The sequence below is a fragment of the Kaistia defluvii genome, from assembly GCF_040548815.1.
GTDB classification, from domain to species: Bacteria; Pseudomonadota; Alphaproteobacteria; order Rhizobiales; family Kaistiaceae; genus Kaistia; species Kaistia defluvii_A.
The window spans coordinates 1-55,871 of sequence record NZ_JBEPSM010000006.1 but is presented as its reverse complement, the minus strand read 5'-3'; the positions used below and the strand labels follow the sequence as shown (position 1 = coordinate 55,871).

At 66.3% G+C, this 55,871-nt stretch carries 54 protein-coding genes (1 of these 54 running past the window's edge); 20 read left to right on the top strand and 34 right to left on the bottom strand.

Annotated elements, in window-relative coordinates; translation table 11 throughout:
• Positions 1-1,863: the 3' portion of a preprotein translocase subunit SecA gene (gene secA, locus ABIE08_RS23260; protein WP_354554484.1), read on the top strand. The gene continues 864 nt to the left of window position 1, outside the view; the window shows 1,863 of its 2,727 coding nt (coding positions 865-2,727); the start codon falls outside the window, past its left edge; it ends in the stop codon at positions 1,861-1,863.
• A gap of 600 nt (positions 1,864-2,463) precedes the next feature.
• Here secA and ABIE08_RS23255 read toward each other — a convergent pair.
• The 3 genes from ABIE08_RS23255 to ABIE08_RS23245 all read right to left on the bottom strand — a co-directional run bounded on the left by ABIE08_RS23255 (position 2,464) and on the right by ABIE08_RS23245 (position 5,053).
• Positions 2,464-3,186: a Crp/Fnr family transcriptional regulator gene (locus ABIE08_RS23255; protein WP_354554483.1), complete on the bottom strand. Its 723-nt coding sequence runs from the start codon at positions 3,184-3,186 to the stop codon at positions 2,464-2,466.
• A 126-nt stretch (positions 3,187-3,312) separates the two neighbouring features.
• On the bottom strand, positions 3,313-4,440 hold the full coding sequence (gene aroB, locus ABIE08_RS23250; RefSeq protein WP_354554481.1) for a 3-dehydroquinate synthase: 1,128 nt from the start codon (positions 4,438-4,440) through the stop codon (positions 3,313-3,315).
• The gene (locus ABIE08_RS23245; protein WP_354554479.1) at positions 4,427-5,053 is read right to left on the bottom strand and encodes a shikimate kinase; all 627 of its coding nucleotides are present in this window, start codon (positions 5,051-5,053) and stop codon (positions 4,427-4,429) included. The genes aroB and ABIE08_RS23245 overlap by 14 nt, the downstream gene beginning before the upstream one ends.
• A 199-nt stretch (positions 5,054-5,252) precedes the next feature.
• On the opposite strand from ABIE08_RS23245, the gene ABIE08_RS23240 reads away from it, so the two are divergent.
• The 4 genes from ABIE08_RS23240 (at position 5,253) to ABIE08_RS23225 (ending at position 8,753) form a co-directional block, all read left to right on the top strand.
• A complete protein-coding gene (locus ABIE08_RS23240; protein ID WP_266334846.1) occupies positions 5,253-5,402 on the top strand; it encodes a hypothetical protein in 150 nt (49 codons plus the stop codon).
• Positions 5,403-5,440: 38 nt separating this feature from the next.
• Positions 5,441-6,361: a site-specific tyrosine recombinase XerD gene (gene xerD / locus ABIE08_RS23235; protein ID WP_354554524.1), complete on the top strand. Its 921-nt coding sequence runs from the start codon at positions 5,441-5,443 to the stop codon at positions 6,359-6,361.
• Positions 6,362-6,503: 142 nt separating this feature from the next.
• Positions 6,504-7,457, top strand: coding sequence for an acetyl-CoA carboxylase carboxyltransferase subunit alpha (locus ABIE08_RS23230; protein ID WP_354554477.1), 954 nt, complete (start codon positions 6,504-6,506; stop codon positions 7,455-7,457).
• Between the two features lie 138 nt (positions 7,458-7,595).
• Positions 7,596-8,753, top strand: coding sequence for a transcriptional regulator (locus ABIE08_RS23225; protein ID WP_354554475.1), 1,158 nt, complete (start codon positions 7,596-7,598; stop codon positions 8,751-8,753).
• A 398-nt stretch (positions 8,754-9,151) separates the two neighbouring features.
• On the opposite strand, the gene ABIE08_RS23220 is transcribed toward ABIE08_RS23225, so the two are convergent.
• Positions 9,152-9,415: a BolA family protein gene (locus ABIE08_RS23220; RefSeq protein ID WP_354554473.1), complete on the bottom strand. Its 264-nt coding sequence runs from the start codon at positions 9,413-9,415 to the stop codon at positions 9,152-9,154.
• 69 nt (positions 9,416-9,484) lie between these two features.
• Here ABIE08_RS23220 and ABIE08_RS23215 point away from each other — a divergent pair, with 69 nt between their 5' ends.
• The 5 genes from ABIE08_RS23215 to ABIE08_RS23195 all read left to right on the top strand — a co-directional run bounded on the left by ABIE08_RS23215 (position 9,485) and on the right by ABIE08_RS23195 (position 15,276).
• On the top strand, positions 9,485-10,108 hold the full coding sequence (locus tag ABIE08_RS23215; protein ID WP_354554471.1) for a J domain-containing protein: 624 nt from the start codon (positions 9,485-9,487) through the stop codon (positions 10,106-10,108).
• Between the two features lie 102 nt (positions 10,109-10,210).
• Positions 10,211-11,197, top strand: a complete 987-nt coding sequence (gene cobS, locus ABIE08_RS23210) for a cobaltochelatase subunit CobS (RefSeq protein WP_354554469.1) — start codon at positions 10,211-10,213, stop codon at positions 11,195-11,197.
• Between the two features lie 186 nt (positions 11,198-11,383).
• A complete protein-coding gene (gene cobT / locus ABIE08_RS23205) occupies positions 11,384-13,288 on the top strand; it encodes a cobaltochelatase subunit CobT (protein WP_354554467.1) in 1,905 nt (634 codons plus the stop codon).
• Positions 13,285-14,319: an esterase-like activity of phytase family protein gene (locus tag ABIE08_RS23200; RefSeq protein WP_354554465.1), complete on the top strand. Its 1,035-nt coding sequence runs from the start codon at positions 13,285-13,287 to the stop codon at positions 14,317-14,319. Before cobT ends, ABIE08_RS23200 begins: the two co-directional genes overlap by 4 nt.
• 207 nt (positions 14,320-14,526) lie before the next feature.
• On the top strand, positions 14,527-15,276 hold the full coding sequence (locus tag ABIE08_RS23195) for a DNA helicase (protein WP_354554463.1): 750 nt from the start codon (positions 14,527-14,529) through the stop codon (positions 15,274-15,276).
• 53 nt (positions 15,277-15,329) lie between these two features.
• On the opposite strand, the gene ABIE08_RS23190 is transcribed toward ABIE08_RS23195, so the two are convergent.
• The gene (locus ABIE08_RS23190) at positions 15,330-15,968 is read right to left on the bottom strand and encodes a VUT family protein (protein WP_354554461.1); all 639 of its coding nucleotides are present in this window, start codon (positions 15,966-15,968) and stop codon (positions 15,330-15,332) included.
• Between the two features lie 8 nt (positions 15,969-15,976).
• Positions 15,977-16,282, bottom strand: coding sequence for a 50S ribosomal protein L28 (gene rpmB / locus ABIE08_RS23185; protein WP_354554459.1), 306 nt, complete (start codon positions 16,280-16,282; stop codon positions 15,977-15,979).
• 257 nt (positions 16,283-16,539) lie between these two features.
• Here rpmB and ABIE08_RS23180 point away from each other — a divergent pair, with 257 nt between their 5' ends.
• The 6 genes from ABIE08_RS23180 (at position 16,540) to ABIE08_RS23155 (ending at position 24,921) form a co-directional block, all read left to right on the top strand.
• Positions 16,540-17,397: a DUF3108 domain-containing protein gene (locus tag ABIE08_RS23180; RefSeq protein WP_354554457.1), complete on the top strand. Its 858-nt coding sequence runs from the start codon at positions 16,540-16,542 to the stop codon at positions 17,395-17,397.
• 1,307 nt (positions 17,398-18,704) lie between these two features.
• Entirely contained in the window at positions 18,705-21,905 is a 3,201-nt protein-coding gene (locus ABIE08_RS23175; RefSeq protein ID WP_354554456.1) for a helicase-related protein, read from the top strand.
• A gap of 18 nt (positions 21,906-21,923) precedes the next feature.
• Complete coding sequence (locus ABIE08_RS23170; protein ID WP_354554454.1) at positions 21,924-22,328, top strand: RNA-binding S4 domain-containing protein; 405 nt, start codon at positions 21,924-21,926, stop codon at positions 22,326-22,328.
• A gap of 119 nt (positions 22,329-22,447) precedes the next feature.
• Positions 22,448-22,786, top strand: coding sequence for a ferredoxin FdxA (gene fdxA / locus ABIE08_RS23165; protein ID WP_354554522.1), 339 nt, complete (start codon positions 22,448-22,450; stop codon positions 22,784-22,786).
• A gap of 462 nt (positions 22,787-23,248) precedes the next feature.
• Positions 23,249-23,842: a CarD family transcriptional regulator gene (locus ABIE08_RS23160; protein WP_354554452.1), complete on the top strand. Its 594-nt coding sequence runs from the start codon at positions 23,249-23,251 to the stop codon at positions 23,840-23,842.
• A gap of 212 nt (positions 23,843-24,054) precedes the next feature.
• Entirely contained in the window at positions 24,055-24,921 is an 867-nt protein-coding gene (locus ABIE08_RS23155) for an RNA polymerase factor sigma-32 (RefSeq protein WP_354554450.1), read from the top strand.
• Between the two features lie 667 nt (positions 24,922-25,588).
• Here ABIE08_RS23155 and ABIE08_RS23150 read toward each other — a convergent pair.
• From ABIE08_RS23150 to ABIE08_RS23060, 19 genes are all read right to left on the bottom strand, one after another.
• Entirely contained in the window at positions 25,589-26,095 is a 507-nt protein-coding gene (locus tag ABIE08_RS23150) for a heme-degrading domain-containing protein (RefSeq protein ID WP_354554448.1), read from the bottom strand.
• Between the two features lie 25 nt (positions 26,096-26,120).
• On the bottom strand, positions 26,121-26,837 hold the full coding sequence (locus tag ABIE08_RS23145; RefSeq protein ID WP_354554447.1) for an ABC transporter ATP-binding protein: 717 nt from the start codon (positions 26,835-26,837) through the stop codon (positions 26,121-26,123).
• A complete protein-coding gene (locus ABIE08_RS23140; protein ID WP_354554445.1) occupies positions 26,834-27,676 on the bottom strand; it encodes an ABC transporter ATP-binding protein in 843 nt (280 codons plus the stop codon). Before ABIE08_RS23140 ends, ABIE08_RS23145 begins: the two co-directional genes overlap by 4 nt.
• A complete protein-coding gene (locus tag ABIE08_RS23135) occupies positions 27,669-28,535 on the bottom strand; it encodes an ABC transporter permease (protein ID WP_354554443.1) in 867 nt (288 codons plus the stop codon). The genes ABIE08_RS23140 and ABIE08_RS23135 overlap by 8 nt, the downstream gene beginning before the upstream one ends.
• Positions 28,532-29,611, bottom strand: coding sequence for an ABC transporter permease (locus ABIE08_RS23130; RefSeq protein WP_354554441.1), 1,080 nt, complete (start codon positions 29,609-29,611; stop codon positions 28,532-28,534). The genes ABIE08_RS23135 and ABIE08_RS23130 overlap by 4 nt, the downstream gene beginning before the upstream one ends.
• Positions 29,612-31,210, bottom strand: a complete 1,599-nt coding sequence (locus ABIE08_RS23125) for an ABC transporter substrate-binding protein (protein ID WP_354554439.1) — start codon at positions 31,208-31,210, stop codon at positions 29,612-29,614.
• Between the two features lie 153 nt (positions 31,211-31,363).
• Positions 31,364-31,873, bottom strand: coding sequence for a nucleoside deaminase (locus tag ABIE08_RS23120; protein WP_354554438.1), 510 nt, complete (start codon positions 31,871-31,873; stop codon positions 31,364-31,366).
• Between the two features lie 130 nt (positions 31,874-32,003).
• Positions 32,004-32,417, bottom strand: a complete 414-nt coding sequence (locus ABIE08_RS23115) for an OsmC family protein (RefSeq protein WP_354554436.1) — start codon at positions 32,415-32,417, stop codon at positions 32,004-32,006.
• A 50-nt stretch (positions 32,418-32,467) separates the two neighbouring features.
• On the bottom strand, positions 32,468-32,659 hold the full coding sequence (locus ABIE08_RS23110) for a hypothetical protein (protein WP_354554434.1): 192 nt from the start codon (positions 32,657-32,659) through the stop codon (positions 32,468-32,470).
• 679 nt (positions 32,660-33,338) lie between these two features.
• The gene (locus ABIE08_RS23105; RefSeq protein ID WP_354554432.1) at positions 33,339-34,124 is read right to left on the bottom strand and encodes an SIS domain-containing protein; all 786 of its coding nucleotides are present in this window, start codon (positions 34,122-34,124) and stop codon (positions 33,339-33,341) included.
• A gap of 60 nt (positions 34,125-34,184) precedes the next feature.
• The gene (locus ABIE08_RS23100) at positions 34,185-34,928 is read right to left on the bottom strand and encodes a GntR family transcriptional regulator (protein ID WP_354554430.1); all 744 of its coding nucleotides are present in this window, start codon (positions 34,926-34,928) and stop codon (positions 34,185-34,187) included.
• Positions 34,925-35,827 (bottom strand): ROK family protein, encoded by a 903-nt coding sequence (locus ABIE08_RS23095; protein WP_354554428.1) that lies wholly within the window; start codon positions 35,825-35,827, stop codon positions 34,925-34,927. Before ABIE08_RS23095 ends, ABIE08_RS23100 begins: the two co-directional genes overlap by 4 nt.
• Positions 35,824-36,591 (bottom strand): PIG-L deacetylase family protein, encoded by a 768-nt coding sequence (locus tag ABIE08_RS23090; protein ID WP_354554426.1) that lies wholly within the window; start codon positions 36,589-36,591, stop codon positions 35,824-35,826. Before ABIE08_RS23090 ends, ABIE08_RS23095 begins: the two co-directional genes overlap by 4 nt.
• On the bottom strand, positions 36,588-37,427 hold the full coding sequence (locus tag ABIE08_RS23085; protein ID WP_354554424.1) for a carbohydrate ABC transporter permease: 840 nt from the start codon (positions 37,425-37,427) through the stop codon (positions 36,588-36,590). The genes ABIE08_RS23090 and ABIE08_RS23085 overlap by 4 nt, the downstream gene beginning before the upstream one ends.
• Complete coding sequence (locus ABIE08_RS23080; RefSeq protein ID WP_354554422.1) at positions 37,427-38,362, bottom strand: carbohydrate ABC transporter permease; 936 nt, start codon at positions 38,360-38,362, stop codon at positions 37,427-37,429. Before ABIE08_RS23080 ends, ABIE08_RS23085 begins: the two co-directional genes overlap by 1 nt.
• Positions 38,363-38,431: 69 nt before the next feature.
• A complete protein-coding gene (locus ABIE08_RS23075) occupies positions 38,432-39,682 on the bottom strand; it encodes an extracellular solute-binding protein (RefSeq protein ID WP_354554421.1) in 1,251 nt (416 codons plus the stop codon).
• 139 nt (positions 39,683-39,821) lie between these two features.
• Positions 39,822-40,688, bottom strand: a complete 867-nt coding sequence (locus tag ABIE08_RS23070; protein WP_354554419.1) for a carbohydrate ABC transporter permease — start codon at positions 40,686-40,688, stop codon at positions 39,822-39,824.
• Positions 40,685-41,572 carry a carbohydrate ABC transporter permease gene (locus ABIE08_RS23065; RefSeq protein ID WP_354554417.1) on the bottom strand — a complete coding sequence of 296 codons (888 nt, stop codon included), beginning with the start codon at positions 41,570-41,572 and terminating at the stop codon, positions 40,685-40,687. Before ABIE08_RS23065 ends, ABIE08_RS23070 begins: the two co-directional genes overlap by 4 nt.
• A gap of 201 nt (positions 41,573-41,773) precedes the next feature.
• Positions 41,774-43,066 (bottom strand): ABC transporter substrate-binding protein, encoded by a 1,293-nt coding sequence (locus tag ABIE08_RS23060; RefSeq protein ID WP_354554415.1) that lies wholly within the window; start codon positions 43,064-43,066, stop codon positions 41,774-41,776.
• A 335-nt stretch (positions 43,067-43,401) separates the two neighbouring features.
• Between ABIE08_RS23060 and ABIE08_RS23055 the strand changes: the two genes are divergently transcribed.
• The 3 genes from ABIE08_RS23055 to ABIE08_RS23045 all read left to right on the top strand — a co-directional run bounded on the left by ABIE08_RS23055 (position 43,402) and on the right by ABIE08_RS23045 (position 46,429).
• A complete protein-coding gene (locus ABIE08_RS23055; protein ID WP_354554413.1) occupies positions 43,402-44,838 on the top strand; it encodes a pyridoxal-phosphate dependent enzyme in 1,437 nt (478 codons plus the stop codon).
• Positions 44,835-46,004: a cystathionine gamma-synthase gene (locus ABIE08_RS23050; protein ID WP_354554411.1), complete on the top strand. Its 1,170-nt coding sequence runs from the start codon at positions 44,835-44,837 to the stop codon at positions 46,002-46,004. Before ABIE08_RS23055 ends, ABIE08_RS23050 begins: the two co-directional genes overlap by 4 nt.
• A 161-nt stretch (positions 46,005-46,165) precedes the next feature.
• Positions 46,166-46,429 carry a hypothetical protein gene (locus ABIE08_RS23045; protein WP_354554409.1) on the top strand — a complete coding sequence of 88 codons (264 nt, stop codon included), beginning with the start codon at positions 46,166-46,168 and terminating at the stop codon, positions 46,427-46,429.
• A gap of 115 nt (positions 46,430-46,544) precedes the next feature.
• Here ABIE08_RS23045 and ABIE08_RS23040 read toward each other — a convergent pair whose 3' ends face one another.
• The 6 genes from ABIE08_RS23040 to ABIE08_RS23015 all read right to left on the bottom strand — a co-directional run bounded on the left by ABIE08_RS23040 (position 46,545) and on the right by ABIE08_RS23015 (position 51,550).
• Entirely contained in the window at positions 46,545-46,916 is a 372-nt protein-coding gene (locus ABIE08_RS23040) for a cytochrome C oxidase subunit IV family protein (RefSeq protein WP_354554407.1), read from the bottom strand.
• 9 nt (positions 46,917-46,925) lie between these two features.
• Complete coding sequence (locus ABIE08_RS23035) at positions 46,926-47,657, bottom strand: heme-copper oxidase subunit III family protein (RefSeq protein WP_436409600.1); 732 nt, start codon at positions 47,655-47,657, stop codon at positions 46,926-46,928.
• 9 nt (positions 47,658-47,666) lie between these two features.
• Complete coding sequence (locus ABIE08_RS23030; RefSeq protein WP_354554406.1) at positions 47,667-48,371, bottom strand: cytochrome c oxidase subunit 3; 705 nt, start codon at positions 48,369-48,371, stop codon at positions 47,667-47,669.
• Positions 48,368-50,179, bottom strand: coding sequence for a cytochrome c oxidase subunit I (ctaD, locus tag ABIE08_RS23025; RefSeq protein ID WP_354554404.1), 1,812 nt, complete (start codon positions 50,177-50,179; stop codon positions 48,368-48,370). The genes ABIE08_RS23030 and ctaD overlap by 4 nt, the downstream gene beginning before the upstream one ends.
• A gap of 101 nt (positions 50,180-50,280) precedes the next feature.
• Positions 50,281-51,096, bottom strand: a complete 816-nt coding sequence (locus ABIE08_RS23020; RefSeq protein WP_354554403.1) for a cytochrome c oxidase subunit II — start codon at positions 51,094-51,096, stop codon at positions 50,281-50,283.
• A gap of 52 nt (positions 51,097-51,148) precedes the next feature.
• A complete protein-coding gene (locus tag ABIE08_RS23015) occupies positions 51,149-51,550 on the bottom strand; it encodes a c-type cytochrome (protein ID WP_354554401.1) in 402 nt (133 codons plus the stop codon).
• A 276-nt stretch (positions 51,551-51,826) separates the two neighbouring features.
• Between ABIE08_RS23015 and ABIE08_RS23010 the strand changes: the two genes are divergently transcribed.
• Positions 51,827-52,153: an NIPSNAP family protein gene (locus ABIE08_RS23010; protein ID WP_354554399.1), complete on the top strand. Its 327-nt coding sequence runs from the start codon at positions 51,827-51,829 to the stop codon at positions 52,151-52,153.
• A 17-nt stretch (positions 52,154-52,170) separates the two neighbouring features.
• Here ABIE08_RS23010 and ABIE08_RS23005 read toward each other — a convergent pair whose 3' ends face one another.
• The 3 genes from ABIE08_RS23005 to ABIE08_RS22995 form a co-directional block, all read right to left on the bottom strand.
• Positions 52,171-53,775: a copper resistance CopC/CopD family protein gene (locus ABIE08_RS23005; protein ID WP_354554397.1), complete on the bottom strand. Its 1,605-nt coding sequence runs from the start codon at positions 53,773-53,775 to the stop codon at positions 52,171-52,173.
• A gap of 107 nt (positions 53,776-53,882) precedes the next feature.
• Positions 53,883-54,428 carry a YcnI family copper-binding membrane protein gene (locus ABIE08_RS23000; protein ID WP_354554395.1) on the bottom strand — a complete coding sequence of 182 codons (546 nt, stop codon included), beginning with the start codon at positions 54,426-54,428 and terminating at the stop codon, positions 53,883-53,885.
• 79 nt (positions 54,429-54,507) lie between these two features.
• Positions 54,508-54,900, bottom strand: coding sequence for a DUF2946 family protein (locus ABIE08_RS22995; RefSeq protein ID WP_354554393.1), 393 nt, complete (start codon positions 54,898-54,900; stop codon positions 54,508-54,510).
• Between the last annotated feature and the right edge of the window lie 971 nt (positions 54,901-55,871).

The window sequence follows — 55,871 nt, the reverse complement described above, 5'->3', positions numbered from 1 at the left end:
GACGTCGAGAACGTCACCGTCGTGCACCACATCAACCAGGGCCTGCGCGCGCACCGTCTGTTCCAGCGCGACAAGGACTACATCGTCAAGGATGACGAAGTCGTCATCATCGACGAGTTCACCGGCCGCATGATGCCGGGCCGCCGCTATTCGGAAGGCCTGCACCAGGCGCTGGAGGCGAAGGAACACGTCAAGATCCAGCCGGAAAACCAGACGCTGGCCTCGATCACCTTCCAGAACTATTTCCGCATGTACGAGAAGCTGGCCGGCATGACCGGTACGGCGCAGACGGAAGCGGCCGAGTTCATGGACATTTACGGTCTCGAGGTCCTCGAGATCCCGACCAACGTCCCCGTCTCGCGTATCGATGATGACGACGAGGTCTACCGGACTGCCAACGAGAAGTACAAGGCGATCATCCGCGTCATCAAGGATTGCAGCCAGCGCGGCCAGCCGGTCCTCGTCGGCACGACCTCGATCGAGAAGTCGGAACTGCTGTCGGAGCTCCTGAAGAAGGAGAAGGTCCCGCACCAGGTGCTGAACGCCCGCTATCATGAGCAGGAAGCCTATATCGTCGCCCAGGCCGGCGTGCCCGGCGCGGTGACGATCGCCACCAACATGGCCGGCCGCGGTACAGACATCAAACTCGGCGGCAACCTCGAAATGCGCATCGAGCGCGAACTGGGCGACGTCCAGGACGAGGCCGAGCGCAATCGCCGCATCGAGGAGATCAAGGCCGAGATCGCCGTCCTCAAGGACAAGGCGCTGGCCGCCGGCGGTCTCTACGTCATCGGCACCGAGCGGCATGAAAGCCGCCGCATCGACAACCAGCTGCGCGGCCGTTCCGGCCGTCAGGGCGACCCGGGCCATTCGCACTTCTTCCTGTCGCTGCAGGACGATCTGATGCGCATCTTCGGCTCGGAGCGCATGGACGGCATGCTGCAGAAGCTGGGGCTGAAGGAAGACGAGGCGATCGTCCATCCCTGGATCAACCGGGCTCTGGAAAAGGCGCAGCAGAAGGTCGAGGCGCGCAACTTCGACATCCGCAAGAACCTGCTGAAATACGACGACGTCATGAACGACCAGCGCAAGGTCATCTTCGACCAGCGCATCGAGCTGATGGCCGAGGAAGACGTTGCCTCCACCGTCGACGACATGCGCCAGGAAGTGATCGCCAATCTGGTCGCCAAGCATATCCCGGAAAAGGCCTATCCCGAGCAGTGGGACGCCAAGGGCCTGCACGAGGCGCTGCTGACGGCGGTCAATCTCGACCTGCCGATCGAGGCCTGGGCGGCCGAAGAAGGCATTGCCGACGCGGAAGTGCTGGAACGCGTGCAGAAGGCCGGCGACGAAGCCGCCGCCTCGCGCACCGAGCGCTTCTCGCCGACCGTAATGCGCCAGGTTGAAAAGGCCGTCCTGCTGCAGACGCTCGACCATCTCTGGCGCGAGCATCTGGTCACGCTGGACCATCTGCGCCAGGTCATCGGCTTCCGCGGCTACGCGCAGCGCGATCCGCTGAACGAATACAAGACCGAGGCCTTCGAGCTGTTCGAGGCAATGCTGCAGAACCTGCGCGAGGCCGTCACGGCGCAGATGATGCGCGTCGAGATCATGCAGTCGCCGCCGCTGGCGCCGGATGACATGGACATGGACAGCCTCCAGGCCATGCATCTCGACCCGCTTTCCGGCGAGAACGAGTTCGACGACACGCCGCTGCTCGAGAATGCGGACGCGGCCGCCGGCTTCGCGGCGCTCGGCGTCGACCCGAACGACCCGTCGACTTGGAGCCGCCTCCAGCGCAACGCCCCCTGCCCCTGCGGCTCGGGCAAGAAGTTCAAGCACTGCCACGGCAAGCTGGCCTAAGGCTGGTTCGATATTTTTGGAAAAAGCCCGGCATGGCGACATGCCGGGCTTTTTTTTGTGTCTGGCACGGCTCGGCCGTGATTCCGGGCGGAGACCGGGGTGCCCGTTAGCCGGAAACTCGCGCCCGAAACGCCCTGTTCCTTGGCTGCATGGATTCCTGCTTTCGCAGGAATGACGGCGAGGGTGAGGTGATGGCGGAGCCAGATATTCCGGACCCGCCGCTGTCATCGTGCGCGAGCCCGACGCCCCCACCGGCGTCATCCCGGGCGGAGACCCGGGATCCATTCAGCCGAAGCCTTCAAGCAAGACCCTCACCCCACCCTCTCCCGCAAGCGGGCGAGGGCCTTCGGCCGGCGTGGTGGCGACGTCGAGACCGGACGCGATGAGGCCCCTCTCCCGCCTGCGGGAGACGGATTTTGGCCAGGGTGGCGGAGACGTCGAGACTGGGCGCGATGGGCTCCCTCTCCCGCCTGCGGGAGAGGGCTGGGGTGAGGGTTTGTTGCCGGGTGCCGGACGCCGGCCCGACCCCACGCCCCGGCACTATCCAGCCACAACAGAGATGGCATTCGGCCACGAACTCGAGACTGAGAACTCTCCCCCTCACGCCGGCTGGGGAACCCTCGGCACGCCGCGGCGGTTGGCGGCGACCAGCTTTCGGGCCAGCGCGTTGCCGATCACCTGGTGCACTGCGGCGGACAGACGGGCATCCTCGGCGCAGGCGCGCGACAGCTTCTCGCGGTCGAGCGCGATCACCGAAAGCCGGTCGGAGGCGCGGACCGTCGCCGACGCGACGATGCCGGTCAGGAACGACACCTCGCCGACGAACTCGCCCGCATGCAGGCGCGCGACCTCGACCCCGCCTGCCAAGACGACGGCATGGCCGGCCGTGATGAAATAGAACCAGTCGACGGGTTCGCCTTCGGTCGTCAGCGGCGCGCCGGGCGCGAGGTCATACACCTCGCCAAGCCGGATCAGTTCGCCGATCTGGTTGTCGTCCAGGCTGTTCGCGGCGTCGATCACCACTTCGTCGGCGCCGGCGCCCAGCAACTGGCCGCGGGTGGCCCGGCCGAGAGCGCGCCGCGCCTGAACCAGAGCCATGAGGCGATAGGCGTTGATCAGGATGAAGACGACATTCCAGACGATGCCGGTATAAAGCGCGCCGCCGGACATTGCGAAATAGACGATCTGGAAGGCAAGCGAGATGATCAGCAGGATGCGCAGCCAGAAGATGTTCGTCAGGAACAGCGAGACCGCGAAAAGCACATAGCCGATATGGGCGGGCAGGTCGTACCAGCCGCCGAAGGTTTCGAGGATGTCAAACACGAGCCCGTCTCCGCGCGAGGAGTCGGCGCTTCAAGGCCGCCGCAATCGCTCGCCGCGGCATTCTAAAGCATCGCTGCAAAAAGCGAGACCCCGTTTCGGGAAATCCCGCTTTCGCGATCCCGCCGGTCAGCCCGCCAGCATGTCGGCCAGGAAGGTCTCGACGGCGGACGGCGGCACGTCCTTGGCGATGAAAGCCCTGCCGACGCCATGCGTCAGGATGAAGGTCAGCGTGCCGCGCGACACCTTCTTGTCCTGGCCGATCCGCTTCATCAGATCCTGCGCGTCGGGCAAGCCGCCGGGCACGTCGGAGAGCCGCGTCGGCAGGCCGACCGCCTTCAGATGCGCCTCGACGCGGGCGCCGTCATCCGGCGAGCAGAGGTTCATGCGGGCGGAAAACTGGTGCGCCAGCACCATGCCAATGGCGACGCCCTCGCCATGCACGAGGCGCTGCGAATAGCCGGTGGCCGATTCCAGCGCATGGCCGAAGGTGTGGCCGAGATTGAGCAGCGCGCGCTCGCCGGTCTCGTGCTCGTCGGCGGCGACGACCTTGGCCTTGGCGCGGCAGCTGTTGGCAACAGCGTGTTCGCGTTCCGGGCCGCCGGAAAGGATGCCGCGCCAGTTCTGCTCCAGCCAGGCGAAGAAGGCGGGGTCGTCGATCAGGCCGTATTTCGCGACCTCGGCATAGCCGGCGCGGAATTCGCGAGGGGAGAGCGTATCGAGCACGCCGGTATCGGCGATGACGAGATCGGGCTGGTGGAAGGCGCCGACCAGGTTCTTGCCCTCGGCGGTGTTGATGCCGGTCTTGCCGCCGACGGAGCTGTCGACCTGGGCCAGCAGCGAGGTCGGGATCTGGACGAAGCGCATGCCGCGCCGGGCGATCGCCGCCGCGAAGCCGGTGAGGTCGCCGACGACGCCGCCGCCCAGCGCGATGACGATGTCGCCGCGCTCCAGCCGGGCCGCGAGGATCGCGCGGGTGACGGTTTCGAGCGTCTGGAAATTCTTCGAAGCCTCGCCGGGCGCGACCACAACGGGCACGCTGTCGATGCCGGAGGCGGCAAGCGACGTGGTCAGCGCCGCGAGATAGAGGCCGCCGACCGTTTCATCCGTCACGATCGCGGCGCGCACCTTGGGCAGCCGCTCGGCGATGGCGCGGCCGGCATCGGCGATCAGGCCGCGGCCGATCAGGATGTCATAGGCGCGATCGCCCAGCGCGACGCGGACCGTGGTGGGGGCTGCGGCTTCAGCGGTCGTCATCGGTCGGTCGGCTTTCCTGGGCGGGGCTCTCTGCCGCCAGAAAGGCGAGCAGCGCTTCGATGGTTTCGTCGGCGACGATCTCGTGGGTCACGTCACGCGACAGGATATGGACATTGGCCAGCGAATAGATCGGATCGCGCTCAGTCATCAGCCGGCGCATGGTGGCTTCGGGATCGGCGGTCTGCAGCAGCGGCCGGTTGGCGCGCTTGCGCACCCGCGCCATCAGCACGTCGAGCTCGGCGCGCAGCCAGATCGACACGGCGCCCTCGAGGATCGCGCCGCGGGTCTCCTCGTTCATGAACGCGCCGCCGCCGGTGGCCAGCACCTTCGGGTTGCCGTCGAGCAGGCGGCGGATCACCCGCCTTTCGCCATCGCGGAAATAGGCCTCGCCATGCTGGGCGAAAATCTCGGGGATGGTGGCGTCGGCCGCCTTCTCGATCTCGGCGTCGGCGTCGATGAAGGGCAGATGCAGCTTGGCGGCGATGCGCTTGCCGACCGACGTCTTGCCGGCGCCCATCAGCCCGACCAGGACGATGGCGCGCGGGCCCAGGCGGCTGATCAGGGCCGCCGCCGGCGCAGTGCTTTCCTGTTCTGGCACGATGCTCTCGATCATGGTCCCGCAGCTCCTCGTCCAGCCTCAGCCGAGGTAGAACCGGACCCGGGCGAAACTGTCAAGCGTTCCGCGACGCATCGCATGCGGACAGCGCGTTTCGCGGCGCCGGAATCGGACGGTTGTGACCCGCGCCCTTGCCATCGATGCCGGTGCATGGCCATAACCTCACTCCAGATATTTCGAGGTCCGTGGCCGGTTCATGCCGACACTGTCGCGCTTCATCATCGCCTGCATCCTGCTCGCTCTCGCCGGCTATGCCGCGGTGTTCGCGCTCGCGAACTTCGTCGAGCCGAGCCCGCGCGAGATCACGGTGCGGGTCCCGACCGACAAACTGCTGCAGGAACAATAATCGTGGCCAAGGCAAAGACCCGGCGTACGCTGGCGGGCATGCACCACCTCGAGGCGTTTCTCGAGATGATGAGCGCCGAGCGGGGCGCCTCGCCGCATACGCTCACCTCCTATCGCCGCGACATCGAGGACTATGCCGAATTCCTCGGCGATCGCGGGCTCGATTTCGAAAGCGCGGCGCTGGCCGACGTGCGCGCCTATCTGGTCGATCTCGAATTGCGCGGCTTCGCGGCGTCGTCGGCGGCGCGCCGGCTTTCCGCGCTGCGCCAGATGCACCGCTTCCTGTTCGCCGAGGGCGTGCGCCGCGACGATCCCTCGGGCATTGTCGAGGGACCCAAGCGCAAGGTGCCGATCCCCAAGGTGCTGTCCGAGGCCGAGGTCGACCGGCTGCTGCAGACGGCGGAGAGCGCCGTCGCCCTCGCCAAGACGCCGTCGGCGCAGCTGCGCGCCGCCCGCCTCGCCGCGCTGCTGGAGACGCTTTATGCCTCGGGCATGCGCGTGTCCGAGCTGGTGGCGCTGCCGGCCTCCGCCGCCCGGGCGGACCTGCGCGCGCTGATCGTACGCGGCAAGGGCAACAAGGAACGTCTGGTGCCGCTGACCGAGCGCGCCCGCGAGGCGATCTCGCGCTATGTGGCGCTGCGCCGCGAGCTGGAAGGCAAGGCGCCGAGCGGCCAGTGGCTGTTCCCCTCCTTCGGCGAAAGCGGCACGCTGACCCGCCAGGCCTTCGCCCGCGACCTGAAGGAACTCGCCGTCGCCACCGGCATCCCGGCCGCCCGCGTCTCGCCGCATGTGCTGCGCCATGCCTTCGCCAGCCACCTGCTGCAGAACGGCGCCGACCTGCGCATCGTCCAGCAATTGCTCGGACATGCCGACATTTCGACGACGCAGATCTATACCCATGTGCTGGAAGAGCGGCTGCGCGCGCTGGTCGCCGAGCACCATCCGCTGGCGAAGCCGTGACGGGCCGCCGATCCGGCCCCGCCGCGAGCTGCGCTTGCGTCAGCTTGACACCGCCGGGCCTTACCGCCAGTGTGCGGCCACTTTCAGGGAGGTCTATCCGGCCGCCCGCATATAGCCATGTTTGTACGGCTTGAAGGTCTGGATGCGAACCTTTCTTGAATTCGAAAAACCCGTCGCCGATCTCCAGGGCAAGGTGCAGGAACTCCGCGCCATGGCCGAGAAGGGCGATGCCGTCTCTGTCGGAGACGAGATCTCCCGGCTCGAGGTAAAGGCCGGACAGGCCTTGGCCGAGATCTACGCGAAGCTGACGCCCTGGCAGAAGACCCAGGTGGCGCGCCATCCCGACCGGCCGCATTTCGTCGAATACGCCAAGCGGCTGATCACCGATTTCACCCCGCTCGCCGGCGACCGCAAATTTGCCGAGGACCAGGCGATCCTCGCCGGTTTCGGCCGCTTCCGCGGCCGTCCCGTCGCCGTCATGGGCCAGGAAAAGGGCCATGACACCGAGAGCCGCCTGCGGCACAATTTCGGCATGGCCCGGCCCGAGGGCTATCGCAAGGCCGTGCGCATCATGGAACTGGCCGAGCGCTTCGGCCTGCCGGTGATCGCGCTGGTCGACACCGCCGGCGCCTATCCCGGCATCGACGCCGAGGAACGCGGCCAGGCCGAGGCGATCGCGCGCTCGACCGAAGCGGCGCTGGGCCTCGGCACGCCGAACGTCTCCGTCATCATCGGCGAAGGCGGCTCCGGCGGCGCCATCGCCATCGCCACCGCGAATCGCGTGCTGATGCTCGAGCATTCGATCTACAGCGTGATCTCGCCGGAAGGCGCCGCCTCGATCCTCTGGCGCGACGGCAGCCGCGCCCAGGATGCGGCGACCAACATGAAGATCACCGCGCAGGACCTGTTCCGCTTCGGCGTGATCGACGAGATCATTCCCGAGCCGATGGGCGGCGCGCATCGCGATCCCGACGCGGCGATCGATGCCGCCAGCAATGCGATCGAGCACGCGCTGGCGTCCTTTGAGGGCCAGCCGGAAGCGGACATCAAGCGCCAGCGTCGCGAGAAGTTTCTTGCGATCGGCCGGTCGCTTTGACACGATTCCGCCCGTCTTCACGTCTATTGAGCATCTGATTCGGTCCGCGCGCAGCCCCTGAGGGGCCTTCGCGCGGTCGTTCAGAGACGGGATGGAGCCGCTCCGCCACAGCGCTGCGAAGGCTCCGCAGGGGTGTTCATGCCAGGTTCCGCGTTCTTTTCTCGTCTTCGCAAGGCTTTGCTGTTCCTCGCGGTGGGGCTTGCCCTTGCCGCCTGCCAGGACGCGACGCCCAAGCATCTGAAGCCGCTCCCCGCCAAGCTCAAGGCGAAGATGGAGCAGCTGAACATGGACCCGAAGGCGCCGGTCTATATCCGCTCCTTCAAGGAAACCTCCGAGTTCGAGGTCTGGAAGCAGCGCCGCGACGGTACCTATGGCCTGCTGAAGACCTATGACATCTGCAAGTGGTCCGGAAAGCTCGGCCCGAAGGTGCGCGAAGGCGACCGTCAGGCGCCGGAGGGCTTCTATACGGTCAAGCCCTCGCAGATGAACCCGAACTCCCGCTATTACCTGTCGTTCAACATCGGCTTCCCGAACGCCTATGACGCGGCGTGGAACCGGACCGGCAACAGCCTGATGGTGCATGGCGCCTGCTCGTCGGCCGGCTGCTATTCGATGACCGACGAATCGGCCGGCGAGATCTATTGGCTCGCCCGCGACGCCTTCATCGGCGGCCAGCGCTCGTTCGAGGTGCATCTCTACCCGTTCCGCATGACGGCCGAGAACATGGCCAAGCATCGCAACGACCCGAACATGCCGTTCTGGCAGATGCTGAAGGACGGCAACGACCATTTCGAGGTGACGCGCAAGCCGCCCGTCGTCGGCGTCTGCGAGAAGCGCTACGTGTTCGACGTCGACACCGGCGGCGCCGCCCTCAACGCCTCGGCCGCCTGCCCGGCCAACATGCGCGTGCCGGAATGGCTCGAGGCGGCGGTGAAGGCGAAGCAGTCCAAGGACCAGCAGATCTTCCTCGCCACCGCCGCCAGGCTCGAAAGCCAGGGCCAGGCCGTGGCCTCCAAGTCCGTGACCGACGCCGCCGCGCGCCAGGCCTCCGTCGAGGCCGAGGCGATGGCAACGGGTCCCGCCGCCTACACGCCCGTCGCCATCCAGGCGAGCACGGCCGGCAACGCGGCCGCGCTGGCGATCGACGGCGTCCCGGCGCCCGAAATGCCGCTGCCGGTGCCCTCGCCGATCCGCATGACGGCGGAGCCGACCGGCGACGCCTATGCGCCGGTCCCGGCCCCGGTCGCCAAGAGGCCGGGCTTCTGGGACAAGTTCAAAAAGCGCGAGCCGTCGTAAGGCGGGAGCGAGCCGCGCTTCGAGTCCCCCTTCACCTCTCCCATGGGGAGAGGTCGGCCCGCAGGGCCGGGTGAGGGGTTCAGGCTTCTCCGGTGAGATCGCAGCCCCTCACCCGCCGGCCTGCGGCCGTCGACCTCTCCCCATGGGAGAGGTGAAGAACGGCGCCTGCTCACCCGAGGCCGCAGCGGCACGGGAAGAGCCCTCTCCCCCCTCGCAACTCTGGGTGCCGCCTCACCCCACCCGCGCCGTCACTTCTGCGAAAGCAGGAATCCATGCAGCCGGGGCCCAGGGCGTTTCGCTGTCGATTTCCCGGCTAAGGGGCCCGCAGATGGCAAGCAGGACGCCCGCCACCCAAAATCCCGGCAGATCGCGGTCGCCGGCATGGCGGCAAATCGCCTCTATTCCGGCGCCTTGGCCTGGATGGCGAGGGCGTGGACGCCGGCGGCGAGTTCGTCCGCGAGGATCGAATTCACCATCCGGTGGATATCCACCCGGCTCTTGCCGCGGAACGCTTCCGCCGTGATTTTCACCCGGAAATGGGTCTCGCCCTCCTCCCGGTGGCCGGCATGGCCCTTGTGCAAATGCGACTCGTCGATCACATCTAGGGTCTGCGGCGACAGGGCGCTTGCCAGCGCCGCCGTAATCCGCTCTTTCGTGTCCATAGAGAAACCTCCGTCACTCTGGCGAAACATCGCCTTGTTCGTGGACGGGGTGGCTACCATAATCGCATCATGAAGCTCGATTCAAAATTGTTCGACGGGATCCGGATCAAGTCAGCATCCGGAAAAACCGCTCAGAAGCCAGCGACCCAGCTTTGCAGCTGGGCCGGTTGCAAGGCCGAAGGTACGCACAAGGCGCCGAAGGGCCGGAACCGCGAAGGGCAGTTCCACCATTTTTGCATCGACCATGTGCGGCTCTACAACAAGAACTACAACTACTTCTCCGGGATGGGCGACGAGGATGTCGCAGCCTATCAGAAGGATTCGCTGACCGGCCATCGTCCGACCTGGACGATGGGCGTCAACAGCGCCGGCGAACAGCGCGAACGCGTCAAGAGCCACGCGGCGCGCGACTGGAGCGGCGGCGTGCAGGATCCGTTCGACATGTTCGACGGCACCGCCGGCCGGATGAAGGAACCCGCGAAACCGGTTCGCCACATCAAGACGCTGGAACGCAAGTCCTTCGACACGCTGGAGCTGGATGGCTCCGAGTCCAGCGTCGAGATCAAGGCGCGCTACAAGTCGCTGGTCAAGATCTACCACCCCGATGCCAATGGCGGCGACCGCAGCTTCGAGGACAAGCTGCGCGAAATCATTCAGGCATATAACTTTCTCAAGGCGGCCGGCTTCTGCTAGAAGAGCCTCACTTCCCGCTCGCTCCCCGCGCGCGGGCTCTTCAGTTTGGCCCTCCCGCCTAGAACCCGACCGCAAGCGTCCGCTGGATGCGACGGAGCAGACATGACTGAGACGACGACTGATCGCACCGCCCTGCCCGATACGACGATTTCCGTCCGTGAGGTCTTCGGCATCGATTCCGACCTGCAGGTGCCGGCTTACTCCGAAGCAAGCGAGCACGTGCCGGACGCCGATCCGGATTATCTGTTCGACCGCACGACCACGCTGGCCATCCTGGCCGGCTTCGCGCGCAATCGCCGCGTCATGGTCACCGGCTATCACGGCACGGGCAAGTCGACCCATATCGAGCAGGTCGCCGCCCGCCTCAACTGGCCGGCCGTGCGCGTCAATCTCGACAGCCATATCAGCCGTATCGACCTGATCGGCAAGGACGCGATCGTCATCAAGGACGGCCTGCAGGTCACGGAATTCCGCGACGGCATCCTGCCCTGGGCCTACCAGCACAACATCGCGCTGGTGTTCGACGAATATGACGCCGGCCGCCCGGACGTGATGTTCGTGATCCAGCGCGTGCTCGAATCCTCCGGCCGCCTGACGCTGCTCGACCAGAACCGCGTCATCCGCCCGCACCCGGCCTTCCGCCTGTTCGCCACCGCCAACACGGTCGGCCTCGGCGATACGTCGGGCCTCTATCACGGCACGCAGCAGATCAACCAGGCGCAGATGGACCGCTGGTCCATCGTCACGACGCTCAACTACCTGCCGCATGACAACGAAGTCGGCATCGTCATCTCGAAGGCCAAGCACTTCGCCGACCCCAAGGGCCGCGCCCTGGTCGGCCGCATGGTGCGCCTGGCGGACATGACCCGTTCGGCCTTCATGAATGGCGACCTGTCGACCGTCATGAGCCCGCGCACGGTCATCACCTGGGCCGAGAACGCCGAGATCTTCGGCGATATCGGCTTCGCGTTCCGCGTGACCTTCCTCAATAAGTGCGACGAGCTCGAGCGCTCGCTGGTGGCGGAATTCTATCAGCGCGCCTTTGGCGAAGAGCTGGTCGAATCGGCCGCCAATGTGGTGCTGAGCTAAAGCGGACCAGGGCCCTCGCCCGCATCGCGGCGGGGGCTTGGCGCGGCTCGATCTTTCGGGCCGCCCCCTCGGCCTTTCGGCCGATAGCACCAGGCCGGGACTGCGCTTAAGATCGAGGCTTGAGATCGGCGCGGGACCGTCACCCCGCCCCTTCCCGTTCGGCGGGCGAGGGAAAAGGAAGCGAAGATGAGCGGCAGCAACAGCGATCCGAGACAGAAGCCCGGCGAGGCGGTGACGGAGCCGTTCAAGCGCGCGGTCGCCGGCTGCGTGCGGGCGATTTCCGGCAAGCCGGACCTCGAGGTCTCGTTCTCCAACGACCGGCCGATCCTGACCGGCCTGCGCGCGCGCCTGCCCGAGCCGGCACGCAAGCCGACGGCCGCCGAGATCGCCGTGACCCGCGGACTCGGTGATTCCATGGCGCTGCGGCTGGCCTGTCATGACGAGACCATCCACCGCGCGGTCGCGCCCGAGGGCAAGAATGCCCGGGCGATCTTCGACGCGGTCGAGCAGGCGCGCGTCGAGGCGATCGGCGCCCGGCGGATGGAGGGTGTCGCCGGCAACCTCGCCGCCATGCTCGAGGACCGCTATCACCGCGGCAATTTCCACGAGATCACCGAACAGTCGGAAGCGCCGCTCGAGGACGCCGTCTCGCTGCTGGTGCGCGAGAAGCTGACCGGGCAGAAGCCGCCGCAATCGGGCGAGAAGATCGTCGATCTCTGGCGCGACTGGATCGAATCGAAGGCCGGGCCGAACCTCGACAAGCTCTCGACCACGCTGGGCGACCAGAAGCAGTTTGCCTCGGCCGTCCGCTCGCTGCTCGCCTCGCTCGACATGGCCGAGGAACTCGGCAATGGCGAGAACGACGACAACGAGGAGCAGGGCGACGACGCATCCGAGGATTCGGGCTCCGAGAAGGACGACGCCTCGGACCAGGCCGACCAGGCCGACAGCGACGCCTCGGAAGAGGCCGAGACCACGGGCGACGAATCGGAAGCCGGCGACACGGAGACGACCGAGGCCGGCGCCGAGGACGATTCCGACGGCGAGGACGCCGAGGATGCGCGCGACGCGGGCGAGGCCAAGCGGCAGGACGGCCCGTCCTCGAACGCCTGGCCGACCGTCGACTACAAGGCCTTCACCACCCGCTTCGACGAGACGATCAAGGCCGAGGACCTCTGCGACGCGGCGGAGCTCGACCGGCTGCGCGGATTCCTGGACAAGCAACTCTCCAACCTGCAGGGCGCGGTCGGCCGGCTCGCCAACCGGCTGCAGCGCCGCCTGATGGCGCAGCAGAACCGCTCCTGGGACTTCGACCGCGAAGAAGGCATGCTGGATCCGGCGCGGCTCCACCGCGTCGTCACCGACCCGATGCAGCCGCTCTCCTTCAAGATCGAGAAGGAAACCAATTTCCGCGACACCGTCGTGACGCTGCTGATCGACAATTCCGGCTCCATGCGCGGCCGGCCGATCACGGTCGCGGCCACCTGCGCCGACATCCTGGCCCGCACGCTGGAGCGTTGCGGCGTCAAGGTCGAGATCCTCGGCTTCACGACGCGCGCCTGGAAGGGCGGGCAGTCGCGCGAGGCATGGCTGCAGGCCGGCAAGCCGGCGGCGCCCGGCCGCCTCAACGACCTGCGCCACATCATCTACAAGGCTGCCGATGCGCCCTGGCGCCGCGCCAAGCGCAATCTCGGCCTGATGATGCGCGAAGGCCTGCTCAAGGAAAATATCGACGGCGAGGCGCTCGACTGGGCGCATCAGCGCCTGCTCGCCCGCACCGAGCAGCGCAAGATCCTGATGATGATCTCGGACGGCGCGCCGGTCGACGATTCCACGCTTTCGGTCAACACCGGCAACTATCTCGAGCGCCATCTGCGCTTCGTCATCGACGAGATCGAGAACCGCTCGCCGGTCGAACTGATCGCCATCGGCATCGGCCATGACGTGACGCGCTACTATCGCCGCGCCGTGACCATCGTCGACGCCGAGGAACTGGCGGGCGCGATGACCGAGAAGCTGGCGGAACTGTTCGACGAGCACCAGACGCCGGTGCGCCGGGCAGCACCGAGACGGCGGACCGGGACGCGATGAAGCGGGCGCTGGCGGCCCTCTGTGCGATGATCCTGGCCGGGTCGGCCGGCATCGCACTGGCCGCCGGCTTCGCGCCGGAGCCGACCCGCACGACGCGGATCGAGAACTTCCTGATCGGCCGCAACCAGGCCCGCTTCGGGGAATTCGAATTCGCCGGCGGGCTGACGCTGAACTCGACCAACCGCGCTTTTGGCGGCCTGTCCGGCATCGATTTCAGGCCGGACGGCCAGAGCTTCGTCGCCATCTCCGACACCGGCTACTGGTTTCGCGGCACGCTGGTGCGCGAGGGCGGCAGGCTGGTCGGGATTGCCGACGCCGAATGGGCGCCGATGCTGAACAGCAAGGGCAAGCCGCTCGGCGTCAAGCGCAATGCCGACGCCGAGGGCCTGCGGCTGACGACGATCGACGGCCGCGAGGCGGCCTATGTCTCGTTCGAGCAGACCAACGATCTCCGCCTCTATCGCGCCAATCCGGACCTGTCGCTGGCCAAGCCCGAATCGGTCAAGCTGCCGCGCTCGGCGACCGGGCTGGTGAAAAACAGCGGCCTGGAGATGGTCGCGCTGGCGCCCGCCGACGGCCCGCTCGCCGGCTCGCCCGTGCTGGTCTCGGAACGCTCGCTCGACAAAAAGGGCAACCACCGCTCCTGGATCGTGCGCGGGCCGCTGGCCGGCGCCTTCTCGGTAAAGCGCCGGGATGATTTCGACGTCACCGACGGCGCCTTCCTGCCGAATGGTGACCTGCTGCTGCTGGAGCGGCGCGTGATCATGCCGTTCGGCGTCGGCATGCGGATGCGCCGCATTCCCGGCGACACGATCCGCCCCGGCGCGCTGGTAGACGGCCCCATCGCGATGGAGGCCGACATGCTCAACCAGATCGACAACATGGAAGGCCTCGCCGTCACCACCGACGAGGCGGGCCGCACCCGCATCACGCTGGTGTCGGACGACAATCTGAGCGTCCTGCAGCGCACCCTGATCCTGGAATTCATCTGGCAGGGACCCGGCAGCGGGGCCGGCGCGGCCGTCAACTGATCCCGGCTTTTTCGCGCAAGGCGGCCTGTCTGGCATTCTCCGCCGGCACGCCATCCGCTATGCTCTGATTCTGGCGCCGCCCACGCCTCCCCCCTCCATTCGGGACAGCATCTGCATGCCGGGCGACGGACGATTTTCGAACCGACTGTTCGAGCGATACGCATAAGGAGGGGTTGCGGTTCTGGCTCGCACCAGGAGGTTTGCACCATGACTCTGCCGGCATCCGGCAAGCTGCCCACTTCGCCAGCTCTATCCGCCCCGATCCATCGCCTCAAACGCAATGCCAGGCTGCTCTCGCGCCGGGAGGACATCCCGCTGCACGCGGCGCTCGACCGCGTCGCCACGGCGGAGGGGTTCGAGGCCTGGAGCCTGCTGGTCGCGCGAGCCGAGGCGGCGTCGCCCGCGGCGAGACTGTACGCCCGGCTGACGCCGGGCGACCTCGTGTTGATCGGCGCACGGCCCGGCCAGGGCAAGACGCTTCTGGGTCTGGCGCTTGCCGCCGAGGCGATGAAATCAGGGCATCGCAGCGTGTTCTTCACGCTGGAATATACCGCGCGCGAGATCGCCGACCGGCTCCGGGCGATCGGCGCTGAGGCGGTGTTTTCCAGCGACCTGTTCCAGCATGACAGTTCCGACGCGATCCATGCCGACCATATCGCCGCCGCGCTGGCGACGGCGCCGCCGGGAACGCTGGCCGTGATCGACTACCTGCAACTGCTCGACCAGAAGCGTCAGAACCCCGACCTGATGACACAGGTCCGGACGCTGCGCGCCTTCGCGCGCGAGCAGGGTCTGATCCTGGTCTTCTTGTCCCAGATCGACCGGTCCTACGATCCCGCGGCCAAGCCGCTGCCGGACCTCGGCGACATACGCCTGCCCAACCCGCTGGATCTGGCGCTGTTCGACAAGGCCTGCTTCCTGAACCAGGGCGAGATCCGCATCCAGACCCTACGCTGAACAAAAAAAAGCCCCGCCGAAGCGGGGCTTTTTCATGGGTAAGGCGAAGCCGGTCAGGCCGGGCTGCGCTGCGCCTCGGGCCAGGACAGCACGAAGCGCATCAGCGCCCGGTAGGGCGCGAGCAGCAGCAGCGCCGCGCAAAGCTTCACCGTCAGGTCGCCCAGCGCCCACGACATCCAGCGCGCGCTCGCGACCGACAACACGCCAAGCAGCGGCGCCGATTCGAGCGCGAAGGAATCGTTGGGGCCCAGGAAGGCCGCAAATGGGGCGAAGGCGAGCGTGAAGAAGATCGCGGTGTCGACCACCGAGCCGACGACGGATGCCGCCAGCGGGGCACGCCACCAGGCCTGACGGCGCAGCCGGGCAAACAGGCTGATATCCAGCAGCTGGCCGAACAGATAGGCGGTGCCCGAGGCGATCGCGAGACGCGGCGTCGCCAGCTTGAACGACACGAGGACGGCGCAAACGAAGCCGACCAGCACGACGATCCGCGCGACGCGCGGGCCGTAGCGGCGGTTGGTCAGGTCGCTGACGAAGAAGGCGAACGGATAGGTGAACGCGCCCCAGGTCAGCAGATCGGCAAGCGCCAGCCGGCCGACCATAGCCTCGACCGGATACTGGACGAGGATATTCGACAGAACGACAACGGCCGCCATGAAGGCGGCCGCAATGATGTGACCCGGCTTGATCATCGGAGGCCTCAGGCGGCTGCGACGCTATCCTGCTCGGTGGTCTTCTTCGCGATGGCGCGCTTGAGCGTCAGGGCGCGATCGGACAGCTCGCTGGCGCTGGCCTTGGCCAGGAACGCGTCGAGACCGCCGCGGTGCTCGACCGAGCGCAGGCCGTAAGCCGAAACGCGCAGCTTGAAGCTGCGGCCGAGCGCGTCGCTGATCAGCGTCACGTTGACGAGGTTCGGCAGGTAGCGACGACGCGCCCTGTTGTTGGCATGGCTGACGGTGTTGCCGGTCATGACGGCCTTGCCGGTCAACTCGCAGACACGGGACATAACAGAAATCCTTCTTTTCCGCCGCAACGCGCCGGGCTCGGCATCCATCGCGACAGGGGTATCGGAAAGTGGGCCTTCTCATAGTGGCCGAAGCTTCGGTCGTCAAGCATTCAGCGCGCAATCCCTAGTGACGAAGACGGTGCAAATCACCTAGAATCGCGCGAAGTGATTTGGGGGCATCATCACGACCACGAAGCCGAAGCCGGACTCAGGGATGAGAACCGGCTTTGGGCCGCTCCTCCGACGGAACAATTCCCATGCAATCGCTCCGCCTCTTCCGTGCCCTTGTCCTGCCGCTCCTCGTGGCCGCCGCACCCGTGGCGTCGGTTGCGCCGTCGGCTGTCGCCGCGCCCGCGCAGCAGCAGGCCGGCAAGGTCGACGCGGAATATAACATCCTGCTCGGCGGGCTGACCATCGGCCGTTTCGCGCTCGATACGGTTTTCGACGACAAGGGCTACACGATCACGGCGCGCGGTTCGACCAGCGGCGTCAGCCGCTTCGTCTCCGACGGCAAGGGTTTCCTGAAGAGCAGCGGCCGCATCGTCGGCTCGCGCGTCCTGCCCGCCGCCTACATGCTCGACACCAGCGAGAACGGCCGCCGAAACTCTACCGTATCGATGCAGATGAACAGCGGCACCATCGTCAATGTCGCCGCCATGCCGCCGCTGGCCAAGAAGGCGGACCGCGTTCCCCTGCTGCCGCAGCACAAGCGCAACATCTTCGACCCGCTGAGCGCGATGATCGTGCCGATGGTCAAGGGCAACCTCGCGGCGGCCTGCAACCGCACGGTTCCCGTGTTCGACGGCTGGCAGCGCTTCGACGTCAAGCTCTACTATAAGGGCACCGCCGAGGTGGACGGCCAGAACGGCTCCTACAAGGGCTCGGTCGTCGTCTGCGGCGCCCGTTACGTCCCGGTCGCCGGCCACAGGCCGACGCGCGAAGCGATCGAATATATGGAAAACAACAAGGCGCTCGAAGTCTGGCTGGCCCCGGTCGAGAGCCTCGGCGTGATGATGCCCTTCCGGATGCAGATCGGCACCGAGGTCGGCATGCTGACCATCCATGCCTCACGCTTCGTCGGCGAAGCCGAGACACGGCGCGCCGCGGCGGAATAGCCGGCGGTCCGGCGCGAGGTCCGGTGCGGGCTTCGATCGCTCCGATTTTCGCACCGTAAGCGCGGCGTTCTCCACTCGCTCGCCGTCATTCCCGCGAAAGCGGGAACCCATGCATCCGAAGCCTCGGGCGCTGCGCTTCCCAATCCCAGTTAAAAGGATCGCTGATCTCCGGCCGGGATGACACCGGTGTGGGTCGTTACGATCGTGCGATCTGAGGAGCGTCTGCCTCTCAGTAGCCGACACGAGTCGTGATGAGGCCCGGTCAGCCTGTTGAGAATTTTGCTGTTGGGCAAAGGAGCCCCTTGGGGACAGGGTCCGTTTGGGTTGGGTTTCGTCTCTGCCTCTGTTTTGCCGCCCCCCCCAGCAGCCGAGCGTTAAGGTCGAGTTCCCTCGACACTCGGCCTTGTGGCCCAATCTCCCATCTCAACATCCTGAGGAGGCCCGAAGGGCCGTCTCGAAGGACGCACAACGCCTCCGCGTCAGCCCGCCCCAAGTAAGACCCTCACCCCACCCTCTCCCGCAAGCGGGCGAGGGCTTTTGGGCCGGCGGTCTTCATCGAGGGCGAGGCGACAGCCATAGACGCAGGGAGCCTGCGACAGCCACGGGCGCCGGGAGCCTGCGACGGCCACGGGCGCGGGCGAGCCCCCTCGCCCGCTTGCGGGAGAGGGTTGGGGTGAGGGGCTTCCTTCCCGCAACCCGCTCCAATGCCATCGCGCTGTCACGATCGATATCGTCCGCCCGACCGGCCCCCCATGCCGCCTGTCCCGAATTGCGACACCCCGCCTGCCACCCGTTAACGCGCGCCCGCCGGGAAGCCGAGATCCCGCGGACACCATCCAGACGCCTGCCGACAGCGCACCCTGCCCATGGTGCCCGGACCCAAGCGCGACACCATCGCTAGCCGGCACGAATCCGGAACGGCGATTCGCCAGCGATTCGTCCATGCTCCGTTCCGGATTCGGTCGAGTCCTTAACGCCACTGGGCCCGGCAGCCTGGACCCAATTCATCTCCCGCTAACCACGCTGCGACCGCCCGGACCGGCAAACGTTAACGACGCAAGGCCTTTTGCGGCCTTTCGGGGCAAACCTGCGGCACTATTTCGTGCGCCGGCGTTGGAGCGGCACATATATGGTGGTGAACAGAACGCGATTTCCGGGGAGTCAGCGATTCGGACCTCGTTTGTTCCAGTAAGGTTCTAGAACTTAACCGGCGCCGCTCGCGGCCCGGCCTGAAAGCGCTTCTCTGTTTCGACATGATACAGGGGCATGCTCGGTAGCGTTGATCTGGAAGTGAGACTGCCCGCGATATGAATGAACGGACGAGACCACCAGGCGCCGGAGCGGGCGGGCGCAATGTCACTGCCGTTCTGGGGCCCACCAATACCGGCAAGACCCATCTGGCGATCGAGCGGATGCTCGCGCATTCCTCGGGAATCATCGGCCTGCCGCTGCGCCTGCTGGCGCGCGAGGTCTATGGCCGGATCGTGGCCCGGGTCGGCGCGGAATCGGTGGCGCTGATCACGGGCGAGGAAAAGATCGTCCCGCCCAATCCGCGCTTTCGTGTCTGCACGGTCGAGGCCCTGCCCTCGCATACCGACGTTTCCTTCGTCGCCATCGACGAAATCCAGCTCGCCGCCGATCTCGATCGCGGCCATGTCTTCACCGATCGGCTGCTGAACCTGCGCGGCCGCGACGAGACGCTGCTGCTGGGCGCCGCCACCATGCGCGGCATCCTGGAAAAGCTTCTGCCGGGCATCGAGATCGTCACCCGCCCGCGCATGTCGATGCTGACCTATGCCGGCTCGAAGAAGATCACCCGCCTGCCCCGCCGTTCGGCCGTCGTCGCCTTCTCGGCCGACGAGGTTTATGCGGTCGCCGAACTGATTCGCCGGCAACGCGGTGGCGCCGCAGTGGTTCTCGGATCGCTGAGCCCGCGCACCCGAAACGCCCAGGTCGAACTTTATCAGTCGGGCGATGTCGATTTTCTCGTCGCCACCGATGCGATCGGCATGGGCCTCAATCTCGACGTCGACCATGTCGCCTTCGCGCAGGAGCGCAAGTTCGACGGCTTCCAGTATCGCCGGCTGACGGCGGCCGAGCTCGGCCAGATCGCCGGCCGCGCCGGACGCCACACGCGCGACGGCACCTTCGGCGTCACCGGCCAGGTCGATCCCTTCGAGGACGAGCTGATCGAGGCGCTCGAAAGCCACCACTTCATGTCGGTGCGCACGCTGCAATGGCGCAATCGTGCGCTCGATTTCCGCTCGATCGATACGCTTCGCGCCAGTCTGGACCGTCCTCCGGGCCATGAGGGCCTGTCCAAGGCGCCGCCCTCCGAGGACGTCACGGTGCTGGAAATCCTTGCCCGGGATCCGGGCATCCGGGGGCTGGCCGATCGTCGCGAGCGGCTCGAACTGCTCTGGGATATTTGCCAGACGCCTGATTATCGACGCATTGCACCGGCTAATCATGCCGAGCTGGTCGGCGATATTTTCACCTTCGTCGCCCGCGACGGCGCGGTCCCGGACGACTGGTTTCAGCGTCAGGTCGCCTTTGCAGATCGCACAGATGGCGATATCGATACGCTCGCCAACCGCATTGCGCACATTCGGACATGGACCTTTGCGGCAAACCGGCCTAACTGGCTTAAGGATCCTCGCCATTGGCAGGAGCGCACGCGCGCTATAGAGGATCGTCTTTCCGATGCGCTCCACGAAAGGCTCACTCAGCGTTTCGTGGATCGGCGCACAAGTGTACTGATGAAGCGGCTCAGAGAAAACGCCATGCTCGAAGCAGAAATCACGACCTCCGGCGATGTGCTGGTCGAGGGACAGCATGTCGGAAGCCTGCAGGGTTTCCGCTTCACGCCAGATCCCCAGGCCGACGGACCGGACGCCAAAGCGATCGGGGCGATTGCCCAGAAGGCGCTTGCCGGCGAAATCGAACGCCGTGCCCAGAAAATCGGCAACGCGCCCAATCCCGAATTCGTGCTGTCGACCGACGGTACGCTACGCTGGCTCGGCGCGCCGGTGGCAAGGATCGTCGCAACCGACGACGCCCTGCGCCCGCGCCTGATCCTGCTGGCGGATGAAGGCCTGACGGGCCCGGCCCGCGAGCGCGTGCAGGACCGCGTCGACATCTGGCTGAAGAGCCATATCGAGACGCTGCTGAAGCCGCTGTTCGAGCTTCTGGCCGGCGTCGAGCTTTCGGCGCCCGCCCGCGGCATCGCCTTCCGCATCGTCGAAGGCCAGGGCGTGCTGGAGCGCTCGGAGATCGCCGAGGAGATCAAGGCGCTCGACCAGGAGGCCCGCTCGGGCCTGCGCAAGCTGGGCGTGCGCTTCGGCGCCTATCACATCTACGTCCCGGCCCTGCTGAAGCCCGCCCCGAGCGCGCTGAACGCCATGCTCTGGGCGCTGAAGAACCACGGCCTCGACGCACCGGGCCTGGCGGAGCTGCCGCAGCTTTCGGCAACCGGCCGCACCACGGTGCCGGTCGACCCGACCTTCGCCCGGCCGCTCTACAAGGTCGTCGGCTATCGCATCGCCGGTAACCGCGCCGTGCGCATCGACATCCTCGAGCGTCTGGCCGACATCATCCGTCCGCTGATCGCCTGGAAGCCGACCTCGGACAATCTGGTGCCGCCGGAAGGCGCCGTCGACGGCAATGGCTTCACCATCACCGTGTCGATGACCTCGCTTCTGGGCTGCTCCGGCGAAGATTTTGCCGGCGTGCTGAAGTCGCTCGGCTATCGTCTCGACCGCCGCCCGGCGCCGCCCAAGGCCCCGGTCGCGGAAGCAGCGCCGGCCGTGACCGCCGTTTCGGAAGAGACGACGGAAACCGTCACCGAGACGGCGACCGACGCTCCCGCCGAGGCCGAGGCACCCGCTGCCGAGACCGTCGCTTCGGAAGAGGCGGTGGAAACCGTCGTGACCGAGACGACGACCGAGGAAACCGTCACCGAAAGCAGCGAGACCGACACGACCCCGGTCGTCGAGGCACCGTCGCTCGAGACCAGCGATGGCGAGCCGGCGGAAGCCGAAGCCGCCGCCCCGGCCGAGCCGGAAATGATCGACGTCTGGCGTCCCGGCCGTTTCGATCGCCGTCCGCAGCAGCGCGACAACCGCCGCGACCGTCGCCCCAACCATGGCGCATCGGCGCCGGCCGAAGGCGCTGTCGGCGAGGCGAAGCCGGAAGGCCGCGACGGCCGTGGCCGTCAGGCTGAGGGCGAACGCGACGCACGCCGCCAGGGTGGCCGCCCCCAGCAGCCGCGCGGTCCGCGTCCCGAGCGCGGCGCCGGCGATCGTCCGCAGGGCGAGCGCGAGGGCCGTCGCAACGACCGTCCGGGCAACGACCACCGCAACAAGGGCGGCGATCATCGCCAGGGCCAGAACGCGCCGCAGCCGCGCCGCGAGGAACCCCGGCGCGAGCGTCCGATCGATCCGAATTCGCCCTTCGCGGCCCTGGCGGCTCTCAAGGCCGACCTCGAAGCCAAGAAGCGCGGTGGCTAAGCGAGACGCGGAGCGGCGATGAGCGAGGAAACCGGACGCCAGCGTATCGACAAATGGCTCTGGTTTGCCCGCTTCGCAAAAAGCCGCTCGATCGCCCAGAAGCTGGTGATGGGCGGCAAGGTCCGGGTCAACCGCAACAAGATCGACGCGTCGAGCCGCCTGGTGCGGCCCGGCGACGTTCTGACCCTCTCGCTGGAGCGGCAGATCCGCGTCGTCAAGATCCTCGACCCCGGCACGCGCCGGGGTCCCGCCCCCGAGGCGCAGCGCCTTTACGAGGATCTGACGCCGCCGGCGATCCTAACGGAACCGGTTATCCGGGGCGGTCCGCGGCCGACAAAACGCGATCGGCGGGTGCTCGATGCGTTCCATTCCGCCTCCTCCGGAGACGAAGGCGAGAATTTTCCAAATGACGACGAAGATTGAGGAAATTCATTCAGCCTGAGCTTGGCGATGCGGCATCCGCGATCCTTGCGCCGCCCCGCTAAAGCGTTTACCCAGACGACGCCGGCGAGCTTGGAGCGTGCTTGCCCGAGGAGACGATCTTGCCCTATGTCGTGACGGACAATTGCATCAAGTGCAAATTCACGGATTGCGTCGAAGTATGTCCCGTGGACTGCTTCTACGAGGGCGAAAACATGCTCGTCATCCATCCGGATGAGTGCATCGATTGCGGCGTCTGCGAGCCGGAATGCCCCGCCGAGGCGATCAAGCCGGACACCGAGCCGGGTCTCGAAAAGTGGCTGAAGCTCAACGCCGAATATGCCGAGAAGTGGCCGAACATCACCGTGCGCAAGGATGCGCCGGCGGACGCCGCCGACTTCGACGGCGTCGCGAACAAGCTCGAGACCCACTTCTCCGCCGCTCCCGGCGAAGGCGACTGAGCCGGCTCTGCCGCCGCCTTCCTGCCGACGCCTGGCCCAGGACGAAGCCGCTGTCGAGGTGCGCCCGCGCACCGCGACGGCAATGCTTTGATTTTTGGGTATTTTGTGATATATATACAAATACAGTCGGTAACCACTTACGGCGTCACCGCACCTTTCTGGTGTTTCGTTCGTGAACAACCCTCAACATTGAAGCGAGAAGTCGTCCTGCCGCGACATTAAGGCGCGCTGGCGATGGATCGTCGTCGATGTTGGGTTGCGCGCGTGCGGATCCCCGGATCGGGACGAGCGTTTTCCGGATCGGCTGACAGTGGAAGAGCGAACCTGACCGGGTCGCCTCCGGAACATGTTGTTCCGGGACCGGTCCGGAACCGCGATAGCCATGGATGAGACGGGTTTCGTCAAAATCCGGCCTTTGGCTTGGCGAGCCGGGCCCGCCAATTTAACGGAGTTAATACGCGTATGGCCACCCTCAAGAAGACCACTCTGCGTTCCGATTTCAAGACCGGCGAACATATCGTCTATCCGGCGCATGGCGTCGGCGAGATCGTCGGGATCGAAGAACAGGAAGTGGCCGGCATCAAGCTTGAGCTCTTCGTTATTGCATTCGAGAAGGACAAGATGAAACTGCGCGTACCGGTCGCCAAAGCGGCGACGGTCGGCATGCGCAAGCTTTCGGATGCAACGACCGTCAAGAAGGCCCTCGAAACCATCCGTGGCCGCGCCCGCGTCAAGCGCACCATGTGGAGCCGTCGCGCCCAGGAATATGAAGCGAAGATCAATTCCGGCGATCTGATTCAGATCTCGGAAGTCGTCCGCGACCTGTTCCGCTCGGATACCCAGCCCGAACAGTCCTACAGCGAGCGCCAGCTCTATGAGGCGGCCCTCGACCGCATGTCGCGCGAAATCGCGGCGGTGAGCGAGATTTCCGAGACGGAAGCGGTCCGCCAGATCGAGCAGAACCTTGCCAAGAGCCCGAAGCGTGGCGGCAAGGCCGATGAAGAAGCCGTTGCCGAAGTCGAAGGCGACGACGAGAAGCACGACGAAGCCGCATAATTTCGGCGCCCCGTCTTTCCTAAAAAGCGCCCGGCTCTGCCGGGCGTTTTTTTATGCCCGCATCGTGCCGGCCGCCCTGCGACGCTCTGCCGCCATCACAAGCTTCTGCCAAGTCCATCACACCAATGTGCGTCGCCTTTTCGGAACTGGGGCGTAGGGTTGCTGTTGTTCAAACGTGGGGCGCACGAAATCCAAACACAGGAGCGGGTCGCATGGGCACATCGGCGATCTCTGGGCGGCAGTTCGTCAAGGCGGCGATGCAGGCCCCTTATCTGGAACGGGATGAGGAAAAGAATCTCGCCATTCGCTGGCGCGATATCAAGGATCAGACCGCTCTGCACCGCCTTGCCGCCTCGCATATGCGGCTTGTCATCGCCATCGCGGCGCGGTTCCGCCATTTCGGCCTGCCCATGAGCGACCTGATCCAGGAAGGCCATGTCGGGCTGCTGGAGGCCGCGGCGCGGTTCGAGCCGGACCGCGACGTCCGCTTCTCGACCTATGCCACCTGGTGGATCCGCGCCTCCATCCAGGATTATATCCTGCGCAACTGGTCGATCGTTCGCGGCGGCACCAGCTCGACCCAGAAGGCGCTGTTCTTCAACCTGCGCCGGCTGCGCGCCAAGCTCTCGCAGGGGTCGGTGCCGATCCCCAACCAGCAGATCTACCAGCAGATCGCCATTGCCGTCGGCGTCTCGACCAATGACGTGGCGATGATGGATGCGCGCCTCTCCGGCGCCGACACCTCGCTCAACGCGCCGATCTACGACACGGAATCGTCCGCCTCCGACCGGCAGGATTTTCTGGTCGACGACACGCCGCTGCCCGACCAGATGGTCGGCGACGTCATCGACAGCGAGCGGCGGGTGACCTGGCTGCACGATGCGATGGCCGTGCTTTCCGACCGCGAAGTCCGGATCCTGCGCGAGCGCCGGCTGCGCGAGGAAGGCGCCACGCTGGAGTCGCTCGGCGAGACGCTCGGCATTTCCAAGGAGCGCGTCCGCCAGATCGAAAGCCGCGCCATCGAAAAGCTCAAGGCCGCCCTGCTGCGCGACCATCCCGACCGCGCGAGCTTTGTCTGACGGAAGGCACGGAGGAAGGGTGCCTGCGGCACTGGCCGCCCCATCCGTCATTCCTGCGAAAGCAGGAATCCACCTTTTCGACCCGGTTCGCATCCCGTATGCGCCACGGGTCGACATCACGGCTGAATGGATCCCGGCTCGGAGGCCGGGATGACGACGAACGTGGGGCGAAGGGCCGTGCAAGCACACGACACGCCCTTACCTCTCCCTGAGGGAGAGGTCGGCCCGAAGGGCCGGGTGAGGGTTTAGGGAACCATCCAGATAGGCTCCCTGCGACCCACCCGCTCCCCCGTCATTCCTGCGAAAGCACGAGTCCATGATTGCGCGGGGTGATACCCCACAGTCCATGCGCCATTGGTCCGCATCACCGCTGAATGGGTCCCGGCGCGCGGGCCGGGATGACGGCGAGCGCGGGGCTGGCGCAGCGTTCCAACTGCCTCCCTAACCGGAATGCCGATCTCGCTCCCAACATCCTGAGGAGGCTTGCGAAGCAAGCCGTCTCGAAGGACGCAGGGCAGACGAGCAGGCTTCACTGCCAAAGGTTCAAGAGGGCTATGGCCTGACGCACTCTGCGTGCTTCGAGACGGCCCTTCGGGCCTCCTCAGCATGTTGAGGTTGGAGCTACGCGGGCCACCTCTAGCAAGCCCCCCGCCCTCGCCCAAAGAAACTACGCCGTCCAGACTTCCGGGCGCGCCTCGCCGATGCCGAGTTCGGCCAGCAATTCCTCGATCACGGTGACCACCAGCTTGTGGTCCTCCGCCTGCGGCAGGCCGGAGACGGTCGCGGTGCCGACCATGCCGACATTCCGAACCAGGATCGGGAAGGCGCCGCCATGCGGGTAGTATTTCAGCGGGTCGACCAGCTGCGCGGTGGCGAAATCGACGCCCTTCACCCGCGCCTTCTGGCCCATATAGAACGAGGAATGGCCGTAGCGGCGCACGACCGCCGTCTTGCCGGCGACCCAGAACTCGTTGTCGGCCGAGGTGCCTTCGAGCGCGCAATAGAACAGCCGCTGCTCGCCGCGCGCGATCTCGACCACAATGGAAAGATTGTCCTGCCGCGCGCGCTCGATGATGCGCATGCCGAGCGTGATCGCCGTGTCATTGTCGAAACGGTCGAAGACCAGCCGCTTTTCCTGGTCGAGAAGTTCCTGCAACAGGGCTTCGTCGCTCATTTATTCCCCCTCCGTGATATCCCGATCATCGCGCAGCCGCAGCGCCCGCCGCAAGGGCCGGCCGATCGAAGGTCGCGGCAATCCGCCCCTCCGCCATGCGCGCGGCGCGGTCGCACATATGGCCGATCACATCCGGGTCGTGGCTGACCAGCACGAAGGTCATGCCGAAGCGCGCCTTGAGCGTGACGAGCAGGTTCAGGATCTCGGCCTGCACCGACATGTCGAGCGCCGAGGTCGGCTCGTCGAGCAGCAGCAGTTTGGGCCGCAGCAGCAGCGCGCGGGCAATCGCGATGCGCTGGCGCTGGCCGCCGGAAAGCTGATGCGGATAACGCGCGGCGACGTCCGGGCCAAAGCCGACCTCGGCCAGCGCCTCGGCGACGCGCTTGTCCGGATTGTCGAGCCCGTTGACGACAAGCGGCTCGCGCAGGGCCCGGCCGATCTTATGGCGCGGGTGCAGCGAGGCATAGGGATCCTGGAACACCATCTGCACCTGCTGGCGCAGCGTGCCAGTGAAGCGGCGGCGCGGCGGCACAGCCTGGCCGAGCAGCGCCATCGAGCCGTGCCAGTCGCGGTTCAGCCCGGCGATGACGCGCAGCAAAGTGGACTTACCGCAGCCGGACGGCCCGAGCAGGCCGAATGTCTCGCCTGCCTCGATCGCCAGGGTGATGCCGCGCAGGATATGGCGGCCGACATCCTGGTCCCGGAAGGTGACGTTGAGATCGCTGATATCGACAAGGCTCATGCGCCCGCCCCCAGGCTGACGCGGTCGAGCGTCGGCAGCAGCGTGCCGAACGTTTCGGGCGAAGGCCGGCACGCCCACAGCGTCTTCGTATAGGGATGTTCCGAGTTCGCCAGCTCGGACGCCGGCAGGCGATCGACGATGTCGCCGCGATACATGACCAGCGCCCGGTCGCAGAAGCGCGCCACCTGGTCGAGATCATGGCTGATCAGAATCAGGCCCATCTGCCGCTCGTCGACGAGCTTCAGCATCAAATCGAGCACCTGGTCGCGCAGGTCGCGGTCGAGCGCCGAGGTCGGCTCGTCGGCGATCAGCAGGCGAGGCTCGGCGATCAGCGTCGCCGCCAGCATGACGCGCTGGCCCATGCCGCCGGAAAGCTGGTGCGGATAGGAGTGATAGGCGCGCAGCGGATCCGGCAGGCCGACGGCCTCCAGCATGACGAGCGCCCGCTCGCGCCGCTCGGCCTTCTTGGCGGCGGTATGCAGCTTCAGAGGCTCCTCGACCTGGCGGCCGATGCTCATCACCGGATCGAGCGCAAATTTAGGATCCTGCAGCACCAAACCGATCTTCGAGCCCCGCCAATGCTTCCATTGCCGGGGCGACAACGCGGTCAGATCCTCGCCGTCCAGCGTCAACCGGTCGGCGGTGACGCGGCCGGGCTTGGCGACCAGCCCGATCAGCGCGCGCGCCGTCATCGATTTGCCCGAGCCGGATTCGCCCACGAGGCCGAGCTTTTCCGCGCCCATGGCAAAGGAGATGCCGTGCACGACCTCGACCGGGCCGCGATCGGAAGGAAAGCGGACAGAGAGCTTCTCGACGTTCAGCAGGGTCGGATCAGCCATTGCGCGGGTCCATCAGGTCACGGAGCCCATCGCTCAGCAGGTTGAAGGCGAAGCTGGTGAGCAGGATCGCGGCGCCGGGCGTCGCCGCCACCCACCACTGGTCGAAGATCACCTGCGTGCCCTCGGCAACCATGGCGCCCCATTCGGGCGTCGGCGGACGCACGCCGAGGCCGAGAAAGCCGAGGCCGGCGGCGATCAGGATGATGCCGCCAAGGTCGAGCGCCATGCGCACGATGGCGCCGGGGAGCACGAGCGGCAGCACATGGCCGAACAGCAGGCGCGGGCCGGTAATGCCCATCATCTCGGCGGCGGCGAGATAGTCGCTCTTGCGCAGCGCCACCGTCTCCGACCGCGTCTGCCGCGCATAGGCGGGCCAGGCCGTCAAGGCCAGGGCCAGGGCGCCATTGACCAGGCCGGCGCCCAGCACCGCGACGAAGGCGAGCGCCAGCACCAGCTTGGGAAAGGCCATAGCGATGTCGGTGATGCGCATCAGGATGCGCTCGACCATGCCGCCATAGAAGCCGGCGACGATGCCGATGGCGATGCCGAGCGGCGTCGTCAGCAGGATGACGATGGCGAGAAGCATCAGGGTCGGCCGGGTGCCGTAGATCAGGCGGGACAGCAGGTCGCGGCCAAATCCGTCCGTGCCGAACCAGTGCGCCGCCGAGGGCGGCATCAGCCGGTTGGCGACGTCCTGGGCGATCGGATCATAGGGCGCGAGAAACGGCGCGAACACCGCCACCAGCAGGATCAGCACCACGAGCGCGGCACCGATCGCGGCGGTGGGCGAGCGGCGCGCGAATTTCGCCAGCGACAGACGGTTGGGAGCGACCGCGACGGTCAAGGGCAGATTGGTCATGACAGCCTCGGGTCGACGATGCGGGCGAGAATGTCGGTGATCGCGTTGACGATCACGAAGCAGACGCCGATAACCAGCGTGCCGCCGAGCACGGCCGGCATGTCGGAGGCGAAGATCGCCGTCGTCATGTAGCGGCCAAGACCCGGCCAGCCGAACACGGTCTCAGTCAGCACCGCGCCTTCCAGCAGCGTCGCATAGGCGAGCGCGATCACGGTCAGCACGGTTCCGGCGACGTTGGGCAGCAGGTGGGTCAGCATCAGGTGAACCTCGCCGACGCCCTTCGCGCGCGCCGCGACGGCATATTCCTTGCCGAGTTCGCCGAGCAGGCTCGCCCGCGTCAGCCGCGAGATCGAGGCGAGCGAATGGATGGCGAGCACGCTTGCCGGTAGCACGAGATGCGACAGCGTATCGAGGAACGAGCCCTCCTCGCCCCAGAGCGCCGTGTCGATCAGGTAGAAACCGGTCACCGGCGTGATCGTATAGGCGTAGATGTCGCTGAGGCGGCCGGGCCCCGCCGCCCAGTGCAGGCGGGCATAGAACAGCAGCAGGAACAGAAGGCCGAGCCAGAAGATCGGCACGGAATAGCCGATCAGCGAGATTATCCGGACGATGCCGTCGATCAACCCGCGCGGCCTGAGCGCCGCGAGGACGCCGAGCGCCACGCCGATCAGCGCGCCGAAGAGGATGGCGACGGTGGCGAGCTCCAGCGTCGCCGGGAAGACGCGGACGATATCGCCGAAGACAGGCTGGTTGGTCGACCAGGAGGTACCAAGATTGCCCGTCAGCACATTGCCGACATAGGCGGCGAAGCGCTGCGGCAGCGGGTCATCGAGGCCGAGCGTCTGGCGCGCCGCCTGATAGGTCGCCTCGGTCGCCTTGTCGCCGGCCAGATGCAGCGCCGGATCGGCCGGCGAAAGCTCGGCCAGCGCGAAGGTGACGACCATCAGGCCAAGCAGGGTTATCGCCAGGGTCACCAGCCAATTGGCGACGCCCGCGAGAAACGAAAGTCCCCGCCGGCCGCGAGGCCGACGGGGAAGAAGCTCAGGGGCCGCGAGGCGGCCGCCGGTATCTGTCAATTACTTCTCGACCCCTGCGAAATAGACCTGGTCCGCATTGAGGCCCTGGACGAAGCCCTTGACGTTGTCGCGCAGCACGATCTGGTTGTTCGGCTGCAGGAGAATGACGAAGGGCGACTTCTGCTGAACCTCAAGCTGAATAGCCTTATAGTCCGCCGCGCGCTTGTCCGCATCCTGTTCTTCGACGGCGGCCTGGGTCTTCTCGGAAAGTTCCGGGATGCTCCAGCCATAGCGCCAGGCGACCGTCTTGGTGCCGTCATCGCGGTTGAGCGCGAAGGCGCTGGCGTTGGAATGCGGGTCGAAATAGTCCGGGATCCAGAAGGCAAGCGCCGCCTCGTGGCCCTGCGAGCGGAGCGTCGAGTAGAACTGGCTGGCGACGGCGGGCTCGATTTCCAGCTTGATGCCGGCCTGCGCGAAGGTCGCCTGCAGCGCCTGGGCGATGTCCGTGTAGGGCGGCTGGTTGATCACGGAAAGCTTGACGGTCAGACCCTTGTCGAGCCCGGCGGCCTTCAGGATGCCCTTGGCCTTCTCGACGTCGAGCTTGAACGGCGTATCGTCGAGCGAACCGGCAAAGCCCTTCGGAATGAAGACCTGGTGGACGTTGGACTGGCCCTTGAGCAGGTTCTTGGCGATGCCCTCGTAATCAACGAGCCAGCGCGCGGCTTCCCAGAGCGCCGGGTTCTTGGTGTCGGGGTTGGTCTTGCTGGCGGCATTGAAGCCCAGGAAATCGACCTCGGCCGAAGGCGCCGACAGCACCTCGATGCCGGGCTTGCCGGTCAGGGCTGCGATCTGGTCGGCGCCGATGTCGCGGGCGATATCGGCATCGCCCTGCTCGATCAGCAGGCGGCGCGCCGAGGGATCGGCGACGTTCTTGAAGATGATGCCCTTGAGCTTGGGCGCGCCGGTCGGCGAGGTCGCATTGGCGTCGAGGACGAGCGCCTCATGCGGCTGGTAGGCGCGGATCTTGAACGGGCCGGAGCCGGCCGAAGCCGTGTGCAGCCAGGCATTGCCGAAATCGCCATCCTTGGCGTGCGCCTCGACTTCCTTCTGGTCGACGATCGACGCGACCGGCGCGGAAAGGATCGACAGCGCGAAGGACGGGCCGACCTTGGCGGGCCAGGAGACCTTGACGTGGCTGTCGTCGACCTTGGTCAGGAAGGTGTCGACATTATCGGCCGACCAGCCGAGTTCGTTCAGGATGAACACCGGCGACTTGCCGAGCTTCACCGCGCGCGACAGCGAATAGATCACGTCATCGGCGCGAACCGGATTGCCGGACGAGAAGGTCGCGCCGTCACGGATCTTGAAGGTGATCGCATTGCCTTCCGGCGCCACGACCCAGCTCTCTGCCAGCACGGGATCGAGCTTGGTCGGCTCGGTCTGGTTCGACTGTACCAGCCGCTGATACAGGCTGTTGAAGGACTGCACCGAGGTCAGCTCGAAACCCTCGGCCGGGTCGAGGCTGACGATATCATCGATCGCCTGGGCGACGATCAGCAGGTCCTTGGGCGTGGCGGCCATGGCGGCCGGCGCTCCGAACAGGCCCCCGAGCGCAATCGCGCCGGCCAGCGCCGTCGCGGAAAGGAAACGCATGGTCATGCGGAATTCTCCATCACAGTCGGGGAGCCTTCGACCGGCCCTGCCCGCTTGCCGGCATGGAACCATTCCCCGGGGGGCTTCGCAACGGCGGCGATTGCGCGATTTGATCAGATGGTGAAAAAAACAGTCGACAACCGTCCCGGATACGCGCGTTCAGTGCTTGTCCCAGACACCTTCGTGCAAGGCGGCCGCTTCCTCGACCAGCAGCGGCCCGATCACTTGGATCGGCCGCTGGCCGGCATCGAACACGACGCGGCAGGGCAGATCGAGCGTCGGATTCTCGGGATGGTCGCCGGTAATCGCCTTCATCTCGTGCTCGCCCAAGCCATAGACAACACGGCCGATGCCGGCCCAGTAGGCCGCGCCCGCACACATCGCGCAGGGCTCGGCCGAGGTATACATCGAGCAGCCGCGCAGGAAGCCCGGCTCATAGGCCTTCGAAGCGCGGGTCATCAGCACGCGCTCGGCATGACCGGTCATGTCGTGATCCGGCTGGAAGGCGTTTTCCTGCTCCATCAGCACGCTGCCATCCGGCCCGACCAGGATCGCGCCGAAGGGATGCGAGCCGTTTTGCAGCGACCGCCGCGCCACGTCGAAGGCGAGGCGAAGGTAGTGCTCGTGATCGAGCGCCGGCAGGGCCGAGGCTTGGGTCGGCGAGGTCATGCGGCTTGGCTCCCGGCGTGAGGATCCCGAAGCTTCGCAAATTCGGCGCCTTCCGGACAGGGGCCGGAGCCTGTCTTCACGGGATCGCGTTCTGGTGACGCGAAGCCGTATCCCCTTCGCTCGAAACGCTCTAGCCGTTGACCACGGCGGCGCCGCTGCGCAGCGTATTCGACACCGTGCAGATCGTTTCGGCCGCCTCGATGAGATGCGCCTTCTTGGCCGCGTCCAGCGGGCCTTCTATGGTCACCGTGGTGACGAAGCGCTCGACCCGAGACGGCTCGTCATGCGCCTTTTCGGGGATCACCCTGGCGCTGACCTGCTCGATCTCGTCGAGCCAGCCTTCCCGCCGCGCGGCGATCTGCACGCTGAGCACGATGCAGGCGGAAAGCGAGGCGCTCATCAGGTCGAGCGGGTTGAAGCCCTCGGCCGAGGGCCGCGTCACGACCGAAAGCTGGCCGCCGGTTTCGCTCGTGACTTCCGGCAGGCCATCGCGGCTGGCGGTAGCGGTGGCGCCGATGGCGCGGGCTCGGATCGTGGCGTTCATTCTCTACCCTCGAAGGACGGGCCGGATCGCCTCCGGCACCGTTTCGAGTGCTACAGCCACGGCCAATAGGCAAGCGCCCAGACGAAATCGGATGTCGCTTCGTCGTCATCGCCCTTGTCGCAGTCGCCCGCCGCGGCGGGGCGCTTCACGGGGCCGGCGACCGGGTCCGTCTTGGCATCGGCAGACCGGAACAGCGAGAAGAAACGGGGAAGGTCGGAAGGAACGTCGTTGGCAAGTGTCATCGGGTTTCTCCCAGATTGCGCCGCCAAACCGGGCGGCGGGCACGTCTCCGTCGTTCGTTTGGCCTGGGCGGAACGGCCCGGCCAAGCGTGAGATTTCCCGAACTCCGGCCCCCTGTCAAGAAACCCGACTTAATCGATCGTGTAAGCAGCCGGAGCCAGAACTGCCAAGGGATTGATCTGTTTCAAGGTTTTGCAGTTGTCCAAAGGGGCGAAAAGCAGGCGAGATTGCGGCCGGTCGGAGGCGTGGGAGGCGGCATCCGACGCCATTCCAAGGCTGGAACATCATCCGCGGAACCCTCCTTCGAGGCTTCGCTGGCGCGAAGCGCCTCAGGATGATGACGGAAACCTTTAGAACCGCATCGCAGGCCGGGATCGCGCCGAAGGCATTCAACGCCCTTCCAAAACAAGACCATCATCCTGAGGTGCCCGGCGAAGTCGGGCCTCGAAGGAGGGTCCAGGGAACACCGACGACATGGCAGACGCAGGCAGAATCCATCCCGATTCCGACATCGCTCCGCTGAACCCTCCTTCGAGGCTTCGCTGGCGCGAAGCACCTCAGGATGATGACGGAGACTTCCAGAACCGCATCGCAGGCCGAAATCCCCCTGAGGCACACAAAAAACGCCGCGAACCCTGGGGCTCGCGGCGTCCATAGACAGACTCGATGAAGCGGCCGAAATCAGCCCTTCATCGTGTCCTGGAACGTCTTGAGGTGCTTCTGCTGCGCTTCCAGCATCTTCTCGCGGTAGATGCCATAGATGATGTCGGTGTCGTGCAGCGTCACGCCTTCGATCGTCGGCGAGGCGAAGACCGGCAGCTCCACGCCCTGCTTCGACAGCGCGTCGGCGGTGCGGGCGATCAGCTCATGCGTCAGGATCATCGCCAGCACGGTCGAGGAACCCGAGACCGGACGGCTCCAGCCCTCGATCGGGACGATGGCGTCCTCGACCGGCGAGTTGGTGTCGATGACGATGTCGGCGACGTCCTTCAGGCGCTTGCCGGACGAATGCTTCGCCGGCTTGTCGTTGGCCTTCGAGGTGACGGCGACGACAAACAGGCCGCGCTTCTTGGCGTAGAGCGCGGTCTCGATGCCGGCCGAATTGGTGCCGGAATGCGAGTAGATGATGATCGAGTCGCCGGCATTGAGCGGCTGGTGGTCGAGGAACTTGTCGATGTAGTTCTCGGTCCGCTCCAGCCAGAGCAGCTCGCGCACGCCGCCGGCGCCAAGCACGTTGTGCCACATGACGCGCGGGTCGGTCAGCGGGTTGAAGCCGACGAAGGAACCGTAGCGCGGAAAAGCTTCCTGGGTCGGCAGAACCGAATGGCCGGAGCCGAACAGGTGGATCAGGCCGCCCTTCGCAAGCGATTCCGAAAAGCGCTTGGCCACTTCGGTGAGGGCGGCGTCATTGGCGCTGCCGGCGGTCTCGATCAGCTTGATCAGCCTGTGCAGGTAGAAATCGGACATGGGTCGTCTCCTTGAGGGATGGTGTGGGGGAAAGGGGATGGGAGCTGCGGCCGCCGGCCGTCAGATCCGCAAGGTGGAACGGATCTCGTAGCGGTCGCCCCGCATGATCGAGAGGGTGAACTCGAAGGGCCCGCGCGGATCGATCGCGAGGCGCTCGACGATGAAGGCGGGGCTGCCGACGGCGATTTCCAGCAGCTCGGCATCTTCCGGGCCGACGGCGCCGACGCGGTAGATTTCCGTCGCCTCCGAAGGCTTGATGCCGTAGCGCCGCTCGAGCTGGCCATAGAGCGAGCCGCCCGAGAGGTCCTCGTCGAGCAGGCCGGGCACGCGGTCGAGCCGCAGATGCGCGGTCTGCACGCCGATCGGCGAACCGTTGCCGAGCCGGAGCCGGCGGACCAGCGCGACCGGCTCGCCCTCCTCGATCTCCAGCGCCGCCGCGACCCGCGCGTTGGCCGGCACGATCTGCTGCTCCAGCATGCGCGAGCCGACGGTCAGGCCCAGCGCCGCCATTTCGTCGGAGAAGCTGGTGAGGCCGCGCGCGCCGGCCACGACGGTGGCGCTGCGCACGAAGGTGCCGCGGCCATGCTCGCGTCGCAGCAGGCCGAGGGCTTCAAGATTGCGGAGAGCGTGGCGCACCGTAATGCGGCTGACGCCGAGCAGGTCGCAGAGCCGGTCCTCGGCCGGGATCTGCGAGCCGGCCGGCCACTCGCCGGCTTCGATCCGGGCGCGGATGGCGCGCTCGGCCTGGTGCCAGAGCGGCTCCGGGCGGCGGCGGTCCAGCGATGTCATCGCAGATTCGGTCATCGCACTCTCCACCATTCCGCACCGAGGCCGGCGGCCACGGCAGCACCCACAAGACCGGCGCGCGGGCCGAAATGGCCCGGCCGGATTTCGATTGACCGCAGATGCGGCGGCAGGTTTCGCGTCAGCGCCGCGCGCAGCGGCGGCCCGAGCACGTCGATCGCCTCGGAGACCCCGCCGGCGAGCAGCACCGCCTGCGGGTCCAACAGGGCGACGGCGCCGGCAAGCGTCGTGCCCAGCGCCGCGCCGACCTGGTGGATCGCGAGGCTCGCGACCTGGTGGCCGGCCCGCGCCGCCTCGATCAGCGCCGCGCCATCGGCAAGGCCGGCGTCGCGGCCAAGCCGGTCGAGCGCCCGTCCCGCCGCCTGCCGCTCTAGCCAGCCGGAGCGGTCCTCGCCGGGATCGGACGGGTCGGCCGAGGCCCAGCCGAACGAACAGGCAGCGCCACGCCCGCCGCGCACGATGCGCCCACCGGCGAGCACGGAGGAACCGATACCCGTGCCGATCGCCAGCAGGATGGCGTCGTCGAGCCCGCTGGCCGCCCCAAGCGTTGCCTCGGCGAGCATCGCCATCTGCGCGTCATTGCCGGCGGCGACGGGCACGCCCGCCTCGCCCAGGAGTTCGGCGAGATCGACGCCGTCGAGGAAGGGCAGGTTCGGCACCCAGCGGGAGACGGTGCCTTCGACGAGGCCTGGAATGGTGATGCCGATGCCGGCGAGCGCCGCGGATTGGCGGCGCGCGGCGACCAGCGCGAGCACCTTGTCGCGCAGCGCACCGGCGCTTTCCGGCGCCCCCCAGCGCTCGACGGCATCCAACCCGGCCGGCGCATCGAGCGGCGCAAACCCGGCTCGCAGACTGGTGCCGCCGAGATCGAGCGCGAGGACGTGGGCTGCTGCGCTCATTCATGCGCTCCGCAGCCGCAGCCGGAAAGGCGCGGCTTGGTCGAGGATTTGGCATTGAACATGCCGCCGCCGGCATTGAAGGAATGCGATGTCGTGGAGAAGGCTTGCGCGTACATGGACCCGTTCAGGCAGCCGCGCATCCGGTAGAGCGCGGAATAGTAGTCGACATAGGGGAAGGACGAGAGGCCACGGGCCAGCTCATATTCGGTGATCGCTTCGCGCCAGGCGTCAAAGCCCTCGCTGACATCGACCAGCTCGGACGGCGCAAAACCCTCGTCGTCTTCCCAGTTCTCGCCGAACAGAAGCAGGCTGGGGCTGAAGGCCGGGTGGGCGCGCTCCAGCGTCGGCAGCGCGGCATAGAGCACGGCGGATTTCGTCGCGTTGGCGGCGGCGCGGTGGTCCTTGTGCCAACTGCCCTGCCAATGCGTCACGATCGTATCGGGGCGAAGCTCGCGGATCACATCAGCGATCTTCAGCGCCACCTCGTCATTGTCGGGCAGGAAGGCGTCGGGATAGCCGAGCTCGCGCCAGGAGATTCCGAGCTTCGCGCAGAAGCGGCTCGCCTCATCGCGCTTCTGCGCGGCATAGGCGGCCGGTGACAGCGAGGTATGGCCCTGCTCGCCCATGGTCAGGTGCAGGAAGGTGACGTCGAGGCCGCGCTTGGCCGCTGTCGCGGCCAGCGGCCCGGCGATCACCTCGGCGTCGAAGGCGTGCGCCCCGATGACCAGCAGGCTACGGCCGCCATAGATGCGTTCGTCGATCATTTCAGTCCTCCGGTGGCGCCCACGCCTTCGCGGATCTGGCGGGCCAGCAGGAGATACATGACCAGCACCGGCATCATCGAGATCGCGAGGGCGGCGAACACCATGCCCCAGTCGGTGCGGAACTGGCCGATGAAGGTGGTGATGGCGAGCGGCACGGTCTTGTAGGCGTCATCGAAGATGAAGATCAGCGGGAAGAAGAAGTCGTTCCACACCGCGATCGCCGTGAAGATGGCGACGATCGCCACCGCCGGCTTGATCGTTGGCAGGATGATGCGGAACAGGATGCGCCATTCCTTGGCCCCGTCGAGCCGGGCCGCCTCCTCCAGTTCGCGCGGCAGGACGCGCATGAAGTTGGCCAGGATGAACACGGCGAAGGGAATTCGGATCGCCGAATAGACGAGGATCAGGCCGAGCCGGCTGTCGAGCAGGTCGAGCGTCTTCATCAGCGAGAACAGCTCGACCGAGGCGAGGCGGATTGGCAGCATGACGCCGGCGAGGAAGAAGGCCAGCACTGGCGACGACCAGCCGAGCTGGTAGCGGGAAAGCGGAAATGCCGCCATCGCCGAGACGACGAGCGTCAGGACCACCGCGCCGCCGGTGACGGCGAAGGAGTTCCACATGTAGCGGGCGAATTGTGCCTGGGTCCAGGCATTGGCGAAATTATCGAGCGTCCAGTTCGTCGGCAGGCCGAAGCGGTCGCCATAGATCTCGGCAGTCGTCTTGAAACAGGAGACGACGAGAATGTAGAGCGGGACGGCGACGACCAGCGCCCAGAGCGCCAGCACGATCCAGCCCGGCAGTTGCCGGATGCGTTGCGAGATGTCGAGATTGGTCATCAGAACCGCACCGTCCGGCGTTCGAAGAAGCGCAACAGGCCGATGGTCACGACCGTGAGCAACAGGAAGAGCAAGGTGCCAAGCGCGAGCGCCAGTCCGATATCGGTGATGCCGACCGCGCCCTCCGCGCCAAAGGCGAGGCGGAAGAAGTAGGTCACCAGCGTATCGGTGGCGAAGTTCGGGTTCCCCTGCACGCCCTGCATCACATAGACGAGGTCGAACTGGTTGAAGGTGTTGATGAAGGTCAGCGTCGTCAGTGACGAGATCGAGGGCATGAGTTGCGGCAGCGCGATCGACCAGAGGATGCGGCCATTGCCGGCGCCATCGAGCCGCGCCGCCTCGAACACTTCCGGCTGGATCTGGCGGAGGCCGGCGGTGAAAATCAGCACCGGCAGCCCCATCCAGTTCCAGGCGTCGGCGGCGACGAGAACCCAGAGCGCCCAGGTGGAATTGCCGAGAATGGTGAGCCGGCCCTCGAGCAGGCCGAGATTGTGCAGCAGCGTCTCGACAGCGCCATCCGGCGTCAGCAGCAGCCGCCAGAGCGCGCCGACGATGACCGGCGAAAGCACGGCCGGGAAGAAGAACACCGATTGCAGGAAGGCCGTGCCGCGCCGACGCAGGAACAGCAGATAGGCGAAGATCAGCCCGAGGCCGTTCTGCAGAACCATGATGCCGCAGAACCAGAACACATTGTGCGTGAAGGCGCCGGAAAGCTTCGTCCAGCTCGGATCGACAAACAGGCGAGCGAAATTGTCGAGCCCGACGAAGTCGCGCATACGGAAGCCGCGCCATTCGAACAGCGAGCCCCAGAGCGAGCTTGCCAGCGGATAGACGACGAACAGGCAGTAGATGAGCAGTGCCGGCAGCACGAACAGGATCGCGGCGCGGTGCTTTTGCCACTCGATGGGCGCACGCCGAAGGCGGCTTGCAGACATGGTCGCCTCCTTCGGCGCGGGGAGAATATCGGGAGGAATGCGCCCGGGCGCTGCCCCCGGGCCTTGCGACTACGGCTTCGGCTTGAACCAGGTCGACACGGCCGCATCGACGTCGGCGGCGAGCTTTTCCGGCGCAATCTTGCCTTCGATCATGTCGATGATCTCGGCCTGGACGACTGAGGAAGCCGTCGGCGTCTGCCAGCGGAAACCGACCAGCGTCAGATAGGGCGTTGCGTTGGCCTGCATTTCCAGCATCGACTTCAGCACGGGATCGTTGGCCGTCGCGCCGGAGCGGGCCGGCGGCCAGCCGAGATTGTCGGCGAAGAGCTGGGCGAATTCGGGCGAGGCGATGAAGGAGAGAACCTTGGTGGCGTCTTCCTTGTTCTCGCTGTCGGATACGAGGCCGTAGGAACCGTCCGAGAAGGCGGACACCGCCGGCTGCGCTTCGGCCTTGTCGCCCGGGAACGGGAAGATCGAGAACTTCAGGTTCGGATTCTGGGCCTTGAAGCTGCCATTCTCCCAGGCGCCGCCGAAGAACATCGCAGCCTTGCCGGAGATGAACTGCTGGGTCGCCGTGGTGTAGTCGACGCCGGCAAAGCCATCCGAGTAGTAGGGCTGCAGCGCCTTGATCTTCTCCAGCGCCTTGACGTAGCGCGCATCTGTGAACTTGGCCTTGCCACTGATCATCTCGTCATAGAAGCCTGCGCCATAGACGGACGGGCCCACGACGCCGGCATTGATCTCGAGCGCCCAGCCGGAACCGTTGGCGCCGCCGGCGGCGATCGGCAGCACGCCGGCCGCCTTCAGCTTCTCGCAGGCGGCGACGAATTCGTCATAAGTCTTCGGCACGGCGATGCCGTTCTTCTCGAAGATCTCGGTGTTGTAGAAGACGCCCATCACCGGCGTCGAATAAGGGACGCCATAGATCTTGCCGTCGGCGATGCCGACCGAGCCGCCAAGCGCCGCGGGCGTGAAGTCCTTCAGTTCCGGCACGCTATCGTTCAGCGCATCGAGATAGCCGCCATCGACCAGCGGCTGAAGCTCGCCATAAGCCTTGAGCTGGGCGATATCAGGCCCCTTGCCGCCGCGCAGCGCCGTCGACAGCCGGTTTTGGTAATCGGCGTCGGGCGTGAACTGCAGCTTGACGGTGATGTCAGGGTTCTTCGCGGTAAAGGCGGCGAAGATCTTCTCCATCGCGGCCTGGTCCTCGGTGCGCCAGCTCCAGAGCGTGACCTCGCCGGCCGAGGCCGAAAGCGCGGTGGCGGTCAGGGCAAGCACGCCGATGGCGGCGGATTTCAAACGACTGCGTACGTTCAACATAACCGGTCTTTCCCTCTGCGACAGTGCTTATGTCGTTATAACGTCGTAATCACTTTAGCTGGATGCCATAGGCTGACAAGTGGGTTTCTGTGGCGACGCGGCGGAATTTAAGGCCGTCCCCGCAGGCGGAATGGCGTGCTCATTGGCCCGTCATTCCCGAGGAGGTGATGGTGCGCACGAAGAAGCGCTGCAGGAACACGAACAGGATCAGCGGCGGCAGCACGGCGAGCGTCGCGCCGGCCATGACGAGGCCCGTATTGACCGCCGATCGATTGTAGGAGAGCAGGCGCGAGAGGCTGATGACGATCGGATACTGGCTCGAATTGCCCTGCAGAACGGTCAGCGGCCAGAGATAGCTGTTCCAGTGATAGACAAAGGCGAACAGCGCCAACGCCGCCAGCGCCGGGGCGACGGCCGGCGCAACGATCGTGAAGACGATGCGGAATTCCGAGGCGCCGTCGAGCCGGGCCGCCTCGACCAGCTCGTCCGGCACGCCGGCGATGAACTGGCGCATCAGGAAGATGCCGAAGGCGTTGGCGAGGTTCGGCACGATGACGCCGGCGAGGCTGGCATTCAGCCCGATCGAGCCGACTAGCCGGTAGAGCGGGATCAGCGTCACGATCGGCGGCAGGAACATCGTGGCGATGGTGATCGCGAACAGCACCTCGCGGTAGCGGAAGCGGTATTTGGCGAAGGCGTAGCCCGCCATCAGCGAGGTGACGAGGATGCCGGCCGTGGTGATGCCGGCGATCAGGGCCGAGTTGGCGAAGGAGCGGCCGACGCTGATCAGTTCCGACACCTTGCTATAGGCGTCGAGGTTGGGCGTTCCGGGAATCCAGACCGGCGGGGTCTGCATCGCCTCGGCCGGGGTCTTCAGGCTGGAGAGCACCATCCAGACCAGCGGGAAGGCCGAGACGACGGCGATCGCGATCATCAGCAGATAGAGGATGCCGCGCCAGGCGGGCGAAGCGGCGCCGGGCGCCGGCGTGGTGGCGGGAAGGCTCATCGCCGATCCTCCCTGCGGGCCAGGGCGAAGACGGCGGTCACCGTGACGACCAGCGCCAGCAGCAGCGTCACCGACATGGCCGAGCCGAGCCCGCCCTGGGCCCGCTCGATGCCGACGCGGCGGATGTGATAGGTCATCACATTGGTCGAGCCGACGGGGCCGCCCTGGGTGACCAGCGCCACCGGCTCGAAAACCTGCACCGCATTGATCAGCGCGATGACGGCGGAGAACAGCAGCGTGCGCTGCAGGAGCGGCAGTGTGATGAAGCCGAACAGAGCCGGGCCGCGCGCGCCATCCATCTTCGCCGCCTCATAGATCGATTGCGGGATCTGTGTCAGGCCGGCGATGATCAGGATGGTGAAATAGCCGACCTGCTGCCAGACGTTGAGCAGCACGACGGAAACCAGCGCCGTATCGGGCGAGGAAAGCCAGGGCAGCGGGCCGATGCCGACCCAGCCGAGGATCTGGTTGATGGGGCCTTCCGACGGCGAATAGAGCTTTGAGAACACCAGCGCCACGGCGATCATCGGCACCATATAGGTCGCGAACAGGATGGTGCGCAGGATGTTGGCGCCCTTGAGATCGGCCTGGTGGATCAACATGCCGAACAGCACCGAAAGCGGCAGGATCAGCGCGATCGACATCAGCGAATAGAGCGCCGTGTTGACGAGCGCGCCCTTGAAGTCGCGCCCCACGGAACCCGCGCCGAAGATCTCGCGAAAATTGTCGAGGCCGATGAAGGTCGCGGTCGAAAACGGCGTTTGCGACGACCATTTTGTGAAGGCGAGCCAGACCGTGAGCGCGATCGGCACCAGGATGAAGATCGCGATCAGCCCCAGGCTGGGCGCCAGCATGGCCACGATCGATTTTCGGAAGCCGCTCATCGGTATGCGTGTTCTCTGTTCATGGCCGTCTGGGGTCGTGGCTCGACCGGCTCCCTCTCCCGGTCACGGGAGAGGGAGCAGGATGCAGCCCGCCGCAACCTCTCTGTCATCCCCGCGAAGGCGGGGATCCATTCAGCTTCCCAAGGGCGTCGGCTGGATGGATCCCGGGTCAAGCCCGGGATGACGGCGGAGGGGAGGCTTTTACTGCGCAGCCTTTTCGAGGATGGCCGCGGCGTCGGCCTGGGCAGCGGCGGCGGCCTCGGCGGCCGTTTCCTTGCCGAACTGCACCGCCTCGATATGGCCCTGCAGCGATTCCGTGAATTCCTGGCCGCCCAGCACGGTCGGGAACGGACGCGCCTCGGACAGGGCCGAGACATAACCGGCCAGGAACGGCGTCTTCAGACGCTCGGAGAAGGCCGCGACGTCGGAGGTACGCGACGGCAGGATGCCCATGGACTGCAGCAGGTCGCCCATGGCGGAAGCGCCGTTCTCGCCCGAGGTCGGACCGTTGAACCAGGCGAGGAAGTCCCAGGCCGCCTTCTTCTCCGCGTCCGTGGCGCCGTCCGAGACGACGGTCATCCAGGAATAGGAGATCGAGTGCGGTCCGTCGCCCTTGGGGCCGACCGGGATCGGCGCGGTGGCGATATCGGCGAAGCGGTCGCCCATGCCGGCCTTCAGCGCCGATTCCCACCAGTTCGCCATGATGATCATGCCGGTCTTGCCGGAGACGAAATTATCGAGGAACGGGCCGGTGGTGTTGGCGTCGGCGGTGCCCATGGTGGCGACCGAGGCGCCGGACTGGATCAGCTTCTCATAGAGCTCGAAGGTCGCCTTGGCATTGTCGCTGTCGAGTTGCGGCTTGCCATCGACCACCAGCGCGCCGCCATTCGAGGCGAGCAGCGAGGCGAAGGGATGGACGACGCCCGCCGCCCAGGAGTTGATCATGCCGAAGCCCTGCTGGCCATTGTCCTTGTTGGTCAGCTTTTCGGCAGCAGCATAGAACTCGTCCCAGGTCTTCGGCGCTTCCTGGATGCCGGCTTCCTCGAACAGCTTCTTGTTGTAGTTCAGCGCATAGACGTCGATCTCGTTGGGATAGCCATAGACCGTGCCGCCGACGCTGGCAGCCGTCGCGACGCCCTTCGGCCAGTTGGTCGTGACGTCGGTGGCATTGGCTTCCGGCGCGGCGTTAACGAGCTTGTCGCGCGCCAGCTCCGGCAGCCAGAGATCGTAGATGCCGGTGATCGTCGGTCCGCCCGACTGGCCGGCCTGCGAGCGCAGGGTCGTCAGCAGGTCGCCGAACGGCACGGCGCGCACCTCCACCTTCACGCCCGGATGATCCTTGGCGTAGGTGGCAGCGGCGGCCTCCAGCTTGGCAACCGTCTCCGGCGGCCAATGCGTCAGGAACGATACGGTCACGTCCTCGGCCCAGGCGACACTCGAGAAAGCGGCCAGGGCGGAACCCAGGAACAAGCCCATCAAAGGTCTGATCGTCACGGAACCCCTCCGTTCAATGCCGACGGTCCGATGATGTCTCGGCCGCCTTTCTTCATTATGACGTAAGGACGTTATAATGACTTTTCCGGATCGGCAAGCCGACTTTTGCGTCGTTGGATAAAACGCACTGCCCAAACGGGCAGCATTCCAGGCGATGGAATGCGCCGGCCTGCCAAACGGCCCCTTCTCGGGCTGGCAGGGGCGAAGCCGGCCCGGCTGTGGCAAGGCAGGATTTTGCCGGGAACCGGGCGGCGGGGGAACGGACAGCCTTGTTGCGGCCCGTCACAAGCTTACATGCTGTTGGCCGCATCGCGACCCGCGCGTGGAGATTTTCGATGACCGACCCAGCCTCGACCCGGAACGACAAGGCAAGCGAAGCCGGCGCCAAGGCGCTCCTGCCCCGTCCGGTCCGCTCCAGCCTCGACCTGATCGGCCGCACGCCGATCGTCGAGCTGACGACCTTCGACACCGGCCCCTGCCGGCTTTTCGTCAAGCTGGAGAGCCAGAATCCCGGCGGCTCGATCAAGGACCGCATCGCGCTGTCGATGATCGCCGCCGCCGAGGCCGACGGCCGGCTGACGCCCGGCGGCACCATCGTCGAGGCGACGGCCGGCAACACCGGCCTCGGCCTGGCGCAGGTGGCGCTGCCCAAGGGCTACAAGCTGATCCTGATCGTTCCCGACAAGATGTCGCGCGAGAAGGTGCAGCATCTGCGCGCCATCGGCGCCGACGTGCGCACGACCCGCTCCGATGTCGGCAAGGGCCACCCGGACTACTACCAGGACATGGGCGCCCGCATCGCCGAGGAAACCGGCGGCTTCTTCGTCAACCAGTTCGCAAACCCGGCCAATCCGCGCGCGCATGAGACGACGACGGGCCCGGAGATCTTCGAGCAGTTGGACGGCGAAGTCGACGCGGTGGTGGTCGGCGTCGGCTCGGGCGGCACGCTGACCGGCATCGGCCGCTATTTCCAGCGCGTCTCGCCCAAGACGAAGATGGTGCTGGCCGACCCCAAGGGTTCCATCCTGGCGCCGCTGGTCAATACCGGCGAGACGATCGAGCCGGGAAGCTGGGCCGTCGAAGGCATTGGCGAGGATTTCGTGCCGCCCAATGCCGACCTCTCGCTGGTCTCGCGCGCCTATACGATCACCGATCGCGAAAGCATCGCCGCCGCCCGCGCCCTGCTGGCGCAGGAAGGCATTCTCGCGGGCTCATCCTCGGGCACGCTGCTGGCCGCGGCTCTCCGCTATTGCCGCGAGCAGAAGGAGCCGCAGCGCGTCGTCACCCTCGTCTGCGACAGCGGCAACAAATATCTCTCCAAGGTGTTCAACGATGTCTGGGTCGCCGAACAGGGCCTGATCGAGAAGATCCGGCACGGCAATCTGCGCGATCTCGTCGCCCGCAGCTTCGCCGAGGGCGGCACGGTCACGGTCGCCCCGGACGACACGCTCTCCACCGCCTATGCGCGGATGCGCTCGGCCGACGTCTCGCAATTGCCGGTGATCGAGCATGGCGAACTGATCGGCCTGATCGACGAGAGCGACGTGCTCGGCGGCCTCCGCCCGCAGGCCCGCGACGGGCGCAGCGATTTCGGCGCCTCGGTGCGCGATGCCATGGTGACCGCGCTCAACACGCTGCAGGCGGACGAGCCGGTCGAGGCGCTGCTGCCGGTGTTCGAGCGCAACGAGGTGGCGATCGTCATGGACGGCGACGAATTCGTAGGCCTCATCACCCGGATGGACCTGATCAATCATGAGAGGTTAGCGTTTTGAACAAGCCCGTGAAGCCGAACCGCCTCGCCTTTGAGACGCGCACCATCCATGGCGGCCAGAGCCACGACCCGTTGACCGGGGCGGTAATGGTGCCGATCTACGCCACCTCGACCTTCGCGCAGGAAAGCCCCGGCGTGCACAAGGGCTTCGAATATGGCCGGTCGCAGAACCCGACCCGCTTCGCCTTCGAGCGCGCCATCGCCGATCTCGAAAGCGGCACGGCCGGCTTCGCCTTCGCCTCGGGCCTGGCGGCGATCGCCACCACGCTGGAGTTGCTTTCGGTCGGCGACCACATCATCGCGACCGACGATCTCTATGGCGGCACGTTCCGCCTGCTCGACAAGGTGCGCAAGCGGACCGCCGGACTCGAGGTGAGCTTCGTCGATTTCACCGACCTCGCCGCCGTCGAGGCCGCGATCCGGCCGGAGACCAGGCTGCTCTGGGTCGAGACGCCGACCAACCCGCTGCTGCGCATCATCGATCTCGAAGCCGTGGCGGCGCTCGCCAAGCGGCGCGGCCTGATCACGGTCGCCGACAACACCTTTGCCAGCCCCTACATCCAGCGCCCGCTGGAGCTTGGCATCGACATCGTCGTGCACTCGACGACCAAATATCTGAACGGCCATTCCGACATGATCGGCGGCACCGTTGTGGTCGGGCCGAAGCAGGAGATCGTCGACCAGATCCGCTTCCTGCAGAATGCCGTCGGCGCCATTTCCGGGCCGTTCGACAGCTTCCTGGCGCTGCGCGGGCTGAAGACGCTGGCGCTGCGGATGCAGCGGCATTCGGAGAACGGCCTTGCCATCGCCCGCTGGCTGGAGGCGCGGCCGGAAGTTCGGCACGTCATCTATCCCGGCCTCGAAAGCCATCCGCAGCACGCCATCGCAAAGCGGCAGATGCACGCCTTTGGCGGCATGATCAGCGTCGAGTTCGATCGCGATCTCGCGGGCACCAAGCGCTTCCTCGAACGCGTGCGGCTGTTTACCCTCGCCGAGAGCCTGGGCGGCGTCGAAAGCCTGATCGAGCATCCGGCCACGATGACCCATGCCTCGATTCCGCTGGCACAGCGCGAGGCGATCGGCATTTCGGACGGGCTGGTGCGGTTCTCGGCCGGCATCGAGGCGGCGGAGGATTTGATCGCCGATATCGAGCAGGCGCTGCTTTAGCCGAACCTGTTCGCTCTGTGATCTAGATCACTGTGCGGAACATGACGTTACGTTATCTTTGGTGTAGAAGAAGAAACTTCGACACCAGGATGATCATGTCAAGTTCGACAAAATCCTCAGACTTCGAGACCGTTCCGGCCCCTGATGGAGCCGGAACGGACATGTTTCCGCTCCCGAATGGCGAGACCATCCCCGCCCGGCGGCGCAAGGCCGCGGCGGAAGCGGAGATCGTCACCGTGGTGACGCTGCCGCTCAGCAATCGGGTGATCGACTATTTCGGCTCCGATGGCGGCGACTGGCGGGCGCGCGTCAACGAATCGCTGAACCTGATCGTCAACCGCCACCAGGCGCGCGAAGCCAAGAAGCGGGCCCGCCTGCGCGCCCGGAATTCGGTCCGCCGCCGGCCGCCCGGCGCCCGCACCTGACCGGTTCACGTGAAACAATGCCGAACGGAGGATGGCTGCTAAAAGGCGCCGCCGCCGGCGTTTTTAAGGGGCGCGCCTTTGCGGCACGCACCGAAATTCCCCGCTCCGGGCAGCTCTAATTGCCGCCGCCATAATAGAGCACCCGCGTCAGCAGCGTGTAGTTCGCTTCCGACGCCATGATGCCGACGAAGACCATCACCAGCAGCGGCGGCAGCAGGATGGCGTAGATCAGCGTCAGCCGCTCCCACGCCATGTGCATGAAGATGGCGACGATCAGGCCCGCCTTCAGCAGCATGAACAGCACGATCAGCGTCCAGCGCAGCCAGCCATGCAGGCCGATATAATCGACCAGGTAGGAACAGGCGCTGAGCACGAACAGCCAACCCCAGACGGCGAGATAGAGCTTTACCGGGTGATGTGGCGTGTCGGCATGCCCCGGCGCGGCGGCGGGGGCGCCGACCTCGGCATGAGCGGTCGTATCGGCCATGCGAACCTCCTACCAAAGGTAGAAAAACGCGAAGATGAAGACCCAGACCAGATCGACGAAGTGCCAGTACAGGCCCATGATCTCGATCGCTTCGTAGCGGCCGCGGCGGCTGGTGAAGAAGCCGCGCCGGCCGGTCTCGTAGTCGCCGCGCAGCACTTTTCGCGCCAGCACCAGCAGGAAGATCACGCCCATCGTGACATGGGTGCCGTGAAAGCCGGTGATCATGAAGAAGGTCGAGCCGAACTGCGGCGCGCCCCATGGATTGGCCCAGGGCCGGACGCCCTCACGGATGAGCTTCGTCCACTCGAACGCCTGCATGCCGACGAAGCACGCGCCGAACAGCGCCGTCACCAGCATCAGCCGGCCCGCCTTGCGGCGGTCGCGCAGGTAGCCGTAATGCACGGCCAGCGCCATCGTGCCGCTGCTCGAGATCAGCACGAAGGTCATGATGGCGATCAGGATCAGCGGCACCTCGGTGCCGCCGATCTCGAGCGCGAACACCTCGCTCGGATTGGGCCAGGGCACGGTGGTAGACATGCGTGCCGTCATGTAGGCGACGAGGAAACAGCCGAAGACGAAGGTGTCGGAAAGCAGGAACACCCACATCATGGCCTTCCCCCAGGAGACGCCCTTGAAGGAGGTCTGGTCGGAAGCCCAGTCGGCGACGAAACGGCGCCAGCCGCTGCTGGGCATCGCTTCGGCAGACGGGGCGGCGGCGGGATGGAGCGACGATTCGGTCATTCGCGCCTCCTAGGTCAGCAGCTGGCGGCAGATGGCGACGAAATCGCCGACCCAATTGGCGAGCAGGGCAAGCAGCACCAGCCAGATCAGCAGCAGCGCGTGCCAGTAGGTGGCGCAGAGATCGATGCCGAGCCGTAGCTGCGCGATGCCGGCGCCGCGCTCCATCCGCCAGCCGACGCGTCCCAGCACCGCCAGCCCGCCCGCGACATGCAGCCCATGAAGCCCGGTGACGAGATAGAAGAAGGCGGTCGCCGGATTGCCGGCGAGAAAATAGCCCTCGGCATGCAGTTGCCGCCAGGCAAGCAACTGGCCTACGAGGAACAGCAGCGCGGTGAACGCTCCCGCCCGCACACCGACGCGCACCCCCTCCATGTCGCCGCGCCGGGCGGCCAGCCGTGCGGTCTCCAGCGCGATGCTGCTCAGCGCCAGCACGCCGGTATTGACCCAGAGGATGCCGGGCATGCGCACGGCTTCCCAATCCCCGAGCCCGGCGCGCATGAGATAGGCGCTGACGGTGAGCGCGAACAGCGAACCCACCACCGCCAGGAACACGGCGAGCCCGACCCTGGCGCCCAGCGCCGCGGAGCGATCGGGCGGCGCCGACGGGCCGGCGACGCCGACCTCGAGCCAGGGCTTCGTCAGGATGCCCTGGCGCCAGAGCCAGCCAAAGGCGATGGCCAGGATCACGACAAGGAAGACGAGGATGGCGCTCATCGCGCGCCCTCCGCGACCGCTTCGCCTGATGTGGTGAGATCCGTCCCCGGGTCGTTCTGCGGCAGGAAGTCCTGGGGGGCGCCCGGCACGGAATAATCATAGGCCCAGCGATAGACCACCGGCCGCTCGGCGCCCCAATTGCCATGCGCCGGCGGCGTTTGCGGCGTCTGCCATTCCAGCGTCGTCGCCCGCCACGGATTGCCGCCGGCCTCGCGGCCATGCCGGAGGCTCCAGGCGAGGTTGAACAGGAACAGCATCTGCGTCGCGCCGACCACCAGCGCAGCAACGGTGATGAAGATGTTCAGCGTCGCCGCCGAATGCGGCACGAAGGCCGTCTCGCCCATCTCGTAATAGCGCCGCGGCACGCCGAGCAGGCCGAGATAATGCATCGGGAAGAAGATCAGATAGGCGCCGAGGAAGGTGACCCAGAAATGGATCTTGCCCAAGGTCGTGTTCAGCATCCGGCCCGTGATCTTCGGATACCAGTGATAGATCGCGCCGAAGATGACGAGGATCGGCGCGACGCCCATCACCATGTGGAAATGCGCCACCACGAACATCGTGTCGGAGAGCGGCACGTCGACCACGACATTGCCGAGGAAGAGGCCGGTCAGCCCGCCATTCAGGAAGGTGACAATGAAGCCGAGCGCGAACAGCATCGGCACGGTGAAATGGATGTCGCCGCGCCAGAGCGTCAGCACCCAGTTATAGACCTTGAGCGCGGTCGGGATGGCGATGATCAGCGTCGTTGTGGCGAAGAAGAAGCCAAAGCCCGGATTCATGCCGCTCACATACATGTGGTGCGCCCAGACCACGAAGGAGAGCGCGCCGATGCCGACGATCGCCCAGACCATCATCCGGTAGCCAAAGATGTTCTTTCGGGCATGGGTGCTGATGAGGTCGGAGACGATGCCGAAGGCGGGCAGCGCGACGATGTAGACCTCGGGATGGCCGAAGAACCAGAACAGGTGCTGGAACAGGATCGGGCTGCCGCCCGCATAGGGCGCCTGTTCGCCGGTCACGACGATCGCCGGCATGAAGAAGCTGGTGCCGAGCAGGCGGTCGAACAGCATCATCACGGCGCCGACGAACAGCGCCGGGAAGGCAAGCAGCGCCATCACCGTGGCGGTGAAGATGCCCCAGATCGTGAGGGGCATGCGCATCAGCGTCATGCCGCGCGTGCGCCCCTGCAGCACGGTGACGACATAGTTGAGCCCGCCCATGGTGAAGCCGATGATGAACAGCATCAGCGAGGCGAGCATCACCACGATGCCCCAGGACTGGCCTGGCGTGTTGGCAAGGATCGCCTGCGGCGGATAGAGCGTCCAGCCCGCGCCGGTCGGCCCGCCCGGCACGAAGAAGCCCGCGGCCAGCAGCAGCACGGCGGCGAGATAGATCCAGTAGCTCAGCATGTTGAGATAGGGAAACATCATGTCCCGCGCGCCGAGCATCAGCGGGATCAGGTAGTTGCCGAAGCCGCCGAGGAAGAGCGCGGTCAGCAGGTACACCACCATGATCATGCCGTGCATGGTGATGAACTGGTAGTAATGGTCGGCGTCGATGAAGGGGAGCAGCCCGGGAAAGGCGAGTTGCATCCGCATCAGCCAGGACAGCACCAGCGCCACGAGGCCGATCGCCATCGCCGTCAGCCCGTACTGGATGGCGATGACCTTGGCGTCCTGCGAGAAGACGTATTTCGTCACCCAGCTCCTGGGGTGGTAGAGATCCGGCTCGCCGATCTCGAAGGCCGGCGCCGCGCCGGAAGCCGTTCCGTCCGATATGGATCCGCCATGCGTGACATCGACCATGAGCCGCCACCCGCTGCGTTGCGGGGCGGCGCCGCGCGCCGTCCCGGCCTAGCTTGCCTCGTCCCTGCCTGCGCCGACCGTCCGGCCGCCGGAAGAATCCTCTAGTTCAGGGCGCCAGTCTGGGCCGGCGCCCGCATCTGTTCGAAGGTCTGCTGCTGCGCGAGCCAGGCCTGGTAGTCGGCCTCCGCCTCGACCACGACCGTGCCGCGCATATAGGGATGGCCGACGCCGCAAAGTTCGGCGCACAGCACCTCGAAACTGCCGGTACGGGTCGGCGTCAGCCAGTAATAGGTGACCGAGCCCGGGATCATGTCCATCTTGGCGCGGAACTCCGGCACGAAGAAATCATGCACGACGTCGAGCGAGCGCAGCAGCAGCGCCACCGGCTTGCCGACCGGCAGATGCAGTTCGCCGCCCTGCACGATGACGTCGTCGCGGCCGTTCGGGTCATTCGGATCGATGCCGAGCGGATTGGTGTCGTTGACCTCGCGCGTATCGGCCGCGCCGAGCTTGCCGTCCTTGCCGGGGAGCCGGTAGGCCCATTGCCATTGCTGGCCCACCACCTCGACCGAGGTGGCGCCGGCCGGCACGCGGATGAAATGCGCCCAGACGACCAGCCCCGGCGCCAGCATCGCGGCGACGCCGACCGCGGTGCCGATCGCCAGCCAGCTTTCGAGCCGGCGGTTCTCCGGCTCGTAGGCGGCGCGGCTTCCGGGCTTGTGCCGGAAGCGCAGCAGGCAATAGGCCATGAACAGCACGACGGCGGCGAAGACCGCACCGGTGATCCAGAAGGTGATGTTGATGGTGTCGTCGATATAGCCCCAGTTCGAGGCGATGGGCGTAAACCACCACGGGCTCACGAAGTGAAACAGCACCGAGCCGACGACCACCAGACCCAGGACTATCGCGATCGGCATGCCTTTTCATCCCTGCCACGACGACGGGCGCGAGCGCCCCTGTCCCCCGCGCCTACATCTTCTTGCCGTCCGGACCGAACTGCTTGAGATAGGCGACGATGTTGTCGATATCCTTCGGGTTCTTGAGCCCCGGGAAAGTCATCTTGGTGCCGGGGATCTTGCCCTTGGGATTCTGGATGTATTCGCGGAAGATCGTCTCGTCCCAGACGATGCCCGAATTCTTGTTGGCGGCCGAATAGTTGTAGCCCGGCACCGAGCCGGTCTTGCGCCCGAACAGGCCGTTCAGCTCCGGCCCGACGGCGTTCTTGGCGCCCTCGCCGATCTGGTGGCAGGATTTGCACTTCAGGAAGACTTTTTCACCCAGGGCCGGTTCGCCATCCGCCAGCGCCGCCACCGGCAGCAGGACGAGGATCGCACCGGCACCGAGCCACGCTGCACAGCGCCGAAAGATCATGGAAACCTCCCAACAATCGCCGGAATCGCAACCAGACGGCTTCGCGCGGCGACGTTTTGGCCTCATGACGGGATCAAGGCGCCCGCCGCAGGGTCAGTCTAGCACATTTACGTCGCGTCATCTCACTTTAGAATGACTATGATAAAGTGGGGTATACAACAGCGCGCGAGCCCGGATCGGCAAACCGCCCTTGCCTTGGCCGAGCGAACAGGCTTGTCTTCGGACAACCGCCTTCCGCCCCACAAGACAACGCCAACCCAACCGGTCGAGACGCGAATGATCTATGAACTGCGAGTCTATTCCTGCCTGCCCGGCCGCATGGCCGCCCTTCAGAACCGGTTTCAGAACCACACGCTGCGGATCTGGGAAAAGCACGGCATCCGGCAGGCCGGATTCTGGACGACGCTGATCGGTCCGGCCAACAACGACCTGACCTACATGATCGCCTGGGACAGCCTGGCCGACCGCGAGGCGCGCTGGAACGCCTTCATGGCCGACCCGGAATGGATCGCCGCCCGCGCCGACAGCGAAAAGGACGGCCTGATCGTCGCCAATGTCGCGAGCTCGTTCCTGCAGCCGACCGCCTTCTCCTCGGTTCGCTGAGGCAGCACCGCCCCTCTTCAGGGGCGGATCTCGATGACGTCCTCGAGCTTCACCAGTTCGAAGTCGGAGACGAGGATATCGATCCGCGCATGCCAGCGGCCGGCGACCGGCAGGGTCAGGTCGTCGATGCGCCAGGTTCCGTCGCCGGGCTTCTTCGCCTCGCGACGGATCGCCTCGATGCCGGCATCCGGATTGGACAGCACCAGCGTCACGCCCTGGGCGTCGAGTGGGCCGAAATCGCCCGTCATGACGGAAATGGTGGCGCTGGTGACGCCGGCGCGGCCCGGCGCGATTTCCAGATCGGCCATCGCCTGGGCGGCATGGATATGGATCGCGGCCGGCGCGGCAGCCGCCTCCGCCAGCGCGCGCGGCGGCGGCGTGAAGCGCCAGAGCGCGGCGACCGCGAAGATCACGACGACCAGCAGCAACTCGGCGGCGATCGACCGGCGCAGCTGCGCGATCGCCCGCGCGTCCCCCTTGCCGGCGGGCTCCGTCAGGCGCAGGCGATTGAACAGGGCCAGCCCAAACAGCGGGATCAGCAAGGCGAGCTTGGCGAGGAGAACGAGGCCATAGTTGGTGGTCCAGAGCGCCTCCGGCACCCGCACCTGCACCAGCGCCAGCAGCAGCCCGGCGCCGACCAGCGGCAGGACGAACCAGGGCGCGAGCTTCGAAAACCGGCGGAGCGCCGTCGCTGCTTCGGGCGCCGGCGATGCCAGCGCCAGTGCAAGCGGAAACAGCGCCCCGGCCCAGAACGCGATGCCCACGCCATGCAGGAACACCGCCGGCCGCGTCAGCCAGCCCGGATGGGCGGCGCTGGCATGCCCGCTGGAGGCCAGCGCGACGCCGGTGAGCGCGAGCGCGGCGAACGACAGGATCTTCGCCAATACACCACCCGTAAAAAGGGCGGCGAAGGCTGCGATCAGCGCGGCCAGCGCCAGGCAGGCGAGCGTGCCCAGGCTGGTGCCGAACCCGGTCTTCCAGACGACCGGCTGCAGGATGCTGCCGATCGGAGGGCCGAGCGCATCCAGCCCCTGGAAACCCAGCGAAAGCGGCACCGCGACGAGGCCCGCCAAAATCCATCCGGCGCAGAACCGGCGCGATCGGCCCCCGCCGCCGGCAAGGCTGACGAAGAACGCGCCGCCGACGCCGAGGTAGAGGCCCGCATAGGTGACGAGCTTACCAAGCCAGACCGCGCCACGAACCGGTACGTCGATGGCCTCGACGGCGGCCTTCGATCCCCCCGCGCTCGGCGCGCCGATCGAGAACACGGCGGAGCCGCCGATCGGGTGGCCATCCTCCGAGACGACGCGCCAGCTCAGAACATGGGTGCCGTTGCCAAGCCCGGCCGGCGCCGGGATATCGACGGTCGCGTCCCGCAACGTGAACCCATCGAGCGCGACGGTCGAGCCATCCGGACGAACCAGTTTGAGGGAAAGCGGCGAGGTGGGCTCGCTGAAGGTGAGCGAAAAGGCCGGCGGCGCCGTCGCCACGACCGAGCCATCTATCGGGCTGGCGCGGATCAGGGAGGCATGCGCCAGGGCCTCCCCGGCCGCCAGCAGGCCCGCCACCAGCACCAGCGCCGCCAGCAAAACGCGTGTCCATCCGGTCGCGATGGTGACCATCGTCCCGCTCCTGTCCGGCGATCCCATGCGACGGATCCGGCACGCCCGCATGGACGCGCCGGATCCGCGTAGGAAATCGCGATTCCTCTATCTTGCGGAAACGCGCTTTATTTCTTCGGCAACAGCGTCACGCCGGGCGCCGGCTGCTCATAGTCGTCGGCGCTCTTGCCGGGGGCGGGGATCTCGATCCAGCGCTCGACCGCGCCGTCCGGGCATTCCTGGACGACCGGGAAGTAGAGCGTCGTATCGGCCTTCAGATCGCCAGTCAGATAGGCGCGCAGGACGAACTCGTCATATTCGTCATCCGGCAGGCTGCCGCCGCTCCAGACGATCTCCTTCACGCCCTCCGTCGTCGGCGTGCCGTAATAGTCATAGGCCTTGTCATAGGAGCCCTTGACCTTCTCGATCGCCCAGCCCGCCTTGGGCTGCGGCTTGACGGCGATGACGCCGTCCGGGATCCGGACGCGGACCTTGATCGTCGGCTTGCCTTCGCAGCCATGGCCGACGCGGAATACGGCCTTGTAGGTCGAGGCGACCGGCGCCTGCTGGGTTTCCAGTGTGATGTGGGCGGATGCGGCGGAAGCGCCGAGCGCGACCAGCGCCGCGGCGGAAACCAGGGTCGAAAGGCGCGTCGAGAAACGGTGAACAAACATGGGTTCACTCCAAGAAGGGCAGGTCCACCCGAAAGGGTGGAAAGGATCGGATGAGCCGGCTCAGCGAGCCGGAAACAGGTCAGACCTGCCCGGGAGGCGCCCTTGGATTTTGCGGTTTGCGTTCGACATGCGCGACCAGCCGGGGCGATGCCGGCGCGGGCTTGGTCACGAAGCGCAGCCGGTTGGTCAGCGCGGCGCTTTCGTCCGGCGCCGTCGGCACGGCGCCGCCGACCATGCTGCAGCCGAAGGTGCAGCAATCGATGGCGTGGGCGATGGGCGCGTCATCGGTCGAGGAGCCGGCCGCGACCGTGCGACCCTCGCTGGTGCAGAGGACGTGGCTGAGCGCGCCGGAATCGAGCGTGGCCGCCCTGGCGCCGAGAGAAAGCCCGCTGAACAGGAGCTGGATGACGAGCATGAAGGCGACGAACAGCGTCACCTCAGCCGACAATCCTTGGCGCAAGCGGAGCTTCAATGCGGTTTCCCCCTGCCGGCAGCGATAGCACGAGAGTCGGCGCCGCGAAAATTACCTTCGACCCCAGAACGTCGCGACAAAACATCCCGTGCCGAGAGCCCGCCGAGCCGCAAGCCGCGCGTCCGCTATGACACGCCGCAATTCTACGGCTTTAGCCTCGCCTCCTCGGTCGGTACGCAGGTCGTGCCCACCACGGCTATTGCCGCGCGCTATCGGCAGACGCTTGGGGACTTCGAGGTTTCCGGCGCGTTGGCCTATTCCCAGCCCGCCGACAATCAGTCCCGATCGATCGCTCGATGCACCAGCCATCAGGCCTGAGCCTGACGGTCGCGGCCGCCTATTCGGACAAGGAGAGGATCGAGGGCCGCAATGGCAACTCCAACTCGGCTACCGGACCCGCATCTTCGAAGGCGGCAAGACTGCCTTCTCTGCTGATGCCTATTCTGGCGAGGATATCGATGCTGCTGATAGGACCACCCAGGCGGCCGGTCCTATTCCTATGACGAGCCGGGCCATGTCATAGACAAGAGCCATGGCGCTCTCGCCGGCGCCCGGCTGAGAATCCGAACTGACACGATGGGCCGGACGTCGCGCACCAAACGTCCGTGCGGCACCTGCGCCGGCTGGGTCCGGATGCGCCGCCATCCGTCGACGAATTTGCGTCGCCACTTTCCAACGCCCGGAAAACAAGTAACATCATTCCGGCAGGCGTAACGCTCTTGGGAAGCGGGGCCACTCTTTGGAATAGTTCACCTTGGCGGCCGGAAACGGGTCGGGCGAAGACACGCCCGCCCTTGCGAACGACTGGCCGTTCGATGGTCGGATGGCCCGCAGCAGCAGCGTCACCCAGGATCCATATCTTGGGAGTGGGGGATAGATGGACGATAAAATTCACCCGGTGGCGATCGAACACCTGCCGTTTTTCATAACCGCGCCGGGCCAGACGGACATCCTCTTCAACGTGATGGTCG

What these genes read in the sequence shown, in the direction of transcription:
- ABIE08_RS23040 (WP_354554407.1), bottom strand. Translation starts at nt 46,916, where the DNA reads ATGGCCGATACGACCGCTCATGCCGAGGTCGGCGCCCCCGCCGCCGCG.
- ABIE08_RS23190 (WP_354554461.1), bottom strand. Translation starts at nt 15,968, where the DNA reads ATGATCAAGCCGGGTCACATCATTGCGGCCGCCTTCATGGCGGCCGTT.
- ABIE08_RS23115 (WP_354554436.1), bottom strand. Translation starts at nt 32,417, where the DNA reads ATGAACGCCACGATCCGAGCCCGCGCCATCGGCGCCACCGCTACCGCC.
- ABIE08_RS23020 (WP_354554403.1), bottom strand. Translation starts at nt 51,096, where the DNA reads ATGCCGATCGCGATAGTCCTGGGTCTGGTGGTCGTCGGCTCGGTGCTG.
- ABIE08_RS23135 (WP_354554443.1), bottom strand. Translation starts at nt 28,535, where the DNA reads ATGACCAATCTGCCCTTGACCGTCGCGGTCGCTCCCAACCGTCTGTCG.
- ABIE08_RS23110 (WP_354554434.1), bottom strand. Translation starts at nt 32,659, where the DNA reads ATGACACTTGCCAACGACGTTCCTTCCGACCTTCCCCGTTTCTTCTCG.
- ABIE08_RS23170 (WP_354554454.1), top strand. Translation starts at nt 21,924, where the DNA reads ATGAGCGAGGAAACCGGACGCCAGCGTATCGACAAATGGCTCTGGTTT.
- ABIE08_RS23085 (WP_354554424.1), bottom strand. Translation starts at nt 37,427, where the DNA reads ATGACCAATCTCGACATCTCGCAACGCATCCGGCAACTGCCGGGCTGG.
- ABIE08_RS23245 (WP_354554479.1), bottom strand. Translation starts at nt 5,053, where the DNA reads ATGATCGAGAGCATCGTGCCAGAACAGGAAAGCACTGCGCCGGCGGCG.
- ABIE08_RS23145 (WP_354554447.1), bottom strand. Translation starts at nt 26,837, where the DNA reads ATGAGCCTTGTCGATATCAGCGATCTCAACGTCACCTTCCGGGACCAG.
- ABIE08_RS23015 (WP_354554401.1), bottom strand. Translation starts at nt 51,550, where the DNA reads ATGATCTTTCGGCGCTGTGCAGCGTGGCTCGGTGCCGGTGCGATCCTC.
- ABIE08_RS23005 (WP_354554397.1), bottom strand. Translation starts at nt 53,775, where the DNA reads ATGGTCACCATCGCGACCGGATGGACACGCGTTTTGCTGGCGGCGCTG.
- ABIE08_RS23140 (WP_354554445.1), bottom strand. Translation starts at nt 27,676, where the DNA reads ATGGCTGATCCGACCCTGCTGAACGTCGAGAAGCTCTCTGTCCGCTTT.
- ABIE08_RS23065 (WP_354554417.1), bottom strand. Translation starts at nt 41,572, where the DNA reads ATGAGCGGCTTCCGAAAATCGATCGTGGCCATGCTGGCGCCCAGCCTG.
- ABIE08_RS23075 (WP_354554421.1), bottom strand. Translation starts at nt 39,682, where the DNA reads ATGTTGAACGTACGCAGTCGTTTGAAATCCGCCGCCATCGGCGTGCTT.
- ABIE08_RS23160 (WP_354554452.1), top strand. Translation starts at nt 23,249, where the DNA reads ATGGCCACCCTCAAGAAGACCACTCTGCGTTCCGATTTCAAGACCGGC.
- xerD (WP_354554524.1), top strand. Translation starts at nt 5,441, where the DNA reads ATGCACCACCTCGAGGCGTTTCTCGAGATGATGAGCGCCGAGCGGGGC.
- ABIE08_RS23030 (WP_354554406.1), bottom strand. Translation starts at nt 48,371, where the DNA reads ATGAGCGCCATCCTCGTCTTCCTTGTCGTGATCCTGGCCATCGCCTTT.
- ABIE08_RS23055 (WP_354554413.1), top strand. Translation starts at nt 43,402, where the DNA reads ATGACCGACCCAGCCTCGACCCGGAACGACAAGGCAAGCGAAGCCGGC.
- ABIE08_RS23080 (WP_354554422.1), bottom strand. Translation starts at nt 38,362, where the DNA reads ATGTCTGCAAGCCGCCTTCGGCGTGCGCCCATCGAGTGGCAAAAGCAC.
- ABIE08_RS23090 (WP_354554426.1), bottom strand. Translation starts at nt 36,591, where the DNA reads ATGATCGACGAACGCATCTATGGCGGCCGTAGCCTGCTGGTCATCGGG.
- ABIE08_RS23215 (WP_354554471.1), top strand. Translation starts at nt 9,485, where the DNA reads ATGAAGCTCGATTCAAAATTGTTCGACGGGATCCGGATCAAGTCAGCA.
- cobT (WP_354554467.1), top strand. Translation starts at nt 11,384, where the DNA reads ATGAGCGGCAGCAACAGCGATCCGAGACAGAAGCCCGGCGAGGCGGTG.
- aroB (WP_354554481.1), bottom strand. Translation starts at nt 4,440, where the DNA reads ATGACGACCGCTGAAGCCGCAGCCCCCACCACGGTCCGCGTCGCGCTG.
- ABIE08_RS23175 (WP_354554456.1), top strand. Translation starts at nt 18,705, where the DNA reads ATGAATGAACGGACGAGACCACCAGGCGCCGGAGCGGGCGGGCGCAAT.
- ABIE08_RS23240 (WP_266334846.1), top strand. Translation starts at nt 5,253, where the DNA reads ATGCCGACACTGTCGCGCTTCATCATCGCCTGCATCCTGCTCGCTCTC.
- ABIE08_RS23010 (WP_354554399.1), top strand. Translation starts at nt 51,827, where the DNA reads ATGATCTATGAACTGCGAGTCTATTCCTGCCTGCCCGGCCGCATGGCC.
- ABIE08_RS23225 (WP_354554475.1), top strand. Translation starts at nt 7,596, where the DNA reads ATGCCAGGTTCCGCGTTCTTTTCTCGTCTTCGCAAGGCTTTGCTGTTC.
- ABIE08_RS23220 (WP_354554473.1), bottom strand. Translation starts at nt 9,415, where the DNA reads ATGGACACGAAAGAGCGGATTACGGCGGCGCTGGCAAGCGCCCTGTCG.
- ABIE08_RS23195 (WP_354554463.1), top strand. Translation starts at nt 14,527, where the DNA reads ATGACTCTGCCGGCATCCGGCAAGCTGCCCACTTCGCCAGCTCTATCC.
- rpmB (WP_354554459.1), bottom strand. Translation starts at nt 16,282, where the DNA reads ATGTCCCGTGTCTGCGAGTTGACCGGCAAGGCCGTCATGACCGGCAAC.
- ABIE08_RS23200 (WP_354554465.1), top strand. Translation starts at nt 13,285, where the DNA reads ATGAAGCGGGCGCTGGCGGCCCTCTGTGCGATGATCCTGGCCGGGTCG.
- ABIE08_RS23105 (WP_354554432.1), bottom strand. Translation starts at nt 34,124, where the DNA reads ATGTCCGATTTCTACCTGCACAGGCTGATCAAGCTGATCGAGACCGCC.
- ABIE08_RS23000 (WP_354554395.1), bottom strand. Translation starts at nt 54,428, where the DNA reads ATGTTTGTTCACCGTTTCTCGACGCGCCTTTCGACCCTGGTTTCCGCC.
- ABIE08_RS23150 (WP_354554448.1), bottom strand. Translation starts at nt 26,095, where the DNA reads ATGAGCGACGAAGCCCTGTTGCAGGAACTTCTCGACCAGGAAAAGCGG.
- ctaD (WP_354554404.1), bottom strand. Translation starts at nt 50,179, where the DNA reads ATGGTCGATGTCACGCATGGCGGATCCATATCGGACGGAACGGCTTCC.
- ABIE08_RS23100 (WP_354554430.1), bottom strand. Translation starts at nt 34,928, where the DNA reads ATGACCGAATCTGCGATGACATCGCTGGACCGCCGCCGCCCGGAGCCG.
- ABIE08_RS23070 (WP_354554419.1), bottom strand. Translation starts at nt 40,688, where the DNA reads ATGAGCCTTCCCGCCACCACGCCGGCGCCCGGCGCCGCTTCGCCCGCC.
- ABIE08_RS23230 (WP_354554477.1), top strand. Translation starts at nt 6,504, where the DNA reads ATGCGAACCTTTCTTGAATTCGAAAAACCCGTCGCCGATCTCCAGGGC.
- ABIE08_RS23125 (WP_354554439.1), bottom strand. Translation starts at nt 31,210, where the DNA reads ATGACCATGCGTTTCCTTTCCGCGACGGCGCTGGCCGGCGCGATTGCG.
- ABIE08_RS23045 (WP_354554409.1), top strand. Translation starts at nt 46,166, where the DNA reads ATGTTTCCGCTCCCGAATGGCGAGACCATCCCCGCCCGGCGGCGCAAG.
- ABIE08_RS23095 (WP_354554428.1), bottom strand. Translation starts at nt 35,827, where the DNA reads ATGAGCGCAGCAGCCCACGTCCTCGCGCTCGATCTCGGCGGCACCAGT.
- ABIE08_RS23155 (WP_354554450.1), top strand. Translation starts at nt 24,055, where the DNA reads ATGGGCACATCGGCGATCTCTGGGCGGCAGTTCGTCAAGGCGGCGATG.
- ABIE08_RS23120 (WP_354554438.1), bottom strand. Translation starts at nt 31,873, where the DNA reads ATGACCTCGCCGACCCAAGCCTCGGCCCTGCCGGCGCTCGATCACGAG.
- ABIE08_RS23035 (WP_436409600.1), bottom strand. Translation starts at nt 47,657, where the DNA reads ATGACCGAATCGTCGCTCCATCCCGCCGCCGCCCCGTCTGCCGAAGCG.
- cobS (WP_354554469.1), top strand. Translation starts at nt 10,211, where the DNA reads ATGACTGAGACGACGACTGATCGCACCGCCCTGCCCGATACGACGATT.
- ABIE08_RS23180 (WP_354554457.1), top strand. Translation starts at nt 16,540, where the DNA reads ATGCAATCGCTCCGCCTCTTCCGTGCCCTTGTCCTGCCGCTCCTCGTG.